The 57,671-nt window shown below is 64.9% G+C and carries 44 protein-coding genes and 3 tRNA genes (2 of these 47 cut by a window edge); 26 read left to right on the top strand and 21 right to left on the bottom strand.

Going from position 1 to position 57,671, the window contains the following annotated elements; genetic code table 11:
• The 5 genes from JI75_RS06565 to JI75_RS06545 form a co-directional block, all read left to right on the top strand.
• Positions 1–65: the final stretch of an ABC transporter ATP-binding protein gene (locus tag JI75_RS06565; RefSeq protein ID WP_039689673.1), read on the top strand. The gene continues 1,351 nt to the left of window position 1, outside the view; 65 of the gene's 1,416 nt are visible here — the last part of the coding sequence; the start codon falls outside the window, past its left edge; its stop codon occupies positions 63–65.
• Between the two features lie 72 nt (positions 66–137).
• Complete coding sequence (locus tag JI75_RS06560) at positions 138–1,991, top strand: ABC transporter ATP-binding protein (RefSeq protein ID WP_039689671.1); 1,854 nt, start codon at positions 138–140, stop codon at positions 1,989–1,991.
• A complete protein-coding gene (locus JI75_RS06555) occupies positions 1,988–3,718 on the top strand; it encodes an ABC transporter ATP-binding protein (RefSeq protein ID WP_039689669.1) in 1,731 nt (576 codons plus the stop codon). The genes JI75_RS06560 and JI75_RS06555 overlap by 4 nt, the downstream gene beginning before the upstream one ends.
• A 227-nt stretch (positions 3,719–3,945) precedes the next feature.
• Positions 3,946–5,208: a methionine adenosyltransferase gene (metK, locus tag JI75_RS06550; RefSeq protein WP_039689667.1), complete on the top strand. Its 1,263-nt coding sequence runs from the start codon at positions 3,946–3,948 to the stop codon at positions 5,206–5,208.
• A 111-nt stretch (positions 5,209–5,319) separates the two neighbouring features.
• Entirely contained in the window at positions 5,320–6,030 is a 711-nt protein-coding gene (locus JI75_RS06545) for a Crp/Fnr family transcriptional regulator (RefSeq protein ID WP_052241659.1), read from the top strand.
• On the opposite strand, the gene JI75_RS06540 is transcribed toward JI75_RS06545, so the two are convergent.
• The 5 genes from JI75_RS06540 to pdxR all read right to left on the bottom strand — a co-directional run bounded on the left by JI75_RS06540 (position 6,027) and on the right by pdxR (position 12,127).
• Positions 6,027–6,344 (bottom strand): rhodanese-like domain-containing protein, encoded by a 318-nt coding sequence (locus tag JI75_RS06540; protein ID WP_039689665.1) that lies wholly within the window; start codon positions 6,342–6,344, stop codon positions 6,027–6,029. The genes JI75_RS06545 and JI75_RS06540 overlap by 4 nt on opposite strands.
• A 187-nt stretch (positions 6,345–6,531) precedes the next feature.
• Complete coding sequence (locus JI75_RS06535; protein ID WP_052241658.1) at positions 6,532–9,012, bottom strand: homocysteine S-methyltransferase family protein; 2,481 nt, start codon at positions 9,010–9,012, stop codon at positions 6,532–6,534.
• Positions 9,000–9,680, bottom strand: a complete 681-nt coding sequence (locus tag JI75_RS06530) for a vitamin B12 dependent methionine synthase (protein ID WP_039689663.1) — start codon at positions 9,678–9,680, stop codon at positions 9,000–9,002. Before JI75_RS06530 ends, JI75_RS06535 begins: the two co-directional genes overlap by 13 nt.
• Positions 9,677–10,534: a methylenetetrahydrofolate reductase gene (locus tag JI75_RS06525; protein WP_039689661.1), complete on the bottom strand. Its 858-nt coding sequence runs from the start codon at positions 10,532–10,534 to the stop codon at positions 9,677–9,679. The genes JI75_RS06530 and JI75_RS06525 overlap by 4 nt, the downstream gene beginning before the upstream one ends.
• 180 nt (positions 10,535–10,714) lie before the next feature.
• A complete protein-coding gene (gene pdxR, locus JI75_RS06520) occupies positions 10,715–12,127 on the bottom strand; it encodes a MocR-like pyridoxine biosynthesis transcription factor PdxR (protein WP_039689659.1) in 1,413 nt (470 codons plus the stop codon).
• A 127-nt stretch (positions 12,128–12,254) separates the two neighbouring features.
• On the opposite strand from pdxR, the gene JI75_RS06515 reads away from it, so the two are divergent.
• The 5 genes from JI75_RS06515 to JI75_RS06495 all read left to right on the top strand — a co-directional run bounded on the left by JI75_RS06515 (position 12,255) and on the right by JI75_RS06495 (position 20,178).
• Positions 12,255–13,739, top strand: a complete 1,485-nt coding sequence (locus JI75_RS06515; RefSeq protein WP_039689656.1) for an aldehyde dehydrogenase family protein — start codon at positions 12,255–12,257, stop codon at positions 13,737–13,739.
• Positions 13,740–13,793: 54 nt separating this feature from the next.
• The gene (gene priA, locus JI75_RS06510; RefSeq protein WP_039689654.1) at positions 13,794–16,109 is read left to right on the top strand and encodes a replication restart helicase PriA; all 2,316 of its coding nucleotides are present in this window, start codon (positions 13,794–13,796) and stop codon (positions 16,107–16,109) included.
• A 306-nt stretch (positions 16,110–16,415) separates the two neighbouring features.
• Positions 16,416–17,666 carry an RNA polymerase sigma factor RpoD gene (gene rpoD / locus JI75_RS06505; RefSeq protein WP_039690715.1) on the top strand — a complete coding sequence of 417 codons (1,251 nt, stop codon included), beginning with the start codon at positions 16,416–16,418 and terminating at the stop codon, positions 17,664–17,666.
• An 18-nt stretch (positions 17,667–17,684) separates the two neighbouring features.
• Positions 17,685–19,982: a bifunctional 23S rRNA (guanine(2069)-N(7))-methyltransferase RlmK/23S rRNA (guanine(2445)-N(2))-methyltransferase RlmL gene (rlmKL, locus tag JI75_RS06500; protein ID WP_039689652.1), complete on the top strand. Its 2,298-nt coding sequence runs from the start codon at positions 17,685–17,687 to the stop codon at positions 19,980–19,982.
• 121 nt (positions 19,983–20,103) lie between these two features.
• Positions 20,104–20,178: transfer RNA gene (locus tag JI75_RS06495), tRNA-Ile, on the top strand.
• A gap of 94 nt (positions 20,179–20,272) precedes the next feature.
• On the opposite strand, the gene JI75_RS06490 is transcribed toward JI75_RS06495, so the two are convergent.
• A complete protein-coding gene (locus tag JI75_RS06490; protein ID WP_240993146.1) occupies positions 20,273–21,754 on the bottom strand; it encodes a helix-turn-helix transcriptional regulator in 1,482 nt (493 codons plus the stop codon).
• 267 nt (positions 21,755–22,021) lie between these two features.
• Here JI75_RS06490 and JI75_RS06485 point away from each other — a divergent pair, with 267 nt between their 5' ends.
• Positions 22,022–23,683 (top strand): FAD-binding protein, encoded by a 1,662-nt coding sequence (locus tag JI75_RS06485; RefSeq protein WP_039689649.1) that lies wholly within the window; start codon positions 22,022–22,024, stop codon positions 23,681–23,683.
• A 283-nt stretch (positions 23,684–23,966) separates the two neighbouring features.
• On the opposite strand, the gene JI75_RS06480 is transcribed toward JI75_RS06485, so the two are convergent.
• Positions 23,967–24,872, bottom strand: coding sequence for a Fic family protein (locus JI75_RS06480; RefSeq protein ID WP_240993145.1), 906 nt, complete (start codon positions 24,870–24,872; stop codon positions 23,967–23,969).
• Positions 24,873–25,140: 268 nt separating this feature from the next.
• Between JI75_RS06480 and ettA the strand changes: the two genes are divergently transcribed.
• Entirely contained in the window at positions 25,141–26,820 is a 1,680-nt protein-coding gene (ettA, locus tag JI75_RS06475) for an energy-dependent translational throttle protein EttA (RefSeq protein WP_039690713.1), read from the top strand.
• Here ettA and JI75_RS06470 read toward each other — a convergent pair.
• From JI75_RS06470 to JI75_RS06460, 3 genes are all read right to left on the bottom strand, one after another.
• Complete coding sequence (locus tag JI75_RS06470) at positions 26,817–28,007, bottom strand: MalY/PatB family protein (protein ID WP_039689647.1); 1,191 nt, start codon at positions 28,005–28,007, stop codon at positions 26,817–26,819. The genes ettA and JI75_RS06470 overlap by 4 nt on opposite strands.
• 43 nt (positions 28,008–28,050) lie before the next feature.
• Positions 28,051–29,262 carry a trans-sulfuration enzyme family protein gene (locus tag JI75_RS06465; RefSeq protein ID WP_205911723.1) on the bottom strand — a complete coding sequence of 404 codons (1,212 nt, stop codon included), beginning with the start codon at positions 29,260–29,262 and terminating at the stop codon, positions 28,051–28,053.
• A gap of 798 nt (positions 29,263–30,060) precedes the next feature.
• Positions 30,061–30,135 (bottom strand) — tRNA-Val (locus tag JI75_RS06460).
• Positions 30,136–30,270: 135 nt separating this feature from the next.
• On the opposite strand from JI75_RS06460, the gene JI75_RS06455 reads away from it, so the two are divergent.
• Positions 30,271–31,500: an FAD-dependent oxidoreductase gene (locus tag JI75_RS06455; protein WP_039689646.1), complete on the top strand. Its 1,230-nt coding sequence runs from the start codon at positions 30,271–30,273 to the stop codon at positions 31,498–31,500.
• Here JI75_RS06455 and JI75_RS06450 read toward each other — a convergent pair.
• A complete protein-coding gene (locus JI75_RS06450; protein ID WP_039689645.1) occupies positions 31,473–31,682 on the bottom strand; it encodes a hypothetical protein in 210 nt (69 codons plus the stop codon). The genes JI75_RS06455 and JI75_RS06450 overlap by 28 nt on opposite strands.
• Between JI75_RS06450 and trpS the strand changes: the two genes are divergently transcribed.
• The 7 genes from trpS to JI75_RS06415 all read left to right on the top strand — a co-directional run bounded on the left by trpS (position 31,681) and on the right by JI75_RS06415 (position 37,350).
• Entirely contained in the window at positions 31,681–32,724 is a 1,044-nt protein-coding gene (trpS, locus tag JI75_RS06445) for a tryptophan--tRNA ligase (protein ID WP_039689642.1), read from the top strand. The two genes, JI75_RS06450 and trpS, sit on opposite strands and share 2 nt — an antisense overlap.
• Positions 32,725–32,984: 260 nt before the next feature.
• Positions 32,985–34,049, top strand: coding sequence for a YedE family putative selenium transporter (gene yedE, locus JI75_RS06440; RefSeq protein ID WP_039689641.1), 1,065 nt, complete (start codon positions 32,985–32,987; stop codon positions 34,047–34,049).
• A gap of 92 nt (positions 34,050–34,141) precedes the next feature.
• Positions 34,142–34,348 carry a sulfurtransferase TusA family protein gene (locus JI75_RS06435; RefSeq protein ID WP_039689639.1) on the top strand — a complete coding sequence of 69 codons (207 nt, stop codon included), beginning with the start codon at positions 34,142–34,144 and terminating at the stop codon, positions 34,346–34,348.
• Entirely contained in the window at positions 34,323–34,604 is a 282-nt protein-coding gene (locus JI75_RS09400) for a putative Se/S carrier protein (protein WP_082019796.1), read from the top strand. The genes JI75_RS06435 and JI75_RS09400 overlap by 26 nt, the downstream gene beginning before the upstream one ends.
• Positions 34,605–34,677: 73 nt before the next feature.
• Positions 34,678–34,752 (top strand) — tRNA-Asn (locus JI75_RS06425).
• Positions 34,753–34,843: 91 nt separating this feature from the next.
• On the top strand, positions 34,844–36,844 hold the full coding sequence (locus tag JI75_RS06420) for an ABC-F family ATP-binding cassette domain-containing protein (protein ID WP_039690706.1): 2,001 nt from the start codon (positions 34,844–34,846) through the stop codon (positions 36,842–36,844).
• Entirely contained in the window at positions 36,844–37,350 is a 507-nt protein-coding gene (locus JI75_RS06415) for a tRNA (cytidine(34)-2'-O)-methyltransferase (protein ID WP_240993144.1), read from the top strand. Before JI75_RS06420 ends, JI75_RS06415 begins: the two co-directional genes overlap by 1 nt.
• A gap of 94 nt (positions 37,351–37,444) precedes the next feature.
• Here the strand turns inward: JI75_RS06415 and JI75_RS06410 are convergent, their stop codons facing one another.
• Positions 37,445–38,335: a DMT family transporter gene (locus JI75_RS06410; protein WP_039689637.1), complete on the bottom strand. Its 891-nt coding sequence runs from the start codon at positions 38,333–38,335 to the stop codon at positions 37,445–37,447.
• Positions 38,336–38,513: 178 nt separating this feature from the next.
• On the opposite strand from JI75_RS06410, the gene JI75_RS06405 reads away from it, so the two are divergent.
• From JI75_RS06405 to JI75_RS06390, 4 genes are all read left to right on the top strand, one after another.
• Positions 38,514–39,140: an adenylate kinase gene (locus JI75_RS06405; protein WP_039689635.1), complete on the top strand. Its 627-nt coding sequence runs from the start codon at positions 38,514–38,516 to the stop codon at positions 39,138–39,140.
• A 211-nt stretch (positions 39,141–39,351) separates the two neighbouring features.
• Entirely contained in the window at positions 39,352–40,080 is a 729-nt protein-coding gene (gene nagB, locus JI75_RS06400) for a glucosamine-6-phosphate deaminase (RefSeq protein ID WP_039689633.1), read from the top strand.
• Complete coding sequence (gene nagA / locus JI75_RS06395; protein ID WP_039689631.1) at positions 40,071–41,204, top strand: N-acetylglucosamine-6-phosphate deacetylase; 1,134 nt, start codon at positions 40,071–40,073, stop codon at positions 41,202–41,204. Before nagB ends, nagA begins: the two co-directional genes overlap by 10 nt.
• A 56-nt stretch (positions 41,205–41,260) precedes the next feature.
• Entirely contained in the window at positions 41,261–41,971 is a 711-nt protein-coding gene (locus tag JI75_RS06390; protein ID WP_039689629.1) for a DUF5808 domain-containing protein, read from the top strand.
• A gap of 85 nt (positions 41,972–42,056) precedes the next feature.
• Here JI75_RS06390 and JI75_RS06385 read toward each other — a convergent pair whose 3' ends face one another.
• The 7 genes from JI75_RS06385 to JI75_RS06355 all read right to left on the bottom strand — a co-directional run bounded on the left by JI75_RS06385 (position 42,057) and on the right by JI75_RS06355 (position 50,539).
• Entirely contained in the window at positions 42,057–42,740 is a 684-nt protein-coding gene (locus tag JI75_RS06385; protein ID WP_039689627.1) for an N-acetylmannosamine-6-phosphate 2-epimerase, read from the bottom strand.
• Between the two features lie 4 nt (positions 42,741–42,744).
• Entirely contained in the window at positions 42,745–43,731 is a 987-nt protein-coding gene (locus JI75_RS06380; RefSeq protein WP_052241656.1) for an ROK family protein, read from the bottom strand.
• 63 nt (positions 43,732–43,794) lie between these two features.
• Positions 43,795–44,739, bottom strand: coding sequence for a dihydrodipicolinate synthase family protein (locus JI75_RS06375; RefSeq protein WP_039689625.1), 945 nt, complete (start codon positions 44,737–44,739; stop codon positions 43,795–43,797).
• Between the two features lie 98 nt (positions 44,740–44,837).
• Positions 44,838–45,713, bottom strand: coding sequence for an ABC transporter ATP-binding protein (locus JI75_RS06370; RefSeq protein ID WP_039689623.1), 876 nt, complete (start codon positions 45,711–45,713; stop codon positions 44,838–44,840).
• Entirely contained in the window at positions 45,710–47,734 is a 2,025-nt protein-coding gene (locus JI75_RS06365) for a dipeptide/oligopeptide/nickel ABC transporter permease/ATP-binding protein (protein WP_039689621.1), read from the bottom strand. The genes JI75_RS06370 and JI75_RS06365 overlap by 4 nt, the downstream gene beginning before the upstream one ends.
• Positions 47,735–47,736: 2 nt before the next feature.
• On the bottom strand, positions 47,737–48,693 hold the full coding sequence (locus JI75_RS06360; RefSeq protein ID WP_039689619.1) for an ABC transporter permease: 957 nt from the start codon (positions 48,691–48,693) through the stop codon (positions 47,737–47,739).
• Between the two features lie 244 nt (positions 48,694–48,937).
• Positions 48,938–50,539, bottom strand: coding sequence for an ABC transporter substrate-binding protein (locus JI75_RS06355; protein WP_240993143.1), 1,602 nt, complete (start codon positions 50,537–50,539; stop codon positions 48,938–48,940).
• A gap of 265 nt (positions 50,540–50,804) precedes the next feature.
• On the opposite strand from JI75_RS06355, the gene JI75_RS06350 reads away from it, so the two are divergent.
• Positions 50,805–51,251: a very short patch repair endonuclease gene (locus JI75_RS06350; RefSeq protein WP_039689617.1), complete on the top strand. Its 447-nt coding sequence runs from the start codon at positions 50,805–50,807 to the stop codon at positions 51,249–51,251.
• Between the two features lie 217 nt (positions 51,252–51,468).
• Positions 51,469–55,023, top strand: coding sequence for a pyruvate:ferredoxin (flavodoxin) oxidoreductase (nifJ, locus tag JI75_RS06345; protein ID WP_039689615.1), 3,555 nt, complete (start codon positions 51,469–51,471; stop codon positions 55,021–55,023).
• Positions 55,024–55,181: 158 nt separating this feature from the next.
• Here nifJ and JI75_RS06340 read toward each other — a convergent pair whose 3' ends face one another.
• Together JI75_RS06340 and JI75_RS06335 are read right to left on the bottom strand one after the other, a co-directional pair.
• Complete coding sequence (locus tag JI75_RS06340; RefSeq protein WP_039689613.1) at positions 55,182–56,471, bottom strand: aspartate aminotransferase type Ic; 1,290 nt, start codon at positions 56,469–56,471, stop codon at positions 55,182–55,184.
• 170 nt (positions 56,472–56,641) lie between these two features.
• A protein-coding gene (locus JI75_RS06335; RefSeq protein WP_158407631.1) for a sensor histidine kinase crosses the window boundary here: on the bottom strand, positions 56,642–57,671 show its 3' portion. It continues 101 nt past the right edge of the window; the window shows 1,030 of its 1,131 coding nt (coding positions 102–1,131); its start codon lies beyond the right edge, outside the window; it ends in the stop codon at positions 56,642–56,644.

The following is a 57,671-nucleotide window of genomic DNA, read 5'->3' as shown; positions in this document are numbered from 1 at the left end:
TGATCACGCACGACAACGAGTTTCTGGGAAGCTGCTGCACGCATTGTTTCGAGCTCGGGGAGTAGGCGCGTCGCGCGGGCGGTTCGGGCTCGGCGGGAACGTTCTCATTCCGACCGCATAGAAAGGAAGGTGGTCGTATGAAGTTGGTTTCGGAGGGCGCGGAAGGCAGGATAGAGGCGACGGGCGAAGCGAAGGCCCGTTCGGGCGCCGCGCCCGCAAAGGGGCTGAAGGATCTGTACCTGAGGCTCACCAGGCCCGCCCATGGGCTGATCGTGCAGGGGATGGCGCTTTCGGCGCTGTCGGTTGCATTCGGGTTCGTCCCGTACCTGGTGGCGATCGCCATCGCTCAGAAGGCGCTGGCAGGATCGATGTTCGACGCGCAGGCGCTGGCGCTTATGGTGGGCGCATCGGTCGTGTGCGCCGTTGCGAGCCGCCTGTTGTTCGGGATCGGCACGGGCGTGTGCCACCGGGCCGATGCGGACTTCCGCGTGAACGCGCGCCATATCCTGCTCGATCATTTCTCCCGCCTGCCCCTGGGGTGGTTCAGCGATCGGACGTCGAGCGAGGCCAAGCAGGCCGTGTCAGACGACGTGCTGGGCATGCACCAATCGGTGGGCCATGCTCCAACCGATCTGGTAAACGCCGTGCTCACACCGCTCGTCCCCTTGGCATACCTGTTTGCGGTCGATTGGCGCCTGTCGCTTCTTCTGGTGGGGTACCTGGTCGTGGTGGTGGCCGTCTCCATGCCGTTCATGATGCGCGACTACTCTTCGCTCAGCAAGCAGTACAACGCCGCCAACGTCGAGCTGTCGGCGTCGGTGGTCGAGATGGTCGAGGGCATCGAGGTAGTGAAGGCGTTCGGCAGCTCCAAGCGCGCAGGTGGCCGCTTCCGCGCCGCCGCGCAGAACCTGGCCGACGTCACGTATACCTGGACGAAGCTCTCGGCCGGCCCGTTCAGCCTTCTTGCGGCCAGCATATCCCCCGGGATGATGCTTGCTCTGATCGGCTTGGCGAGCTGCCTGTTCGTCATGAACGGCTGGTGCGATTTCGCAACCTGCGTGCCGTTTCTGGTGCTGGGAGCCAATATCCCGTCGGGGATCATGGCCGTGAGCGCGTCGATGGGCTTTCTGCGCCTGGCCAAGCAGAACCTCGAGCATATCGCCGAGGTCCTGGCGGTCGATCACCTGCCCGAGAAAGGCGACGCCGAAGACCTTCCGTCCGGGGGTCTGGACGTGGTTTTTGACCGGGTTTCGTTCGCCTACTCCTCCGATTCGTCGCCCGCCCTGTGCGACATCGACGTGCGCCTCGCGCCGGGGACCGTCACGGCGCTTGTCGGGGGGTCGGGAAGCGGCAAGACCACGTTCGCGCGGCTCATCCCCCGGTTCTGGGATCCGGTTTCGGGAGCGGTTCGGATCGGTGGGAAGGATCTGCGCGAGGCATCTTCGGAATCGGTTCTGTCGAAGGCGGCCGTCGTGTTCCAGGAAAGCATGATGCTGGGCGTGAGCATCCGCGACAACATCAAGCTGGCGCGCCCTGCGGCATCGGATGCCGAGATGGTGGAGGCCGCCAAGGCCGCCCAGATCCACGAGCGCATCATGGAGCTCCCGCTTGGCTACGACACGGTCATCGGGTCGTCGGACGGATCGCTTTCGGGCGGCGAGGCCCAGCGCGTGGCGATCGCACGGGCGCTCATCCAAGACGCCCCCATCCTCGTTCTGGACGAGGCGACGGCCCATGCCGACCCCGAGAACGAGACGGCCATCCAGGAGGCGCTGGGCAACCTGGTGCGCGGTCGGACCACGGTGGTGATCGCCCATCGGCTGAACACCGTGATCCATGCCGATCGGATCCTCGTGATGGAGTCGGGCCGCATCGTCGAAGAGGGAACGCACGAACAACTGCTCGAAGCGCGCGGACGCTATGCGGGGCTGTGGGAAGCGCAGCAAGCGGGTGCGTGCTTTGCCGGGCATGACGGAAAGGACCTTGTATGATCGTCGATCAGATCGATGCGCTCGTTGGCGAGAAGACCGGGGTGAAGACCCAGGCGACCCTCTACGCGATCGGCGGGATCGTGGAGGCGGGCGTCTACGTCGCGCTGCTCCCTCTCCTGCGCGCGTTGTCCCAATCCGATGTCGAGTCGGCTCTGAGGTGGGCGCTCGTCGCCATCGCCTTCGGCGTCGTCTCGGCGGCGGTGAACTTCGCCTCCGAGAACCGCGGGTACCTCATCGGAACGAAACAGGTGGTCAGGCGCTTGCAGGAGCGGTTGGGAGATCACGTTGTATCCCTTCCCCTCGGGTGGTTCAACGCCCAGCGCGCCGGCCAGCTCTCGTCGCTGCTCGAACGCGACCTGCAGATGGTCATGAACTTCCCGGGCGTGTTCCTGCGCCAGCTCGTCTTGTCCGTCACGGTTCCCGTCTGCATCGCCCTGATATTCCTCTACATCGACTGGCGCATCTTCCTGTCGTTCATCGTGCTGCTCCCGCTTCTGTTCTCGGGGGCGAAGAAGATGGGCCAGGCGGCCGGCGACGGGCATTTGAGGGAGGAGGAGTCGAACGCCCGGCTGACCTCCCGCGTGCTCGAGTTCGTGCACGCGCAGCCCATTCTGCGCGCGACGGGGCAGGCGCGCGAGGGATGGTCGGCTCTGGAGGCCGACATTCAGCGCGATCGGGAGGCCACGGTGGATACGCTCGATGCCACCGCCCGTCCCATGCTGAACTACACGATCACGGTGTATTCGGTATTCGGGCTGGTGTTCGTCTGCTCCACCGCGCTTCTGGCCCAAGGCGCCATCGACGCGGTCGAGTACCTGCTCGTGGCCGTGCTGGGGCTGCGGTTCATCGACGCTTTGGTGAAGATCGGCTCCCAGGGCATGGCGTTTCGCGTGTGCCGCAACGCCCTCGATGCGGTGCAGCGCGTCCTGTCGGCGCAACCCCTGCCCCAGGCGGCCGATCCGAAGAGGCCCTCCGGCGCGGACGTGGCGTTCGACCGCGTGGGATTCTCCTACGATCAGAAGCGCTCCGTGCTTGACGACGTGTCGCTCAGCTGCCCTGAAAAAAGCCTTACCGCCCTGGTGGGGCCGTCGGGTTCGGGCAAGACCACGCTCACGCGGCTGGCGGCGCGCTTCTGGGACGTCGATGCGGGCAGCGTGCGCATCGGCGGCGTCGATGTGCGCGATATGCGCCCCGACGAGCTTCTGGACATGATCTCCTTCGTTTTCCAGGACGTCTACCTGTTCGATGGGACCATCGAGGACAACGTGCGGTTCGGTTCCCCCGAAGCGACCGACGAGCAGGTGCGCCGTGCCGCCCGCGTCGCGCGCTTGGACGAAGTGGCCGAGCGCCTCGACGACGGTTGGTCTGCCCATGTGGGCGAGGGAGGGTGCCGTCTTTCGGGGGGCGAGCGCCAGCGCGTGTCGATCGCCCGCGCCCTGCTGAAAGATGCGCCCATCGTGCTGTTCGACGAGGCGACGAGCGCGCTCGATGCGGAAAACGAGGCCGCGGTGGTCGATGCGATGCACGAGCTTTCCCGGGACCGGACGGTGCTCGTGATCGCGCACCGGCTCTCCACCATCGCGGCTGCCGACCAGATCGCCATGCTCGAGGACGGGCGCATCACCCAGCTGGGGACGCATGAGGAGCTGCTGGCCCAAGAGGGCCGCTACCGCAGCTTCTGGGCGGATCGCGAGAAGGCGCAGGGATGGAGGATCAGCCGCTCGTAGGCTCGGTCGCGGGTCGGCCTCCCGCGCCTTCTTGACCGGGGCCGCCTTCGCGCGCCCCGGTTCGCGCCGCTTCGGCCCTGCGTTTGAGGGCGTCCTGTAAACAGTGCCTAAACAGATAAACGCGCTTCGCCCAGACGGATATAATGGGTGAAGTTTGCGGCGCTGTGGCGCCGCGGCGCATGGTTGATGGGCGCGATCCCGCGTCACGGTACACAAGGAGCCTCTACATGGCACAAGCATCGCCTTCCTATTTGTTCACGTCCGAGTCGGTGACCGAGGGTCATCCCGACAAGGTGTGCGACCAGATCTCCGACGCCATCCTCGACGCCATCCTCGCCAAGGAGATCGAGCTGGCCGAAGCGGGCTACGTCGCCCCGAACGGCCAGCCCGCCGACCCCAGCCAGTTCCGCTGCGCGTGCGAGACGCTCACCTCCACCGGGTTGGTGGTGGTCACCGGCGAGATCCGCACCCAGGCCTACGTCGATGTGCAGGAGATCGTCCGCGGCGTTCTGGACGACATCGGCTACAACCGGGCGAAGTACGGCTTCGACGCGTCCACCTGCGGAATCATGAACGCCATCCACGAGCAGAGCCCCGATATCGCCCTGGGCGTGGACACGTCGTTCGAGGCGCAGCACGGCCTGGACGGCTCCGATCCCTACGACCTGACCGGTGCGGGCGATCAGGGCATGATGTTCGGCTACGCCTGCAACGAGACGTCCACGCTCATGCCGATGCCCATCTACCTGGCGCATCGTTTGTCCGAGCGCCTTACCGAGGTGCGCAAGGACGGCACGCTGCCCTATCTGCGCCCCGATGGTAAAACCCAGGTGTCGGTGCGCTACGTCGAGGGCAAGCCGGTCGCCGTCGAGCAGGTGGTCGTTTCCACCCAGCATGCAGACGACGTCGAGACCGAGGCCCTGCGCGCCGATATCGTCAAGCACGTGATCCGGCCCGTCTTCGCGGCCGAGGGCGTAGAGCTCGCCTCCGACGCGGGCATCCACATCAACCCCACCGGCCGTTTCGTGGTGGGCGGCCCCATGGGCGACGCCGGCCTTACCGGCCGCAAGATCATCGTCGACACCTACGGCGGCATGGGCCGCCACGGCGGCGGCGCGTTTTCCGGCAAGGACTGCACGAAGGTGGACCGCTCGGCGGCCTACGCCGCTCGCTGGGTGGCGAAAAACGTGGTGGCGGCCGGTCTGGCCGACCGCTGCGAGGTGCAGGTGGCCTATGCGATCGGCATGGCCCACCCCGTCTCGGTGATGGTCGAGACGTTCGGGACGAACGCGGTTCCCGTGGCCGATATCGAGTCTGCGGTCACCAGCGTCTTCGATCTGCGCCCCGGCGCCATCATCGACGAGCTCGACCTGCGCCGCCCGATCTACCGCAAGACGGCCGCATACGGCCACTTCGGCCGCGAGCTTCCCGAGTTCACCTGGGAGCGCACGGACAAGGTGGATCAGCTGAGGGCCGCCTGCGGCCTCTAGTTTCATGCCGGCGGCCGCATCCGGCCGGCCGCCGGGTTCCTATCTGCAAGCGAAGCGGCCGCATCCTGATTGCGGCCGCTTCTCTTATCCGGGTGCGACGAGGGAGGTTCGATGCAGAGATCCGACGGGCGCTCGGCCCACGTCGAACGGGCGCTGTCCGTGCTGTTCCCCGCATGGGGGCACCTTTCCGCCGGCGAGCGCGACGGGTTGGTGCGCGGCGCACGCCTTCTGCGCTTCGGCGCCGGGGACCACGTTCATGGGGCGCAAAGGGACGAGGGCAGCGTGCTTTTGGTGCTTTCGGGGTCGCTGCGGGCCTACCTGCTGTCGCCCGAAACGGGCAGGGAGGTGACCCTGTTCTTCGTGGGCGGGGGCGAGAACTGCGTTTTGTCGGCCTCGCGCATCCTGTCGATGATCGATTTCGACGTCTTCGTAGACGCGGTGGGCGACACCTCGGTGCTGTCGATCGATGCGGATCGGTTCGATGCGCTGATGAAGGGCAACGTGCATGTGGAAGCGGCGGTCTACCGCCAGACGGCCGAGCGCTTCAGCGAGGTTATGTGGCTTATGTACCAGGTGGTGTTCTGCAGCCTCGACGCGCGCCTCGCGGCGTTTCTGCTGGACGAGGCGCAGCGTACGGGCGCTTCGGTCGTAACCCTCACCCATGCCGAGATCGCGGGGCATATCGGGTCGGCTCGCGAAGTGGTGTCGCGGATGCTGAAGCTGTTCTCACAGGAGGGTCTGGTGGAGCTTTCGCGGGGCAGCGTCGCGCTGGTTGATCGGGAGGCGCTGAGGAAGCGGGCCGCCGCCCGACCGGCTTCCTAGCGGACGAGCGGGCCGCGGTATCCCATGATGCCGCCCATGTTCGTCACGTCCGCATACCCCATCGACCTCAGCTGGCTCGCCGCTCGGGCGCTGCGGGCCCCGCTGGCGCAGTAAAGGTACAGGGGCGCCTGGTCGTCGGGGGCGATGCGGCGGATGGAGGCCAGGTCGGACAGGGGAACGCTGCGCGCCCCTTCGATATGGCCGCGACGGTACTCGTCGGTCTCGCGCACGTCTACGATGAGGGCTCCGCGATCGCGCGCGTCAGCGGTGCTTTCGGTGATGTTGCCGCCTGTGAAGAAAGAGAACAGTCCCATGTAGGCCTTCTTTCGGTCGGTTTTCCAGGGACAGGATACGCGCTCGGTCGCCCGGCCTTCGGTGATCAAGTCACCCAAGGGAGGCGCGCCGCGTCCCATCGCGCCGGGGCGGATCCGCGGGTTCCCGTTGCGCTTGCGCCTCGGCGGCCCGTTTTCGTTTCGCCGGGGCAGCCGGGCTCGTCGCGCCCTATGCCGTCTTCGCGAAGAACTCGCCTGCGATCCGCACGGTCTCCGCAGCATCTTTGGCATACCAGTCCGCCCCTACCATCTGGGCGTATTCGGGGTTCAGCACGGCCCCTCCCACCAGTACGCGCACGTCGGGGGCTTCGGCGCGCAGCAGGGCGATGGTGTCTTCCATGCCGCGGATCGAGGTGGTCATGAGGGCCGAAAGGCCAACGAACTTCACCCCGTGCGTCTTCACGCAGTCCAAAACGACCTGGGGATCGACGTCGCGGCCCAGGTCGATCACGCGGTAGCCGTAGTTTTCCAGCAGCATCCTGACGATGTTCTTCCCGATATCGTGGATATCGCCTTTGACCGTGGCCAAAGCGACGGTGCCCTTGTCCACATCGACCGCTGAGCTGGCCGCCTTGATCACGTCGAAGCCCGCCTTCGCAGCTTCTGCCGAAGCCATGAGCTGGGGAAGGAAGAACGTGCCCCGCTCGAACGCGTCTCCCACCTCGTCGAGTGCCGGGATGAGGTGGGCGTTGATGATCTCGAGCGGATCGGTGTCGGTTAGCATGGCCGTGCAGATCTCGCTCGCGGCCTTTCTCCGGCCCTGCACGATGGCGCTGCGCAGCGAGCCGTCCTCAGACGGGGCCGCGGGATCGCCCGACAGGCCCGTCTCGCCGCCCTTCCCCTGATCGGCCGCTCCTTGAGTTGGCGTTGCGCGATAGTTCGCGTAACCCTCGATGAACCGCCGTGCGCCAGCGTCTTGACCGCACAGGACGCGCCAGGTGTCGACCACTTCGCGGTAGCGCTCCGACAGCGGGTTCAGGATGGGCAGGTCGAGCCCGGCGCTGAAGGCCGCCGCCAAAAAGGTCGCGTTGACCACGGGGCGGGCCGGGAGGCCGAAGCTGATGTTGGACACGCCCAAAACGGTGCGCACCCCCAGCCGCTCTTTGACCAGGGTCACGGCGCGCAGGATGTCGGCCACCTCACTTTGGTTGGTGGAAGCCGACATGACCAGGCAGTCGATGAACACGTCTTCGCGCGGGATCCCCGCCTTCTCGGCGGCCTCCACGATGCGGCTCGCGATGGAGACGCGCTCTTCGGCCGATGGGGGAATGCCGTTCTCGTCCAGCGTGAGCCCGACGACGGCGCAACCGTAGTGCCGCGCGATGGGCAGCACGGACTTCAGGCTCTCCTCTTTGCCGTTCACGGAGTTGATGAGGGCCTTTCCCGCATAGGAACGCACGGCGGCTTCTACGGCGGCCGGGTCGGACGAGTCGATCTGCAACGGAAGGCCGGTGACGCTTTGGATGCGCTTGACCAGCTCGCATAGGCATGCGGCCTCGTCGATCTCGGGAAGGCCGGCGTTCACGTCCAGCGCGTCGGCCCCGGCCCGATCCTGCGAGATGGCCTCGTTGACGACGTAGTCGAAATCGCCTTCGCGCAGCGCGGCCTTCAGCTTCTTCTTACCCGTGGGGTTGATGCGCTCCCCGATCACGCCCACGGATCTGCCGCGGAACTCGAGTGCTTGCTGGGCGCTGGTGATGACGCAGGCGGGGGAGGCGGGCGTGCGCGTCGGCACCCGGTTTTCCACAAGCGCGGCCAAAAGCTCGATGTAGGACGGGTCGGTGCCGCAGCACCCGCCGATGATCGAGGCACCCGCGTCGATCATCCTCCCTACGGAATCGGCGTAGCTTCGCGCCGATACGGAGAACACCGTCTCGCCGTTTTCCATCTGGGGCAGCCCGGCGTTGGCCTGCACCATGACGGGGCAGGTGGCAACCGACAGCATCTCCTCGACGATCGGGGCCAGCGCGTCGGGGCCCAGCGAGCAGTTCACGCCCAGCGCATTCACGCCCAGCGCGTCCAAGGTGTAGGCCGCGACCTTCGGGCTGGTTCCCAGAAACGTGCGGCCCGTCTCGTCGAAGGTCATCGTGGCGAACACGGGAAGGTCGCTGTTCTCCTTGGCGGCCAGCACCGCGGCCTTCGCTTCCAGAAGGTCGGCCATCGTCTCGATGATGAACAGGTCGGCCCCGGCCTCGCATGCCGCGCGCACCTGCTGGGCGAACAGCTCGTAGGCCTCGTCGAACGACAGCGTCCCCATCGGTTCGAGCAGGGCTCCGGTCGGTCCGATGTCGGCGGCCACGTAGCGCGGCTTCGCGGCCCGCGCGCAGGCGACGGCGGCGCCGAACACCTCCTCGACCGTTGCCCGGCCCTCCAGCTTGCGCTCGTTGGCTCCGAAGGTGTTCGTGGTGATCACCTGGGCTCCCGCTTCTACGTAGGAGCGGTGTATGGCGCTCACGTCGTCTGCGTGGGTGAGGCATAGAAGCTCGGGAAGCTCGCCGGCATCCAGGCCGCCTTTCTGCAGCATGGTTCCCATGGCGCCGTCGAACACCAGGTAGGCGCGGCCTTCCAACACCTCGGCGAGGTGGTCGTCTTTCACGCGCACGTCGTCCCGCGCACGTGCGCAAACGGTTCCGTTCGTTATCGGTAGCACGTCGTGCCGTCCTTTCGTATCGAGCAGTACGGGCGAAACGAGCAGTTCGCGCAGCTGCGCTTGTCGTCTTGCGGGGTGTCGAACAGCCCGATGACGGCCGTCGAGCTTTTGGCCGGGACCAGCAGGTTGCTTGCCGTCACCGTGAGCCCCAGCGACTTTTCGGCCCCCAGGATGCGCACGATGGAGGGCTGGACGTCCAGGGGAAGATCTCCGTAGCCGGGTCCGTAGCGCCAGTTGCAGTACAGCCCGCGCTCGTGGGCCTCGCGCACGATGGCGGCGTTGCAGGCGTCGGCCACCGATTCGACCAGCGCCGAGCCGGCGGCGTCGAACATGAACGCGTCGAGCGAGTTCACAAGGCGCATGCGGCGCCCCTCCCGCTCGTTTGACAGCCCCAGGGTGCAGGCCATGAGCGCCGCTTCCCGCGCGCCGGACAGGTGCCTTCCTATATCGTCGCCGGGCAGCACGAGCGTCGTTCCCACCAGGTGCATGCCCCCTTCGACCTCTTCGAGGGGAAAGATCCGGTAGCGGTACCCGGGCGAGGCGGTGCGCTGCACCGCCTCAGCGACCTCGTCGAGGCGCCCGGTAAGCGATTCGTCGATGGCCTGCCCCGCATACCCGAGGTAGCGCAGCGTCTCCGCCCGATCGACGAGGTATCCGCAGCCGCTCATCGCGCGAAGAAGGGCGTCGCGGCGGCTACGGCGGCCCGCGCGATGTCGGGCTGGTTCATGGTGTAGACGTGGATGCCGTCCACGCCGAAGCGCGCAAGCTCGTCGATCTGGCGGCAGGCGTACTCGACGCCCGCCTGGCGCAGGCTGGCCGGGTCGTTCTCGTACCGGGCGAGCAGCTTCACCAAAGGAGCCGGCATGCTGGCACCGCACATGAATACCATGCGGGTCACCTGGCTTTTCGACAAAAAAGGCATGATGCCGAACGTAATGGGCGCCGTCACGTTTGCCGAGCGGGCGCGGTCGAGGAACCGATAGGCGAAGTCGTTGTCGAAGAACAGCTGGGTCACGAAGAACTGGGCGCCGGCGTCCTGCTTTTCTTTCAGGTGGCGGATGTTCTCGTAATCGTCCAAACAGTCGATGTGCCCCTCGGGGTAGGCTGCCGCCCCCACGCAGAACCCCGCTTCGCGCAGGACGGGGATGAGGTCGCGCGCGAGGGCGAAGTCGCCGGGCCGCGCGCCCTCTACCGCGTCGCCGCGAAGCGCGAGGACGTTTTCCACCCCGCGGGCGCGGAGCGAGTCGATGTGGCGCAAGATGTCCTCGGTGCTGGCTCCGGTGCAGGTGAGGTGGGCCATCATATTCAGGCCGAACTCGGTCTGGCCTATGTGCGCCACCTGCTCGGTGAGCGCGGTGTTTCCCGAGCCGCCCGCCGAATACGTGACCGAAACGAAACCGGGGCGAAGCGGGGCGAGCTCGGCTATGACCGAGCGCGCCGCATCGACGGTGAGCTGGCCTTTGGGCGGGAACACTTCGAACGATACGGGCTTCGCGTTTTCGAAGACCTGGGTGATGCGCATGGTTTCCTCCGATGCGTGCGCGTGCTGATCTCGGGGCTGCGATCGCTTCGGTGCGCGGCGCCAGAGGCCAACCTGCGCACCGTCATCGCAACGGGTTCCATCTTATAGAAGAAACCGAACATCGAATCATATGAATAATAGAATTCCAGTCATGCGCTATCGAGAACGGAAGCGCGGGCCTCACAGAAAGGCGGCCCTCAGCGCTCCGACCACGTCGTTCAGGTTGCCCTCGGTGATGCCGGCGTAGTTCAGCACCAGTCGGCAAGTGCCGGGGTCGCTCGGTTCCTGCAGGTCGGTGTAGTCCTCGAGAAACGCCAGGCGCATCCCCGCGCGGGCCCCTCGTGCGCGCGCCTCGTCGTTTGACAGGCGGGTGCGCACGTTCATCAGCAGGTGCGTTCCCGCGTCGCACCGCTCGATGTCGAGGATGCCGGCGAGATCGGACGAGGCGAGCGCCGTCGCAACGAGGTTCCGCGTTTTGCGGTAGTGGTTGCGCAGGCGGTATACCTGGCGCTCGAAATGGCCTTTCTCGATGAAGCGCGCGAGCGCGTACTGCTCGAAGCTCGATACGGCGCTCGAGAACAAGGCTATGGAGCTCTCGTAGCGCTCCAGAAGGCCGGGAGGTAGGATCATGTACCCGATGCGCAACGACGGGGCGAGCGTTTTCGAGAACGTGTTCATGTAGACGACCCTGTCGTTCACGTCTTCGGCGAACAGGGGCGAGAAGGGCTTCGATCCGTAGCGGAACTCGCTGTCGTAGTCGTCTTCCACGATATAGCGCCCCGGCTCGGCGTTGGCCCACTCGAACAGTTCGATGCGCCGCTTCACGGGCATGACGCGCCCTTGGGGAAACAGGTTCGCGGGCGCGACGCGCACGAACGACGCGCCGGTTCGCCCCAGCTCGTCGACGCGCAGGCACCCCTCGTCTGACCGTACGCGCTCCCAGGAGACTCCGCGCAGGTCGGCGATGGTTTCCAGTTTGCGGTACCCGGGATCTTCGAACGCGAACTTCGACTGCCTGCCAAGCAGAACCAGCAGCTGGTCGAACAGGACCTCGGTGCCCGGTCCCACGACCACCTGGTTCGGGGAGGCCTCGATCCCGCGGTTGCGGTAGAGGTAGTCGCACAGGGCGCTTCGCAGGTCGGAAAGGCCCTGGTGCGGAATGGCCTGCATGAGCTCGTCGGTGGGAAGGGACAGCGCCTCGCGCATGCAGCGCCCCCATATGCTGGCCGGAAACAGGTCGAGGCTCGCACGCGTCCCGCCGGTGTCGATGCGCGCCTCGGCCGCTTTCGGGCGCACGGGAGCCTCGTCGGGCAGCAGGCGGGCCTTCGCTCGGGGCTTCGGCGCGTAGTTGACCTCTTCGACGAAGTAGCCGCGGCGTTCCCGCGCGTAGAGGAACCCCTCTGCTAGCAGCATGTCGTAGGCGCGCATGACCGTGTTGGCCGAAGCGCCGAGGTGGTTCGCAAGCGACCGTTTACCGGGCAGGCGGTCCCCGGGGGCGAGCCTGCCGTCCACGATATCGTCGCGGATGCGCTCGTACAGGAACTCGTACAGGGGCTGCTTTTCGGGGCATTCGTTCAGGTCATAGGTGAGCATGGGCCCTCCGTGAGATCGAAGCGATCAACTGGTACCTAAAAAAATAAATTTTCTGGGACTTAAAACAGTATCAGATAACGCCTAGCATCGGGGGTGCAACGAACGGTTTCGACACAAGGAGATCGAAATGAACGTGAATCTGAAAGATATGTACGGCCTGTTCATCGATGGTAAGTTCGTCCCCGCATCCGATGGCGGGACCTTCGCGACCACCAACCCCGCGACCGGGCAGCACCTGGCCGATGTCGCCGAGGCGACCAAGGAGGACGTCGATGCGGCCGTCGCCGCCGCCTGGCGCGCTTTCGACACCTGGAAGCACGTGGGGGACGCCGAGCGGGCGTCCATCCTGAACAAGATCGCCGACGTCATCGACGAGAACAAAGAGCTGCTGGCCACGGTGGAGTCGATGGACAACGGCAAGCCCATCCGCGAGACCATGAACATCGACGTTCCCTTCGCGGCCGACCACTTCCGCCTGTTCGCCAGCGCCGTGCGCACCGAGCAGGGCACCTCCCGGGTGCTCGACGGGGGCATGCTCAGCCTGGTGATGCGCGAGCCCATCGGCGTCGTCGGCCAGATCGTGCCGTGGAACTTCCCCTTCCTCATGGCGGCGTGGAAGCTGGCCCCGGTTCTGGCGGCAGGCGACTGCACCGTGTTCAAGACGTCTTCGACCACGCCGTTGAGCGTGATCGTGCTCATGGAGCTCATCCAGGACATCGTCCCGGCGGGCGTCATCAACGTGGTCTCGGGCAAGGGCTCGGCGTGCGGGCAGTTCCTGCTGGACCATCCCGATCTGCGCAAGCTGGCCTTCACGGGCTCGACCAGCGTGGGCTACGGGGTGGCGAAGGCCGCGGCCGAGAAGCTTATCCCCGCGACGCTCGAGCTGGGCGGCAAGAGCGCCAACATCTACTTCGACGACTGCGATCTCGACCGGGCCATCGACGGGCTCATGCTGGGCATCCTGTTCAACCAGGGCCAGGTGTGCTGCGCCGGGTCGCGCGTGTTCGTGCAGGCGGGGATCTACGACCGCTTCGTCGAACGCGCAATCGAGCAGTTCGGCCGGGTCGTGCAGGGCGATCCGCTCGATCCGCAAACCCAGATCGGCACCCAGATCAACGAAGGCCAGCTCAAGAAGATCGCCTCCTACATCGACATCGCGCGGGAAGAGGGCGCGACCATCGCCATGGGCGGCGAGCGCAACGCCGAAGGAGAGCTTGCCAAGGGCAGCTTCTTCAAGCCGACGCTGATCACGAACGCGACCAACGACATGCGCGTCGCCCGCGAGGAGATCTTCGGGCCCGTCGCGGTGGTCATCAGGTTCGAGACCGAAGACGAAGTGGTCCGCATGGCCAACGATTCCGAGTACGGACTGGGCGGCGCGGTGTGGACGAGCGACATCACGCGGGCCCTGCGCGTGGCGCGCAACGTCGAGACCGGCCGCATGTGGGTCAACACCTACAACCAGATCCCCGCCGGCGCTCCTTTCGGCGGCGTGAAGAAGTCCGGTATCGGGCGCGAGACCGACATCGCCATCCTGGACGCCTATACCCAGAAGAAGAACATCATGATCAACCTGAACGACGCGCCCAGCGGTTTCTATCCGCTGAAATAATCGAGGTTGCGCGGGCGTCTGGGAGTTCGGGTGCGCCGCTGCTACACTGGCCGTATGAAAATCGCTCAGGTAGTTCTCGACATACCCACCCAGGCGCTCGACGCCCCCTACACCTATCTCGTCGCCGAGGAGAAAAACGACGATCTCGAGTTCGACGTGGCCGTTGGCTGCGTCGTTCTCGTGCCGTTCGGCGGACGGCGGGCCTGCGGGTTCGTCGTGGCCATCGAGGAGGTATCCGAGCTCGATCTCGCCCAGAGGATGGATCCGTCCAAGCTGAAGCACGTGATCCGCGCGCTGGGGCCGGCGTATTTCGACGAAGAGGGCGCGGCGTGCGCCCAGTACCTCTCCGAGCGCTACATCGCGCCGCTGTCGGCGTGCGTGCGCCTGTTCACCCCTCCGGGGGGCATTCCGCGCATGGTGCGCTCGCGCGACGGGCATTGGCGCCTCGAAGAGCCGACGGTGGGCGAGGTGGACGACCGCTGGATCACGGCCGGCCCTGCATTCGGGGAGTTTCGGCCCCGCAAGAACGCGGCGAAGCAGATCGCCATCCTCAAGGCGCTCGAGGCGGGCGATCTGCGCGCGGTCGAGCTGTCGGCCGAGTTCGGAGCGGTGGCGTCCACGCTGAAGGCCCTCGAGGCGAAAGGCGCGATCGCCATCGAGCGCCGCCGCCGCTTCCGCGGGGACGCCCCGCGCGGAAACTCGTTCGTTCCTTCGGTGAAGCCGCAGCTCACCGAAGGGCAGAAGGCTGCGGTGGATGCGATCGCCCAGGCGCGTGCGGCGGCGCGGGGCGAGACGGTCCTTATCGACGGCGTCACCGGGTCGGGCAAGACCGAGGTGTACCTGCAGGCCATCGAGTCGGTGGTGGAGGCGGGGCGCACCGCCATCGTGCTGGTCCCCGAGATATCGCTCACGCCCCAGACGGTCGCGCGCTTCCGCGGGCGCTTCGGCGACCGGGTGGCCGTCATGCACTCGCGCATGAGCCAGGGAGAGCGCTACGATCAGTGGGACTTCATCCGCTCGGGGGAGGCGCGCGTGGTGGTGGGTGCGCGAAGCGCCCTGTTCACGCCGCTGTCGAACCTGGGCCTCATCATCATCGACGAAGAGCACGAGGGCTCCTACAAGCAGGACAGCGCCCCGCGCTACCATGCGCGCGACGTGGCACTGTGGATGGTGCGCCGCGCGGGGGCGACCCTGGTGCTGGGTTCGGCCACCCCTTCGATCGAAAGCCTCCATGCCGCGGTGAAGGACCCGCTTTGGCGCGCGGTGCTTCTGCCCGAGCGCGCGAACGGGAGGCCCCTGCCGCAGATCACCGTCATCGACATGGCCAAGGAGTTCGGCCAGGGGTCGCGCTCGATGTTCTCGCGCACGCTGGCCCGCGCCCTGGAAGAGGAGCTGGCGGCGGGCCGCAAGGCCGTCCTCATGCTGAACCAGCGCGGGTTCGCGAAGTTCGTGCTGTGCCGCGCCTGCGGGTTCGTGCCCTCCTGCCCGCACTGCTCGACGTCGCTCACCTACCACGAACAGGGCGCCTACCTCACCTGCCACCATTGCGGGTACCGCATTCCCGTGCCCGGTGCGTGCCCGGAGTGCGCAAGCCCCTATCTCAAGAAGTTCGGCGCCGGTACCCAGCGCGTCGAGGCGGACCTGCGCGTGCTGATCGACGGGTTTTCCAGCGTGACGTCTGAAGTGCCCATCATCCGGATGGACGCCGATACCACCAAGGGGAAAAACGCCCACCAGGACCTGCTGGATCGGTTCGCATCGGCCGACGCCGCGGTGCTTCTGGGAACCCAGATGATCGCCAAGGGCCTCGATTTCGACGACGTGACCCTGGTGGGGGTCATCAACGCGGACACCATGCTGAACCTTCCCGACTACCGGGCTGCCGAGCGCACGTTCGACCTGGTCGAACAGGTCGCGGGCCGCGCGGGCCGCGCCGAGCTGCCCGGGCGGGTGATGGTGCAGACCTACGAGGCCGACCACGCCGCCATCCGCGCGGCGGCCCGCTACGACCGCGCGCTGTTCCTGCGCGACGAGCTCCCCAAGCGCAAAGCCCTGGGATACCCTCCCTATGTGCGCATGGCCAACGTGCTGATCTGGGGAAAGGACGAGAAATCGGTGGAGGGCCAGGCGAAGGCGCTCCAGCGCGACCTCGTGCGGCGCGTAAGCGAGTACGGCGGTTCGGCCTGGCGGGTGCACGACGCCGTGCCCTGCGTGCTGGCCAAGCTGCGCAACACCTACCGCTGGCATATCGTGGTGAAATGCCCGGTCGACGCGGATATCGCGCGCGTGCTTCTGCCTCTGTTCCGGGCGCGCAAGGCCGATCCGCGCGTAAGTGTGGCGGTGGACGTCGATCCCAACGACTTGCTGTAGGGACCCGATCGGCGCCGATGGGGGAGGGCGGCGGCCTGCGGTGCGACGTTTCGGGGCGGAAAGCGTTCGAGCGCGGCGGGAACGAGGATTCGCCTCCATAATTCCGACGGGGCTTACGGTTTGGTCGAAAACGTAGTAAACTTCACCCTTGTATCTTTGTGCCCAAATTCAGGTGGATACGGGCAAAAGCTCCAGGGTCGAAAGGAAGTTCACGTGGCTGAAGCCTCGGAAAAGACAACGACGAAAACCAAGCGCATCGCAGACGAAAAAGCAGGTGATCTTATCGAGAACGTCGAAGAGGGAGCAATCGGGACCGAAGAGGGCGCTGCGCCCGCCGACGCGGCTAAGAAGGCGGCCAAACCGAAGAAGCCCGCTGCCAAGAAAGCCGCCGAGACCGATGCCGACGAATTCGAGGACTCCGACGACGTCGAGCCCGAGGGGATCGGCGCGGTCGACGCGGCCGATGCCGACAAGGACCATTCCGACCCCGACTCCGACGACGAGGACCTGCTCGAGGGAATCCCCGAGGAGGAGCTGAAAGCCGTTTCCGACGTCCAGCTTCCCAAGGTCACCAACAGCCGCGTCAGCAAGGTGAAGTCGCGCCGCCGCGCCGCGGATGCGGGCGTCACCATGCTCACCGGCGACCCGGTCCGCATGTACCTGAAGGAGATCGGCAAGGTTCCGCTGCTCACCGCGGCAGAAGAGATCGATCTGGCCATGAAGATCGAAGCGGGCGTCGCGGCCACCGAGGAGCTCGAGCGCGCAGAGGAGGAAGGCGTCGAGCTCGAACGGCGCGAGAAGCGCCGCCTCGGCCGCATCGAACAGGTCGGTATCGATGCGAAGCAGCAGCTCATCGAAGCGAACCTGCGCCTGGTCGTATCCATCGCCAAGCGCTACGTGGGCCGCGGCATGCTGTTTTTGGACCTTATCCAAGAGGGCAACCTGGGCCTTATCCGCGCGGTCGAGAAGTTCGATTACAAGAAGGGCTTCAAGTTCTCGACGTACGCGACCTGGTGGATCCGCCAGGCCATCACGCGCGCCATCGCCGATCAGGCCCGCACCATCCGCATTCCCGTGCACATGGTGGAGACCATCAACAAGCTCGTGCGCATCCAGCGCCAGCTGCTCCAGTCGCTGGGCCGCGAGCCAACCCCCGAGGAGATCGGCGAGGAGATGGGCCTGACCGCCGAGCGCGTGCGCGAGATCCAGAAGATCAGCCAGGAGCCGGTGAGCCTCGAGACGCCCATCGGCGAGGAAGAGGACAGCCAGCTGGGCGATTTCATCGAGGACACCGACGCGGTGGTTCCGCCCGACGCCGCCAGCTTCTCCATGCTGCAAGAGCAGCTGGCCAAGGTGCTTGACGGCCTGGCCGAGCGCGAGCGCAAGGTCATCAGCCTGCGCTTCGGGTTGGAAGACGGGCATCCCCGCACGCTCGAAGAGGTGGGCAAGGAATTCGGCGTCACGCGCGAACGCATCCGCCAGATCGAGAGCAAGACGCTTGCCAAGCTGCGCCATCCCTCCCGCTCGTCCAAGCTCAAAGACTACCTGGAAGACTAATCCCAACTCGAGGACTGCATGACTCAGCAACTTGAACTGTTCGCAAGCTGCCTCTCCGGTATGGAGGGGCAGCTTGCCGAGGAACTGAAAACGTTTCGCATCAGGAAAGTGCGCCCCTTAGCCGGGGGCGTTGCTTTTTTCTGCGATCTGGAGGCGGCATACCGCACCTGCCTGTGGTCGCGCCTGGCCGCCCGCGTGATGCTGGTGCTCGACCGCGTGAGCGCGGCCGACGCCGATGCGCTGTATGCGGGTGCTCACGGGATCGCCTGGGAGGATATCGTATCGAGCGAGGCCAGCGTGGCCGTCCACGCATCGGGTGCCAACGAACAGCTGCGCAACACGCGCTTCACCTCGCTGAAGGTGAAGGATGCGGTGGCCGACCGCCTGCGCGCGTTCGCCCCCGAGCGCGCCCAGTCGCCCGAGAGGCCCCGGCGCGTGGCCATCGACGTGCGCATCCGCAACGACAAGGCGACGATCTCGCTCGATCTGGCGGGCGGCGCGCTGGGGACGCGTTCCTACTTCTCAGATGACGATACCGACGACGCCGCCCTCGAAGCGCTGCTCGCCGCCGGTTTGCTGGCGCAGGCTTCGTGGGCCGAGTGCGCCGCGAAGGGGTTCGGCTTCGTCGATCCGGTGTGCGGAAACGGCGTGCTGTTCACCGAGGCGGTGTCCGCCGCGTGCGACCGCGCTGCGGGGTTGGGTCGCGAGCGCTGGGGCTTTGCCGGATGGAAGGGCCATGACGAGGCGCTGTGGGGAAAGCTGGTGCGTGAGGCGGAGCGGCGGTTCGAAGAGGGGCTTTCCCGAATCGCGGGAGCCGACGCCCTCGCCGCCGGTCCGACGGCCCGGCCCGACACGACGCGCGTGCGGTTCGTGGGCGTGGCCGCGTCGTCTCCTGCGATCTCGAGGGCGCGCGACCATATCCGCCGCGCCGGCTTGCGCCCTGTCGCCAGCGTCGAGCTGGGCGATGCCGAAAGCATCGTCCCGCTCGTGCGGCGCGTCTCGGCGATCGCGAACCGCTACGCCGCGGCCGATGCCGCGGGGCTGCTGGTCGCCGGCAATCCCGAGGCGCGCGCCGCGGGCAAGCGCGCGAGCCTGCAAGCGGCCGAGATCGCGTTCGTGAACGCCTGCGCGACGGCGCCCGAGGGCTCGGTGTTCGCTCTTGCAGGGGGAGCGGGCGCGGTCGCCCGATTCAAGAGCAGGGCCGTTTCCAGCCAAAGGGTCGGGCGCGATCGCATCGAGACGATCCTGCGCGTGTTCGACACCGCGCCGGATGCGGGCGTGACCATCGAGATCCCCGACTCTTCGGGAGGCGCTCCGCGCAAGGTGCAGGTGTACGACGAAGGGTCGATCCAGTTCGCTTCCCGTCTGCGCAAAGTGCTGAAGGAGCGGCGGAAATGGGCGGCGGCAGAAGATGTTTCCTGCTATCGCATCTACGACGCCGACCTTCCCGAATACGCGGTCGCCATCGATGTGTACGAGGGCTGCGGCGAGGCGCGCGGCAACACGTACCTGCATGTTTCCGAATACGCGGCCCCCTCGTCGGTCGATCCCGAGAAGGCGCGCCACCGTTTCGCCGACGCGCTGTGCATCGCTGCGGTGGTGTGCGGCGTGAGGCCCGACCACGTGTTCGCCAAAACGCGCATGCGCGACAAGGGCGGCAGCCAGTACCGCGATGCGGGGGACCGCCCCTACGTGACCACCGTCGAAGAGGGGGGCTACACGTTCGAGGTCGATCTGAACGGGCGCCTCGACACGGGCATCTTCCTCGACCACCGCATCACCCGCAGCCTGGTGGGCAAGCGCGCCCAGGACGCGCGGTTCCTCAACCTGTTCGCCTATACGGGCACGGCCACGGTGTACGCCGCCGGGGGCGGCGCGCGCAGCACGGTAACGGTCGATCTGTCGCAGACGTATCTGGAATGGGCCGACCGCAACATGCTGGCGAACGGGTTCGACGGATCCGAGCACTCGTTCGAGCGCGGCGACGTGATGCGCTGGCTGACCGACGCGCGTCGAAGCGGTCGGCGCTTCGACGTCATCTTCGTCGATCCGCCCACGTTCTCGAACTCGAAATCGATGGGGAAGCGCACCTGGGACGTCCAGCGCGACCACGTGGAGCTGCTGATCAACGTGACGCGCCTGCTTTCCGAGGAGGGCGAGGCTATCTTCTCGTGCAACCTGCGCTCGTTCAAGCCCGACCTCGAGAAGCTCGAGCGCTACGGCGTTGCGCTCGAGGACGTGTCGGCCAGCACCATCCCCGCCGATTTCGCGCGCACGCCCAAGATACACAAGTGCTATATCGTGACGCGGGCATAGCGCACGCGGCGCGGTTTTCGCGCACCGGGGCCGAGCCCTGCGTTCAGTGGGGCGTATCGATTGCGTTTTCTCGTGGGGAGATGTGCGCGGGCGGTTCGGTTGCGCTAGAATACGTCGGTACGCGCCCTTAGCTCAATGGCGGAGCAGGGGACTCATAATCCCTTGGTTGCAGGTTCGAGTCCTGCAGGGCGCACCATCGATACGCGAAGGCCAGTCGGGCGAACCGGCTGGCCTTTTCAATGACCGCGCCGGCCGGTGCGCGGCGGAGTCGGCCTTTTCGGGCAAGCGGCCTAGGACTCGGCCTCGATCAGCTGCAGGGCCTCGGACTTCGAGTGGATGCCGAGCTTCTGGTACACGTGGCGCACGTGGGTTTTCACGGTGTTTTCCGACAGGAACAGCATCTGCCTGATCTCGGTGCGCGATCTTCCCTCGCCGATCAGCTGCAGGATCTCGGCTTCGCGCGCCGTCAGGCCGAACCGTTCGGCGACGGCGGCGCACCGCGCAAGGTAGCGCTCCCGATCGCCTTCGACGCGGGCTCCCGTGGTGACGCTGATGCCCGAAGCGCCCCAGTCGTCGTTCACGGTTTTCTCGCTCACCCATATCACCAGGCATGCAACGATGGCGACGGCGCCTGCCGCCATGCATGCGAAAAGGAAGGCCTGGTCGTAATGGAGTCCGAACTCCCAGATGCTGCGTTTCGCGATCACGCCGGCCAAGATGGCCGCCTCGCTGCAGGCTCGCACGATGGCGAACATGCGCAGCGCGGGAACGTCGAAGCGTCGCGCGATGTTGGCGAGCAGCAGCAGGACGAAGAGGGTGAACCACACGTAGGCGAGCTTCGCCGCTATCGAGACCAGCTCTCCGAACTCCGATCCCGCAAACGGCATCGAAACGAGCGCAACGAGGGCCAAAGGCAACGACACCTGCGCCAACAGGCGGGCATCGAAGCGCTCGCGCAGGATGAACGCCATTCCCAGCAGCGCCATGCCCGCAAGCCCGGTTGCGAGGACGCGGTGGATGGCGCCGCCCGTTTGGCTGGACAGCAAAAGCCCGCAGAGCCCGCTCATGAAGGCGGCGATGATCATGAGGGCGATGAGCTTCCACGGAACGGGGAACCTGACGTCGCTTTTCCAGGGAGCTTCGGGCGCGACGAGCTTTTGGCTGGCAAGCGCGCATGCCGCGCAGAGCAGGGGAAGCGCTGAAGTCAGCGCGAGGGCGACGGGTTGCCTCATCGAGACGATCCCCAGCGACACGAGCATGGCGGCGATGCAGCTCGCGGCTCCGTAGACTACGGTCTGGGTGGCGCCCATGCGGCTGTAGATCTGGGCCCAGACGCAGAACAGAACCGCCCCGCCAACAGCGGTGACGACAGATCCCAAAGCAAGGGCCGCCGTGTCGCCCGCACCCGGGATCAAAACGAACCCGCAGATCGCCGTGCCCGCCGAGGCGATTCCCGAAAGGACCCAGAGCGCAGGCCGATGGTGGGCGAGCGATCCGATGCGCGGGGCCATGACGGCCAGGACCACAAACGTCGAGATGTCGCCGATGCGCATGAACAGGTCGCTCACGTTTCTGGCGTCCAGATCGTGCGCTCCGGTCACGGGGAAGATCTCGACGATGTGCGTGCAGCATAGCCATGCGATGAGCAGGCTCGCTCCCAAGAAGCGCAGGGGGAAGATCGTCGCGGTCGAGGTGCTGTCGAGGGCCGTCGCATCCATCAGGTCGCGCACGGACGCCTCGTCGCTTCGAGGCCTCTTCTCGGTACCCGTCATCCGTCCCCTCCGTTTCCGCCAGTGATGAGATTGTATCCGAAAGGCCCGCAGCGGCCTTCACAAGAGTAAGGCCAACGTATTCTCTCCTATCGAAACACCAGTTCACAGACGGGGTGATTTTACGGGTGAGGAAGCTTCGCCCGCTTTTCGCAGGTTTTCATCCGTGCGGTTCGCCGCGAGGGAAGCCATGCTGGGGGTATCGCGCGGACAGCGCACAGCTTACAGCGGGGCACGGCGGTGCGCCCCGATCGAAGGAGGGAGCGAGATATGGCATACGAGGGACGGGGTCTGACGCGTCGAGGGTTCATCGGCTTGGGATCGGCCGCGGTTTTGGCTGCGGGGGCGGCGGGGCTTGCGGGGTGCGCCCCTCAGTCGCGCAAGGAGTCGAAGGCCTCCGACAAGACCGCACAGGCGGATTCCGGGGCGGTTGCGAAAGAGTCCGCGGACGAGACCAGGCAAACCGATATCGTCATCGTCGGCGCGGGCGGAGCGGGCATGTGGGCCGCCGTCGAGGCGGTCGATGCGGGCAAGGGTGTCATCGTGGTCGAGAAGGGCCAGAACGTGGGCGTTTCGAACGGCTCGATCGCGGGCGGCCCCTTCATGGTGCAGTCCCAGCTGCAAAAAGACGCGGGCATCACGCTTACGGTGAACGAGGCCGTCGAGCATATCATGGATTACGCCCATTGGGCGACCAACGCGCCCGCCATCCGTGCGGCGGTCGAGCTGTCGGGCGACACGATCGATCGCTTCACGCGCGATTTCGGCGTCGCGACCGGGCTGCGCCCCGACAACTACGGAGCCGGCCACGCGTCGGTGCGCGCTAACTTCCAGTCCGATCCGAAGGACTCGAAGACCCAGGCCAAGGGCGAGGATCGCATGGGTCCGCTCCAGGCGCACATCGAGGGGAAGGGGGGCGAGTTCCTGTTCGGCGCGACCGGAAAGGCGCTGCTTCTCGACAACGGCGCGGTCAAGGGCGTTCAGTGCGAGGTGGACGGGAAGGTCGTGAACATCGAGGCCAAGCAGACCATCGTGTGCACGGGCGGGTTCCTGGGCAATGCGGAGAAGATGCAGGAGCATTTCGGCACGCATGTGAACCCGCTGGGCAACATCTTGTCTGTCGGCGAGGGCATCGATATGGTCAAGGCCGCAGGCGGACAGCTGTCTACCCAGTGGGGCATCGCCGGTAACGAGTTCACGGGTTCGAACCAGAACGCCAACGGTGTGTGGAACCGCAAGAGCGCGGCGTTCACGATCGGCATATACGGCACGTTGCTGGTGAACAACCAGGGCCGCCGCTTCAGCAACGAGGGGCGCTTCGCGAACCTCCCGCTTGCTTTGGGCGGAGCGATCAGCTTGCTGGGCGGCCAGTACTACGCGATCGTCGATCAGAAGTACGTCGATGGGTTGGCGTCGGGCGTGGACGCGTGGACGCTTTGCGGCTCGGACGAGGTCAATTGGCGCACGGGCAGCATGACGTTGAAGGGCAAGCCGCTCGAGAACGTTCAGGAGGAGATGGACAAGGCCGTGGCCGAAGGGTGGGCCTTCAAGGCCGACACGGTCGAGGCGCTTGCCGAGGCTATCGGCGCGCCCGATCTGACGAAGACGCTGGACGAGTACAACGGCTATTGCGCGGCGGGAGAAGACGGGCAGTTCATGAAGCCCGCATGCTTCTTGCAGCCGGTGGCGGAGGGCCCGTTCTACGCGCTTCAATACGAGCCCAGCGCTTGGGTCACCATCGGCGGGATTCGCACGAACGACCATCTGCAGGCGATCGATGCGAAAGGCCTGCCCATCGAGGGTCTGTTCGTGGCCGGGGCGGACAACGGCACGCTGATGAGCGCCCCGTACTGCGACTACGAGGGCTACAGCCTCATGTGCGCTTACAGCGGCGGGCGCTTGGCGGGCAAGTACGCCGCAGCCGCCATCTAGCCGGCGGATGCCCCTGTCGCTTCATGGTTTGGTTTCGCGATCGCCCCTGGTTGGCCAGGGGCGATCGCGCGTTCGGGTCGGGATGCTGGTGCGATCTAGAGCGCGCTTCAGCAAGCTCCCTCATCGCTATTCAGCGAGGCGCGAACTCAGCATGCGAATCGATCTGTGCGTGTGGTCTTCGCATTGCGAGACCGCTCCGAAGCGGAAACTCACCCGGAACTCAGCACTGAGTTCCGGGGTATGTACTTGAGGTATTCGCCGGCCGAAGTCAAAGGGGAGCCCGCTATTCAACCGCAATCCACTTTCCGGCGCGAGCGCTTCCTTCTCGGAGCAGCCTGCCGTCCTCCTTCAGCTCTGCGACCAACCTCTCGACGCTTCTTTTCGAGCGGCCGAGATGGCCCGCCAGCTGGTCGATGTTGGCGCAGGGGTTCTCCTTGAAGAACTCGATCGTTCTGCTTTTCATCGCGTCGCGTTCGCCCGTCGGCTTTGCGAAGGGGAGGATCGAATCCCTGATTACCTCGAGCATGAACTCGACGAAAACTTCGCTGGAACCCATCGAATCAGATTTTGCGAGAGCCTCATAGTAACCAGTCTGACGCTGTCTGATGGTGCTCTCAATGGGTAGCCAGGCAAGGACGGGCCTCCACTTGGAAAGTATGAGCGTGTGCCAGAGTCTGCCGGTCCTGCCGTTTCCGTCCGAGAAAGGATGGCAGAACTCGAACTCGAAATGGAAGATGCAGGAGGCGAGGAGCGGATGTGTCGGGGTGGTCTTTAGCCATGCGAAGATGTCGGCCATGACTTTGGGGACGTAGGCGGCCGGGGTCCCCGCGTGGATCAGTGCGTCGCCGTCGAACACGCCGACGTTGCCCGATCTGAAGCGGCCCGCCTCAGAAACGAGATTCTCCATCATGACGCCGTGTACCCGCAAAAGGTCTTCCAAGGAGCACGGGTCCAGTTCGGAAATCAGGTCGTAAGCGCGTTTTGCGTTTTCGACTTCCAGGATGTCGTTGCTGTTGCCGAGCACCCTCTTTCCGTCGAGGATCGCTGTAACGGCCTGTTCGGCGAGTTTGTTGCCCTCGATTAAAAGCGACGAGTGAATCGTCTTGATCCTGAGTTCTCGATGGAGCGTGGGGCTTTTCGCTAGCGGCGCTTCAGGAGAAATCATTCCCACGAGCTCTGCGATCTCCATGCAAAGGGAGTCGATTCGGTCATTGCGATTAAACGGCGGTCGATAAGCCATGAGCAACCTTCCTTTTACCGCCAATAGTTTACCGCCATTGGCGGTAAATCGCAATTGATACGCTTCGTTTTCGACTGCGGATACATCTTTCTGCCAGGCGTTCGCGATCGAGGTCCTTGCTCCGTCGAAAGCGGGGTTCCGCCCGCCGCGCTCGCCGTTTCGGCGCATCTATGGGACAATGGAGGGCGTTTATCGCATCGACATCCAGGAAGGTACCATGGCCGAATTCATCTACCAAATGCACCAGGCGCGCAAGGCGCATGGAGACAAGGTCATCCTCGACGACGTCACCCTCAGCTTCTATCCCGGCGCCAAGATCGGCGTGGTGGGCCCCAACGGCATGGGCAAATCGACCCTGCTGAAGATCATGGCCGGCCTCGAGGACGTGTCGAACGGAGACGCGCGGCTGACCCCGGGTTATTCGGTGGGCATCTTGCTGCAGGAGCCGCCCCTCGAAGAGGACAAGACCGTCCTGGAAAACGTCCAGCTCGCTTTCGGCGACGTGTACGCGAAGGTCGCGCGCTTCAACGCCATCGGCGCGGAAATGGCCGACCCCGATGCCGATTTCGACGCGCTTATGGACGAGATGGGCAAGCTGCAAACCGAGATCGACGCCGCTGACGGATGGGATCTCGATAGCAAGCTGTCCCAGGCCATGGATGCGCTGCAGTGTCCCGATCCCGACATGCCGGTGAACGTTTTGTCGGGCGGGGAGCGGCGCCGTGTGGCGCTCTGCCGTCTTTTGCTGGAAGCTCCTGATCTGCTTTTGCTCGACGAGCCCACCAACCATCTCGATGCCGAGTCGGTGCTGTGGCTCGAGCAGTTCCTGCGCACGTACCCCGGCGCCGTCCTGGCGGTCACGCACGACCGCTACTTCCTCGACCACGTGGCCGAGTGGATATGCGAGGTGGATCGCGGCAGCCTCTTCCCCTACAAGGGGAATTACTCCACCTACCTCGAGACGAAGGCCGCCCGCATCGCCTCCCAGGGCGTCCAGCAGGAGCGTCTGGCCAAGAAGCTGGCCGCCGAGCTGGAGTGGGTGCGTTCGAGCCCCAAGGCCCGCCAGGCGAAGAGCAAGGCCCGCCTCGAGCGCTACGAGCAGATGGCCGCCGAGGCCGCTTCCGGCAAGAAGCTCGACTTCACTGAGATCCAGATCCCGGTCGGTCCGCGCCTGGGGGCGAAGGTCATCGAGGTCGAGGGGCTGCGCAAGTCGTTCGGAGACCGCGTGCTGTTCGACGGGCTGTCGTTCTCGCTTCCCCCCAACGGCATCGTAGGCGTGATCGGCCCTAACGGAGTGGGTAAGTCCACGCTGTTCAAAATGATCATGGGCATCGAGCAGCCCGATGGCGGAACGCTCGACATCGGCGAGTCCGTGAAGATCTCGTATGTCGATCAGGGCCGCGAGGGAATAGATCCCGACACCAAGCTGTGGGAAGTGGTTTCGGGCGGAACCGATTTCATGCAGGTGGGCGACACCGAGATCCCCAGCCGCGCATATGTGGCCAGCTTCGGTTTCAAAGGTTCCGACCAGCAGAAACCCGCAGGCGTTCTCTCTGGCGGCGAGCGCAACCGACTGAACCTCGCGCTCACGCTGAAGCAGGGCGGCAATCTGCTTTTGCTCGACGAGCCCACCAACGACCTCGACACCGAGACGCTGGCCAGCTTGGAAGAGGCGCTTCTGGCCTTCCCCGGCTGCGCGGTGGTGGTCAGCCACGACCGCTGGTTCCTCGATCGCGTGGCCACGCACATCCTGGCGTGGGAGGGAACCGACGAGAACCCTGCGAACTGGCATTGGTTCGAGGGTAACTTCGAGGCTTACCAGGAAGACCGCGAGAAGCGGCTGGGCCCCGACCTGTCGAAGCCCCATCGCATCCACCGCAAGCTCACGCGCGACTAACCCCTAACCCGTCGGCGCTCGACCGCTGCGATCAGCTGGTCGAGCGCTTTTTGCAGGTAAGCTCGCTGAGTGGCGACGTTGATGCGGATGAACCCGTCGCCGTCCTTGCCGAACATGTCGCCGCAGTCCAGCCAGAGCCCCGCTTCGTCTTCGATGAAGCGCACGAGGTCTTTGCCGTAAAGACCCAGTTCGCGTGCGTCAACCCACACCAGGTAGGTGCTTTCGGGGCGCATGACCTTAAGCTCGGGCGCCGTCGTGCCGAGGTGCGATTCCACCAGTTCGATGTTTCCGGCCAAGTAGGCCTTCAGCTGGTCGAGCCATTCCCCTCCGTGCTCGTAGCATGCCTGGGTGGCGACGACGCCCATGGTGTTGGGCTGGCTGTAGCCGCTTTTCGATACCTGGGCCCGCAGGGTGCGCCGCAGCTGGGGGTTGGGCACGATGATGTTGGAAGTCTGCAGGCCGGCGAGGTTGAAGGTCTTGCCGGCGGACGTGCACACGACGCAGCGGTCGGCGAACTTTCTTCCCAGCGAAGCGTAGGCGGTGTGCGCGAACCCGGGTTGGGCAAAGTCCATGTGGATCTCGTCGCTCACCACCAGCACGTCATGCGCATTGCAGATCTCGCCCAGGCGCCGCAGCTCTTCGGCGGTCCATACGCGCCCGCCGGGGTTGTGGGGGTTGCACAGCAAGAACAGCTTGGCGCCGTATTCGGTCAGCGTGCGCTCGAACGCCTCGAAATCGATTTCGTAGCGGCCGTTTCCGTATACGAGCGCAGCGTTTGCCACCGTGCGGCCGTTGTCCGCTATCACCTCGCTGAACGGGTAGTACACCGGCTGCTGGACGAGCACGGCGTCCCCGGGTCGGGTGAAGGCCTGCACGCATAGCGCGAGCGCGCCGACGATGCCGGGGGTATGCACGAACCACTCCGGTTCCACATGCCAGTTATGGCGGGTTTCCATCCAGTTCCCAACGGCGGCATAGTAGGCGTCCCCCGGCTCGGTATAGCCGAAGATGCCGTGGCGCGAACGTTCTACCAGCGCGTCGATGGCCGGCTGCGGTGCGCGGAAATCCATGTCGGCAACCCAGAGCGACAGCAGGTCGGCAGAGCGATGGCGCGACTCTGCGCGGTCGAATTTGAGGGAGTCGGTTCCGTGGCGGTCGATGGGTTCGTCGAAGTCGTAGACGGTCATGGCTCGGTCCTTTCCGTTGTCAGCGGGATTTGCCCGCACGGGGCTATGCGAGCGCCTGCTCGAGGTCGGCGATGAGGTCGTCGGCATCTTCCATCCCGACGCTCAGGCGCAAAAACCTCTCTCCGATGCCGAGACGCTCCCTTATGTCGAGGGGCATCGATCCGTGCGTTTGGACGAAGGGGTAGGTGATGAGGCTCTCGCATCCGCCGAGGCTTTCGGCGAACGTGATCACGTCCACGCGCCGCAGCACCTCGAGCAACCGCTCGTTGCTATCGACGTTGAAGCTGATCATAGCACCGAACCCGTCGGTCTGCCGACAGCTGAGGGCGTAATCGGGGTGATCGGGGTCGCCCACGTAGAACACGTCGGTCACGTGGGGGTGGCGTTTCAGCCAAGATGCGATTCTGAGGGCGCTTTCCTGCTGGCGGCGCAGGCGCACGCCCAGCGTCTTCAGGCTGCGCAACATGAGCCATGCGTCGAAGGGCGCCAGAGCCGCCCCTTCCGACATGTAGTCCATGAAGATGCGCTCGAGGTGGGAGTCGTCTTTCAGGACAATGAATCCGCAGGTCACATCATTGTGGCCGCATAGATACTTGCTTCCGCTGTACACCACCAGATCGGCTCCGTGCTCGAAGGGGCGCTGGAAGAGGCAGGTGAGGAAGGTGTTGTCCACGATCAGAAGCGCCCCGTTTCCGTGCGCGATGTCGGAAAGCGCGCGCAGGTCGGCCACCTGCATGGTGGGATTGGTCGGCGTTTCCAGGAACAGGGCGCGGGTGTTGGGGGTCAGCTCGGCGCGAACCGCGTCGAGATCGGTGAAGTCCACGAACCGAAACTCGATGCCGTAGCGGGCGTATACGTCTTTGAACAGCCGGTACGTTCCCCCGTACAGGTCGAGGCTCACGAGGATGCGATCCTTGGGCACGAAGCTTTTCAGCAGGGTGGTGATGGCGGCCATGCCGCTTGCGAAGGCGAGCGATTTCAAGCCCCCTTCGAGCAGGGCGATGGTGTTCTCGAGTTCAAGCACGGTGGGGTTTCCGCAGCGGCTGTAGGCGTACCCGGTCGATTCGTGCAAGGCGGGATGCGCGAAGGTGGCCGACTGGTAAATGGGAAAGCTCACGGCCCCGGTGCGCGGGTCGCGTCCCAGGTATCCGTGGACGGCCTTGGTGTCGAGGCTTCGCCCCGCATGGCGGGAAGGGTCGATGCCCAACAGGCCATCGATCTCGTTGGCCATCGATTGGAAACTGGAATCGTCCATGGGTGCGCCTCGCTTCGTCTTGGGTTCGCGCGCGGATCGGCCGCGTGCGAGGGGGTTGCCGGAGGCTATTCTACGAATCGGGTACCGATCGGGGCGCTAGGTTAAAGCTGCAACTGGGTATCGATGTATCATATATCTTATCTATCTGGGAAAACGAAAGCATGAAGAGTTCGCTGTAACTTCGCGGCCGCCGAACTCCACAGCGCCCCCATGTTCGCGCGTTGCGGCCGGATCAGGACGGGAGATCCGGTGCGCTGTGCCGGTCGCCTGCGGGATCCTGGCTTCCGGCGTCTTCCGGTGCGCGTGGCGGTTCACGACTGACGCTGAAAATGAGAGGTCTGGTATCGAATACATTGCCTTCGATAATTTTTTACGATTAAAAGAGAAGCGCACTCCTGCGTTTTAAGTTTTTCATGGCTTTGGTCTGCGATAAAAAACGGAGGTTTGCATCGGCGCGCGCCGAGAAGGCTTTCTTGCGTCAAAAAAAGCGAGTTTGCATTCCTTTGAGCGAGAGCCCGGGGCTTTTTTCAGGATCTCGTGCCGATATAACTGCGTATGTTAACAACAAAATACCAGCTTACATCGATGAGGAGCCTCTTTTGCAGTCAGCGAGGCAATGCAAACTCATCGGTTTTTGACAGAAAGGCCGTCAGATTGCGCGCGCCGATGCAAACCTCTGCTTTTTTGCCGTAGCTCCTGTGATTTCGCAACCTCATGAAGTCAAAAGATTTTCTGGTGTGGATTACCGCTTCCAGATAGAAAGAGAACGAGCCGCCCAAAGGGCGGCTCGACAGTTCATGGTGGTCGCTACAGGATTTGAACCTGTGACCCCCGCCGTGTGAAGGCGATGCTCTCCCGCTGAGCCAAGCGACCGAAACGCGCGGCAAACCCAACGCGTCTGAGTATTCTAGCCGCATCCTGTCGCCGATGCAAGGGCTTTTCGCAAAAGTGCGCCGCCCGACCTACGATACACTGCTTCTCACGCATCGTATTCCAAAGGGGTGGGCTATGTCGCTGCACATCATCGAAGAGGCGCATCGCTGCTTGGGCTGCAAAAAGCCGCTGTGCCAGAAGGGGTGTCCGGTGAGCACCCCGATTCCAGAAGTGATCAGGCTGTTCAACGAGCGCCGCATGAACGAGGCGGGCGAGCTGCTATTCTCCAACAACCCGATGAGCTCGGTGTGCTCGCTGGTGTGCAACCATGCCGCCCAGTGCGAGGGCAACTGCATCCTCAACCGGAAGGGCGAGGCACCCGTTCACTTCAGCGCGATCGAAAGCTACCTGTCCGACATCTACCTCGACCGCGTGAAGTTCGCGCCCTCCCCGCCGTCCGGCAAACGCGTTGCGGTGATCGGCGCAGGTCCGGCCGGCATAACCGTGGCCTTGAAGCTTGCGGAAGCGGGTTGCGAGGTCACCGTGTTCGAGATGGAGTCCAGCATCGGCGGCGTGTTGGAGTACGGCATCCCGTCGTTCCGCCTCCCGCGCAGCTACGTCGATCGCTTCCGCAAGCTGCTGGACGCCGCGCGGGTCAGCGTGCGCCCCAACACGGCGGTGGGCGAGTCGCTGCATATCGGCGACCTCATGCGCGATGGATACGACACCGTGTTCATCGGCACCGGGGCCGGGCGCGCGAAGAAGCTGGGAACGCCTGGCGAGGCGCGGGCCAACGTGTATTTCGGCGTCGATTACCTGAAGATGCCCGAGGCGTGTCCCGTGGGCGAGCGCGTGGCCGTGATCGGCGCCGGCAACGTGGCGATGGACGTCGCGCGCACGGTGCTGCGCCACGGGGCCCGCGAGGCGCGCATCTACGCGCGCAGCCGCAACATCTCGGCCAGCATGGACGAGGTCGAGTACACCAAGCTCGACGGTGCCGAGATCGTATGCGGCAAGCTGATCCAGTCCATCGGAGAGGACGGGCCGCTGTTCAAAGACGCCCTGTTCGACGAGGAGGGCAAAGTGGCCGGCTACTCCGACGAGCTGGTCCAAGAGCTTGCCGACACCACCATCATCTGCGTGTCGCAGACGCCCAAGAACAAGCTGGTCCTCACCACACCGGGCCTTAAGTCCGACGACAGGGGGCTTCTCATCGTGGACGAGAGCTGCATGACCACGGTTCCCGGCGTGTTCGCCGCGGGGGATGTGGTGCTGGGGCCGCTCACCGTGGTGCACGCGGTCGAAAACGCCAAGCGCGCCGCATCCGCGATGCTCGACTACATGGGCTGCACCGAGGCCTCCTGATCGCCTGCTTCCCGCGTTCCCGGCGCACGGCGGATGAAGACGAGCCTGCGCCCGCCGATCCCCGTCTCCCCTGTGCGGCGGGCGAGGGAGGCTGCGGCGCCCTTGATCCAAGCGGACGCCTTTGCGGGTATACTGGTGGGGTTTGACGGAACCGACACCTCGACGATGAAAGAGGCACCCATGAGCGACACCTTTGAAGCGAGCAAGAAGCGCTCTGACGATATCCGAGCCGACCTGCCCGTTCATCCCGAGAAGTACACCATGCTCACCGGCGACCGCCCCACCGGGCGCCTGCATCTGGGCCATTACTTCGGCAGCATCATGAACCGCGTCGCGCTGCAGAACCTCTGCATCACCACCTACGTCCTCATCGCCGACTACCAGGTCATCACCGACCGGGACACCACGGCCAATATCCAAGACAACGTGTACAACATGGTGATGGACTATCTGGCCGCGGGCATCGACCCGGAAAAGACCCCCATCTTCGTGCATTCCGCGGTTCCGGCCGCCAACCAGCTGATGCTGCCGTTCCTCTCGCTGGTCAGCGAGTCCGAGTTGCAGCGCAACCCCACGGTGAAAGCCGAGATGGAGGCCTCGGGCCATGCGCTCACGGGCCTTCTGCTCACCTATCCGGTCCACCAGGCCTGCGACATCCTGTTCTGCAAGGGCAACATCGTCCCGGTGGGTAAAGACCAGCTGCCCCACATCGAGCTCACGCGCCAGATAGCCCGCCGCTTCAACGAGCGCTACGGGGCCGTGTTCCCCGAGCCCGAAGGCGTGCTGTCCGACGCCATCGAGATCCCCGGGCTCGACGGGCGCAAGATGTCGAAGAGCTACGGCAACTCCATCATGTTGGGAGCCACCGAGGCCGAGACCGCCAAGCTCATCAAGAAGTCCCAGACCGATTCGGACCGCTGCATCACCTTCGACAAGGAGAACCGTCCCGGCGTGTCGGCCCTGCTGACCACGGCGGCGCTCTGCACCGGCCGCAGCGAGGTCGAGATCGCCGAAGAGATCGGCGACGGGGGCTCGGGGGCTTTGAAGAAGCTGGTCACCGAAAGCGTGAACGGCTTTTTAGCCCCCCATCGCGAACGCCGCGCCGCCTTCGAGAACGACCTCGACTACGTGCGCGACGTCCTTCGCGAGGGCAACCGCCGCATGAACGAGATCGCCGAGGCCACCCTTGCCGAGGTGCGCGAGGCCATGGGGATGGTATATTAGTCGCCAGGCTAATCGATGCGATCGGCGTGCGGGCGCTTTCTGCGACGCGCCCCTTTTTCTGCGGCTTCGCCCCTCGGGGGCGATCCCATGCCGTGCCGTTGGCCTTTCTTCTGCATATCGCCTGCGCTCGAGGGCCCCGAAGGGAAGGGCCTTCGTCCGGCCTGTCTGCGGGGCCGAGGTTCGCTGCGGGCGAGGCCGCCGACCGGGCGACTCCCGATCGGCGCGATACCATCGGTTTTGTAAAAAAGGGGACCGTACCTATGAATTCACTTACCAAGGAGCGCTTGGTTCTCGCGGTGTGCGGCGTCATCGCGGCGGCTGTCGCCATCACGCTGGCTGCGACGGGCAACCCGGGCAACATGGCCATCTGCGTCGCGTGCTTCATCCGCGACAGCGCCGGCGCGCTGAAGCTGCACACGGCTGCGCCCGTCCAGTATCTCCGACCCGAGATCATCGGGATCGTGCTGGGCGCGTTCATCATGTCCATCGCGGGCCGGGAGTTCAAATCGACCGCCGGGTCGTCGCCGTTCACCCGGTTCCTTCTGGGCTTCATCATGTCCATCGGCGCGCTGGTGTTTCTGGGATGCCCGCTGCGCATGATCCTGCGCATGGCCGCCGGCGACCTCAACGCCTGGGTCGGCCTGGTCGGTTTCGCAGCCGGCATCATCGTCGGCGTCTTCGCGCTGAAGAAGGGCTTCTCGCTGGGCCGCGCCACGGCGACGCTCCATAAGTCCGAAGGCTACATCCTGCCCGCCGTGCTGCTGGTTCTGTTCGTGCTCAGCCTTGCCACCTCGCTGTTCGCCGCTTCGACCGAGGGTCCCGGCAGCAAGCACGCCCCCGTGGCGATCTCCATCATCGGCGGCTTGGCGTTCGGCGCGCTCGCGCAGAAGTCCCGCCTGTGCTTTGCGGGCGGCATCCGCGACGTCGCAATCGCGCGCGATTTCAGCGGGCTGATCGTCATCGGCATCCTGTTTGCGGGCGTGCTGGCCTACAACCTGGCGACCGGGCATTTCGTCGTGGGATTCGAGTCGCAGCCCATCGCGCATTCCGAGGCGCTGTGGAACATCCTGGGTCTGTTCGTCGTCGGCTTGTCCGCGACGCTTCTGGGCGGATGCCCGCTGCGCCAGCTGGTGCTGGCCGGATCCGGTTCCGCCGATTCCGCCGTCACCTTCCTGGGGCTTTTGATCGGCGCGGCGTTCTGCCATAACTTCGGCATCGCATCGAGCGCGACGGGAACCACGGTGGCCGGGCAGGTCATGACGGTGGTCAGCATCGCCGTTCTGGTTGCGCTGGCGGTGGCCAACATCAAACGGGCCGATGCCTAGCGCATGCCGCCCGGCTGCCCCCGGCCCGTCCCCGAAGGGCCGTTCGACGGGCGGGCTTGGACATGCGAGGGTTTCGAGATAGGAGGATTGCAATGATAGAGCTTGATGCACGGGGCCTGTCGTGCCCCGAACCGATGCTCATGGCGAAGAAGGCGATGAAGGACGCGCCTTCCGAAGAGGTTTCCATCGCCGTCGACAGCGCTTCGGCGCGCGACAACATCGCCCGCGTGGCGAGGATCGAGGGTCGCGACGTGACGGTGGGCTACGAGGGCGATGGCTGGGTTGTTCTCATCAAATAGCGGGGCCGAACGAGGGCGTATCGCCGATGGCCCGAAGGCGGTCATCGTCACGTTCCATACGAATACCGAGGCTATGAAGTGCGGCGATGTGTGCAAGCGACACGGTATCGCCGGGCGGTTGGTGTCGATTCCCCGCGATATCTCGGCGGGATGCGGGTACGCGTGGAGGACGGAGGCCGCCGAGCTCGACCGCTTCCTGACCTTCCTCGAACGGCAGTCGATCGAGCACGAGGCGGTGCACCTGCGGAGCCTGTAGCTTTTTGAAAAAGCACTTGCGTGCGACGGGTATTCCGCTATAATTCTCTCTTGCGTTCTAAGAGAGCGCCTATTCCTCGGTAGCTCAACGGCAGAGCATTCGGCTGTTAACCGAAGGGTTGTAGGTTCGAATCCTACCCGGGGAGCCATGAATCTTTGAGCCAGGGAATATCCCTGGCTCGTTTTGTTTACCGCCGCGTCCGTTGCGCGGGCGCGGGCAGGACGAAGGGCCGGTCCATCGTGATAATGCAGTTAGAGCAGATCGCCAAGTCGTTCGGCGGCCGCACGCTGTTCGAGAACGTCAACTTCCGTCTGGAGGAGTACGATCGCCTGGCGCTCGTGGGCGCCAACGGGGCGGGGAAGACCACGCTTCTGCGCATCGTTTCGGGCCAGGAGGACGCCGATGCGGGCCGGGTGGTTCTGGCCAAGGGGGCCCATCTGGGCTATCTGGAGCAGGAAGCCATCGAGATGGCCGATCGGGCCATTTTCGACGAGGTCATGTCGTCGCAGGTGGAGATCGTGGAGGCCGAGCGCCGCCTCCATGCGCTCGAGGCCGAGCTGGGCGAGAACCCCACCGAGCAGCAGCTGGCCGCCGCCGGTCGCGCGCGCGATGCCTACGAGAACCTGGGCGGGTACACCATCGAGTCGAAGGTGCGCGCCGTGATGTTCGGCCTCGGGTTCAAAGAGGGCGACCTTTCGCGCTCGACCAGCGAGTTCTCTGGCGGTTGGCAGATGCGCATCGCGCTTGCGAAGCTTCTGGTGAGAAACCCCGAGGTCCTGCTTTTGGACGAGCCCACCAACCACCTGGACCTGGAAAGCGTCAAGTGGCTGGAGGGCTTTCTGCGCGGATACGCCGGCAGCATCGTGGTGGTCAGTCACGACCGGGATTTCATGGACAACATGGTCGACCGCGTGGCCGAGATCGAAAACGGCGCGGTCAGCCTGTACAAGGGCAACTATTCGTCCTATCTGAAGGCGCGCGACGAGCGCATCGAGCGGTTGAAGGTCGAACGCAAACAGCAGCTCGAGGAGATAGCGCGGCTGGAGGCGTTCGTCGAGAAGTTCCGCTACAAGGCGACGAAGGCCAAGCAGGCCCAGGACCGCGCCCGCAAGGCCGAAAAGCTCAAAGAAGAGCTGGTCGCCGTCCCCGAGGAGCGCAAAACCGTCCATTTCAACTTCAAGCAGCCCGAACGCACGGGCGACGAGGTGGTGATCGCCCGAGGGCTGACGAAGCGCTACGGCGACCACACGGTGTACGACGGCGTGGATTTCAAGATGTACCGCGGAGACAAGATCGCGCTGGTCGGTCCGAACGGCGCGGGCAAGTCGACGCTGCTGAAGATGGTGGCCGGGCAGCTCGCGCCCGATGCGGGAACGATCGCGTACGGCACGAAGGTGTCGAAGACCTACTACGCCCAGCACCAGCTCGATCAGCTGCATCCGGGAAACACCGTATTCGAGGAGCTCGATCGGGTGGCGCCCGGCTGGACCATCTCGCAGGTGCGCTCGCTTCTGGGCGCGTTTCTGTTCCACGGCGACGACGTGGAGAAGAAGGTGGGCGTGCTGTCCGGAGGCGAGAAGGGACGCCTCGCTTTGGCCAAGATGCTGGTGGCGCCGCGTCCTCTGCTGTGTTTGGACGAGCCCACCAACCACCTGGACATATCCAGCGCCGATGTGCTGGAGCAGGCTCTGCAGCACTTCGAGGGCACGATCCTGCTGATCACGCACGACCGGCACCTCATCAGGGGCGTGGCCAACCGCATCGTGGAGGTGGTGGACGGCAAGATCACCGACTATGCGGGCGACTACGACTACTATCTGGAGAAGACCGGGCAGATCGAGGCGGCATCGGCAGCCCCTTCGGCTCCGTCGGGGGCGGGCAAGCCCTCGCCGGCGGCCAAGCGGGACCAGGCTTCGGCTCCGAGCTCCCCTTCGGGATACAAGAGCAAAGAGCAGAAGCGCCGCGAAGCCGAGGCCCGCAACCGGGCCTACGCCGCTTCCAAGATGCAGCGCAAGCGCATAGCCGAGCTGGACAAGCAGCTCGAGCGGGACAACGCGCGCATGGCCGAGCTGCTGGATATGCTGGCCGATCCGTCGTTCTACGTGAACGAGGACGCGACGTCCGATGTCGTGGCCGAGCATGCGAAGCTCAAGGCGCGCATCGCCGCCGCCGAGGAGGAGTGGTTCGAGCTGAACGAGGAAGTGGAGCAAGAAGTGGCCCGCCAGCAGGAAGGTCTGTGATGGGGCTGATGGGGGTCGCCGATCCGGCGGCGGTACGCCCTGCGCGCGTCAACGTCGTTCTGGTCGAGCCCGAGATACCGCAAAACGCCGGCAACGTCGTGCGCACCTGCGCCTGCACGGGCGCGCAGCTCCACCTGATCGAGCCTATGGGCTTCAACCTCTCGCAGAGAAACCTCCAGCGCGCGGGGTGCGACTACTGGGACGATGCGGACATCGTGAAATGGCCGTGCGTCGAGGCGTTCCTGGAAGCTCACGGTGCGGATCGGCTGCATCTGTTCACGGGAAAGGCCGCGCGCTCCTACGCCGACGCATGCTACGGGGCGGGCGATTTCCTCCTGTTCGGACGCGAGAGCCGGGGCTTGGATGCGGCGCTGCTCGCCCGGTTTCCCGACGGGTGCGTGCGCATACCGATGCGCGCCGAGCAGCGCAGCCTCAACCTGTCGAACGCGGTTGCGATCGCGGTGTACCGGGCGCTTTCCCAGCAGGGTTTCCCCGATCTGGTGTAAGGGGGCTTTGCGGGAGCGCCGCGCCGCGCAGTCGACTTCGCTCGGCAATGCGCCGTACCAGACGGCGCGGCGGTCCTGTTACGAGGGGGTTTGGCTACGAGGCCGTTTCCGCGGCAAGCCGGCGCCTCTTGTCCAGCCAGGCGGGCAGCACCTCGGCCACCAAGACGCTGGAGAACACGAGCGCGAACCCGACGAACAGCCGCAGCGTGAGCTCTTCTGCCCCCAGAAGGATGCTGAACGAGGCGCCGAACACCGACTCGAACGTGAGGATCAGCGAAGCGGTCGCCGGCGTCATGTGGGGCTGGGCGGTGTTCTGCATGAGCAGGGCCAGCGCGGTCGCGAACACGGTGAGGTATCCCATCACCAGCACGTCGTCGAGTCCGAAGCGCGCCAGATCGGGGACGGGCTCGGTGAGCGCCGCCACGGTCAGCCCGCATGCCCCCACCACGGCGAACTGCCAGATGGTGATGGCCAGGGCGTTCTTCTCGGAGGTGAGCATCGAGATCAGGGTGATGTGCAGGGCGAAGAAAAACGCGCAGCCCAGCGAGAGCGCGTCGCCGAACCTCATGGTGAAGTCCCCGTTCAGGCTGATGAGGCCGATGCCGGTGAGCGCGATGGCGGCCCCGGCGATGGAAAACCGCGTGGGGCGCCGGCGCATCAGCAGCCAAGCGGAAAACGGGACGATCACGCAGTACGTCGCCGTGAGGAACGCGTTTTTCCCCGGCGTGGTGTCGGTGATCCCGACGGTTTGCACGTAGTACCCGGCGAACAGCACGAACCCGCATACGCAGCCGTACAGCGCATTGCGCTTGTCGAGGTAGACATCGCGCTCTTTGAAGAAGAACAGGGCCAGGATGACGGCCGCCAGGGCGAAGCGGATCCCCACGAGCCACGCCGGCCCCAGCACCTCGGTGATGTCTTTGACGAGGACGAAGGTGCTCCCCCAGATTATTGTTGCGGTGATAATCATGGCGTAGTAACGCATGGCGACCTCCTTCGTCAAAATCGCATTTGACCGCTATGCTGACGCGCCGCTTCGCCAAAGTCAACCGTTTGCGAAGGAACGAGGGGTTTTCGCGCGATGCGGGCCCGCAGGTTGTGGGCCTGCGCCCGCCGTTTGATACAATGAGGGCACCGATTGTTCAACGAAAGGACGAGCTGCTATGAACATTGTCTTGTTGGGTGCTCCGGGTGCGGGCAAGGGAACTCAGGCTGCCAAGCTGGTCGAAGAGTTCGGGACGCCGCATATCTCGACAGGCGATATGCTGCGCGCTGCCGTGAAGGCCGGCACGCCGCTCGGCAAGAAGGCGAAATCGTACATGGACGCCGGCGACCTGGTTCCCGACGAGGTCATCATCGGGTTGGTGACCGAGCGCCTGCAGGAGCCCGATACCGCGCGCGGCTTCATCCTGGACGGTTTCCCCCGCACGTCCGCCCAGGCGGTCGCGCTCGATGCCGAACTGGGCAAACTCGAGCGTCCGCTTGACGCCGCGCTGCTGGTGGACGTCGATTTCGAGGTCATCATCGGCCGTCTGACCTCGCGCCGCATGTGCCGCGACTGCGGCTACATCGGTTCGGCCGCCGATGCGACCTGCCCCAAGTGCTCGGGCGAGATGTACCAGCGCGACGACGACAACGAGACCACGGTTCGCAACCGCCTCGACGTGTACGAGAAGTCCACGGCTCCCCTGATCGATTACTACCGCGGGTGCGACCTGCTGGTTTCCATCGATGGCGACCGTGACGTCGAAGAGGTGTACGCCGACGTCAAAAAGGCGCTGGGGCTGTAGCCTCCGCTGAACGAGCCCCTGGAGGGCCGCTTCGGGCGTCCGGTCTCGCCGGTATCCGCAAGCGGCGCTTCCGGGGGCTTTTTTGCGCGCAAAGCTTTCCGGCCTCATGCGCGCGGGCTGATAGAATACGGGATGATCGGGATCGCCCGTCCGGTTCGCACCCCGACCCGGCCTCCGTCCGTTTCGGTCCCACGATTAAGGAGCTGATGTCTTGAACATCGTCATCACCGATGATTACGCGGCCATGAGCCGCGCCGCCGCCGACGTGATCGCGTCGCGCATCAAGGAGGACCCCCGCTGCGTGCTGGGCCTCGCGACCGGCTCGACTCCGATCGGCCTGTACGCCGAGCTCGTGAGCGACTGCAACGCGGGCGAGATCAGCTTCGGGGAAGTGTCCACGTACAATCTGGACGAGTATCGCGGGCTTGCGGGCGATCACGAGCAGAGCTATCGGCATTTCATGCAGAAGCACCTGTTCGATCTGGTGGACATCGATCCTGCGGCCACTCATGTGCCCGACGGGGCCAACGACGACGCCGAAGCGGCTTGCTGGGACTACGAGCAGAGCATCTTCGAAGCGGGCGGCATCGATCTGCAGCTTTTGGGCCTGGGGCACAACGGCCATATCGGCTTCAACGAACCCAGCGACGAATTCCCCGTGAACACCCACCTCGTGAAGCTTCACGAACGCACTATCGAGGCGAACAGCCGTCTGTTCGACCATATCGACGAGGTGCCGCGCGAAGCCTACACCATGGGGGTGGGCACCATCATGCACGCTGCGGAGATCCTGGTGGTGGCAAGCGGCTCCGATAAGGCGCAGATCGTCTACGACGCCTTCTTCGGCCCGGTGACCCCCCAGGTCCCCGCTTCGATCCTCCAGCTGCACCCCAACGTCACCGTCATCGTGGACGAGGAAGCCGGTGCCCTATGCGTGTAGTCAACGGCCGCGTTTTCTCGGAAGGCCGCCTCGTCGATGCCGACGTGGATATCGAGGACGGGCGCATTCGGGCGCTCGAGGCGCGCAGCGGCGCGTCGCCGGTGGGCGAGGGCGATGTCGACGCGGCGGGGTGCACCGTCGTTCCCGGTTTGATAGACGTGCATTTCCATGGCTGCATGGGGAGGGATTTCTGCGAGGGGACCGACGAGGCCATCCACGCCATCGCCGCGTACGAGGCTTCGCGCGGCGTGACGTCGATATGCCCGACCACCATGACGTTTCCCGAAGACGTTCTGGGCCGGGTGATGGATGCGGCGCGCGCGTTTGAGCCGGCGGCTTGCGAATCGCAGCTGGTGGGCATCAACATGGAGGGCCCGTTCATCTCGCACGGCAAGATCGGCGCGCAGAACCCCGCCTACGTGGTGAAGTGCGACAGCGGGTTTTTCCGCCGTCTGCAGGAGCGTTCGGGCGGTCTGGTGAAGATCGTGGACATCGCTCCCGAAGAAGAGGGTGCGCTCGCGTTCACGCGCGAGGTGGCGGGAGATGTGCGCGTGTCGGTGGCTCATACCTGCGCGGACTACGACCAGGCGCTCGCCGCGTTTCAGGCGGGGGCGAACCATGTCACGCACCTGTGCAACGCCATGGCGCCTTTGCACCACCGCGATCCGGGTCCCATCGCCGCCGCAGCCGACTGCGATCATGTGATGGCCGAGATCATCACCGACGGGGTGCACATCCATCCCGCGATGGTGCGCGCGATGTTCAAGCTGTTCGGCGACGACCGCTTGATGATCATTTCGGACACGATGGAGGCCGCCGGTCTGGATGATGGCGAGTATTCGCTGGGCGGGCAGAAGGTGCACGTCGAGGGGAACAGGGCCCGGCTCGAAAGCGGCACGCTGGCCGGCAGCGTGACCGATCAGATGGGGTGTTTCCGCATAGCCGTGCGCGACATGGGCGTTCCGCTGGAAAGCGCCGTGCGCGCATCGTCAGAGAACCCGGCGCGCGCGCTGGGCATCGACGGCGAGCGCGGCTTCATCAAGCCCGGGTACATCGCCGATCTGGTAGTGTTGGACGATGAGGTGAACATCGAGCGCGTTATCGTGCGGGGCAGGGCGATATAGCGCTCATCCGAAGCGCTTTCCTTCGAGGGCGATCGGGTTCATGCGAAGGAGATGGGATGGGCGACAGGACGGCGGCTATCAGGATCCCCAGAAGCCACTTCGTGGTCTGGGCGCTGCTGTTCGCCTCGCTGGCGGTATTCTGCGCAGCGGTGTATCCGAGCATCCCCGACAGCGTCGCCGTGCATCTAGGTGCCAACGGGGTCGATCGGTTGCGGGTCAAGACGCCTTTTTTGATGCTCGGACCCCTTTCGATCTTCGCCTTCTGCTGCGCGCTCTTCACGTCGATGCAGGCGATGTTCGCCTACGGCCTGCGCGAGAACTTCCTATACGCGGACGAATCCCCCAGCGACGAGTTCCTGCGATCGCATCGGGCCGTGCAGCGTTGGTGGTTCGTTTCGAGCGCCGGCTTTTCCGCTGTCGTGGGGTTCGGGCTTGCCTGGGGATTCGTATCGGTACGCGCTCTCGAATTGTCCTGCGTGGCCGTGGTTGCGGGCTCCGTCGCGCTCTCGGTCGGCTTCCTGGTTCCGATGATACGCCACTACTCGCAGTTCAAGCGCGTATGGGACGCGGTTTCGCCTGCGGATCCGAAAGCATGGAGGGGCGGGGTGGTCTACTCGAACCCCGCCGACCCGCGTCTGTTCGTTCCCCGGGAATACGGCGGGATCGGGATGACGCTCAACTTCGCGCATCGCCGCGCGAAGCGGGGGTTGATCGCGTTCACGGCGGCGATGGCGGGCTTCGTCGCTTTCTGCATACTGGTGCTCTGACGCCTGAAGATCGCGTGTCGCCGTTGAACGACGAGGACCCCGAGATATCTCGGGGTCCTCGCTGCTTTTCGGTTTCCATCCGGCTTTACTTAGTGGCTTCGACGAACCACGATGTGATGGAAGTCGGGTGCGTGATGGCGGTCCCCACGACGACGGCCCAGGCGCCCGCCTCCAGGGCGTCGGCGACGTCTTGGGGCGCGTGCACGCGGCCCTCGCATACGACGGGATGTCCCGGGAACTCCTCGCATGCCCGGCGCAAAAGATCGAGGTCGGGGCCGTCGGCAGCCGTGCAGTCGATGGCCGCCACTCCGTGCGAGAGCGTGGTGGAGACCAGGTCGCATCCGATGGCGACGGCGCGGCGGATGTCTTCGATGGTGGCGCAGTCGGCCATGACGAGGGTTTCGCACTGCGCACGCAGGTCGTTCACGGTTTGCTCGAACGTGCGCCCGTCGGGCCGGGGCCGGTCGGTTGCGTCGATGGCGACGATATCGGCTCCGGCGTTCACGCAGGCGATCGCATGGCGCAGGGTGGGCGTGATGTAGACGCCCTCGTGACCTTCCTTCCACAGCCCGATCACCGGGACCTCGACGCGCCCCTTGATGGCGGCGATGTCCGAAAGCCCCTGGCAGCGGATGGCTTTGGCCCCTCCCAGTTCGGCTGCCCGCGCCATCTGGGCCATGGTCTCGGGATGGCGCAGCGGCTCTCCCACGTACGCTTGGCAGCTGACGATCAGCGCGCCTTTCAGGTTTTCGATGAGTGCGGAAGTCATAGCGTTACTCCTTAGCGGATGCATCGATCGAATCGAGCAGGTTCTCGGCGGCGCCGATGAGGGGCGCACTTGCTCCCAAAGCGCCCTCGATGATGCGCGTATCGGACAAAGGGGTGAGTGCTTGGCGCTGGAATCCCTGTTCCAGAGCGTAGCGCCAGCGCGGGCCTGCGTTCACCACCGAACCGGACAGCACTACGGCCTCGGGATCGAGGATGTTGCACCACGATCCGATCGCCTGTCCCAGCGCGTCGCCGGCGAACTCTATCGCCTCGGCGGCTCGCTCGTCCCCGGTTTCCGCCCGTCGGGCGATCTCGGCGCCCATGCAGGACGGATCCAGCTCGTCTCCGAAGCTCTTTCCCTGGTAGCGGGCGCATAAGGCGGTTCCCGACGTCACCGTTTCGGCATGCGAGGCGCCTCCGCAGGCGCAGGGGAGGTCGCAGGCGAGGTGATGGAGGGTGTGCCCGATGTGCCCGGCTGCGCCCCGGAACCCGCGCAGCACCTTGCCGTCCAGAACGAAGGCGCCTCCCAGACCGGTGCCGATGCCCACCATGAGGCAGCTGTGCAATCCGCACGCTGCGCCCCAGCGGGCCTCGCCCAGCGCATGGGCGTGCACGTCTCCCATGTTGGCGGCGGACAGGTCGAACTCGCTTGCGAGGCGGCGCGCGACGGCGCGCCCGGTCCAGCCGGGCATGATCTGGTTGGCATAGGCGATCGAGCCCGTCTCGGGATCGACGACCCCGGCCGTATCGGCTCCGATGCCGATGACGGGGCAGGTCGCCTGCGCGATGAGGGTGCGCGCCACCTCGACCATATCGTCGAGCACGGCGGCGCCCCCGCGGGCCGCGTCGGTGGGAACCGATACGGGGCGCGACACGTCGGGACGGGCGCCTTTCTCGGGGTACGTAACCAGCCCGCCGGCGATCTTCGTTCCGCCTACGTCGAGTGCGACCACGCTGAACGGGTGCGATGGCAGATGAGCGGATGAGGGCATGGGTCTCCTATCGAAGAAAAGGCCGAGCTCGGGCAGAGGACCGGAGCTCGGCCTTTCGGGAACCTAGGCGCGGACGGGGGCCTCGGCGTCCATGAGGCCGTTTTCCTTCAGGACGGACACGATGGTCTCGACGTCCTTGCCGACGAGCGGCTGGACGGGCTCGCGCATCTGGTTCGTGTTGAACACGCCCATCTGCCACAGGGCCGTCTTGAACGCTCCCACGCCGGCCCCGAAGCCCACCGTGGCATCCACGTTGCGGACGATGTACATGAGATGGGCCAGGTGATCCTGGATCTGGCGGACGCGCTCCCAGTCGCCTGCCTGGTAGGCGCGCCACTGCTCGACGTAGCTGACCGGATCGAGGTTGGCGAGCCCGGGGACGGACCCGTCGGCACCGCTGAGGTACGCGCCGTCGACGACCACCTCATGGCCGGTGAACAGCTGCAGGGGGTGTCCGGCGTCCTTGTTCTGAAGGCACAGCCAGCGGAAGGCCACGTCGTCGCCCGAGGAGTCCTTGACGCCCTGCAGGACGCCTTCGGTGCCCAGCTTCACCAACATGGTGGGATCGAGCTTGGTGTGAACGCACACGGGCAGGTCGTAGGCGAACAGAGGCAGGTTGCTGTTCTCGCGGATAACGCGGAAGTGGCGCTCGACCTCGCGCGGGCCGCCCAGTGCGTAGAACGGCGCGGTGGCGACCAGGCCGTCGACGCCGAAGCCCTCGGCGCGCTTCGCCTGGTCGATGACGCGCAGTGTCTCCATATCGATGATGCCGGCGAGAACGGGCACGCGCCCGCCCACGATGGCGACGGCCTCCTGCAGCACATGGTAGCGCTGGGCGTCGGTGAGGAAGGCGACCTCTCCGCTGGATCCGAGGAAGAACAGGCCGTCGACGCCCGCCTCGATCATGCGGTTGATGGTGCGCTCGAACGCCACCAGGTCGATCTGGCGGTTCGCATCGAGCGGGATGACTACCGGGGGAATGACGCCTTTGAATTGCGCATCGGACATAGGGATTGCTCCTCTTTCTACGAATACGGTCCCGTTGCGCGAACAGCATACAACGGGACCGAGGGAATAAGCGCGTGCGCGCGTGTTTGTTCAGCGAATCAGCTCAGAAGCGACGGATCGGGGTGAAGCAGCGACGGCGCCGCGCCCAAAAGCAGCTTGGTGTAGTCGTCCTGGGGGTTGTCGAACACCTCGGAGGCTTTGCCGCGCTCGACGGCCTGCCCTTTGTTCATAACCACGATCTGATCGGAGATGTAGCGAACCGTTTGGATGTCGTGGCTGATGAAGACCATGGAAAGCTGCAGCTCGCGCTTGAGGTCCATCAGAAGGTTGAGGATCTGGGCGCGCACCGACACGTCGAGGGCGCTGGTGGGCTCGTCGGCGATGATCGCGTCGGGCGAAAGCGACAGGGCGCGCGCGATGGCGACGCGTTGGCGCTGGCCGCCCGAAAGCTGCCCGGGCAGCGCGTCGAGGACGGAGGAGGGCAGGCCCACCATGCCGATGAGCTCGCGCACGCGCGCGGCCTGCTCCTGGGGCGTTCCGACCTTGTGGACGCGCATGGGGTCGAGCAGCTGATCGGCCACGGACATGCGCGCGTTCAGGGCGGTGGCGGGGTCTTGGAACACGACCGAGATCACGCGCCCGATATGGCGGCGCTGCTCGGCGGAGCGCTTCGTCACGTTCTCGCCCTTGAAGAACACCTGGCCGCTGGTCGGGGTCTGCAGGCCGCACATCACGTTGGCGGTGGTGGATTTCCCGCAGCCGGACTCTCCCACGATGCCCAGCGTCTCGCCGCGGTGCAGCTTGAGGGTGAGGTGGTTGACGGCCGTGACGCGGTTGGGGTTCAGAAGCGACCCGGTGCGCGTCTTGAACACGACGGAGATGTCGTCCAAGAAGATGATGGGCTCCTCGGCAGCGGGGCTTGCCGCCGCCTGCGCGGCTTCGGCGCTTGCTTTGGCGTCAGAGGTCTGGCTCATCGGTTCGCACCTCCTTTGATGTACGGTTCGATTCCCAGACGGGCGAGTTCGCTGTCGGGAAGCTCGGCATAGTAATGATCGGTTCCCGCAACCTGCTTGATCATCGGGCGGATGGGGGACACCTTGTCGGGATGGCTGGAACGCGGCGTGAAGCGGTCGCCCTCGGGGAAGTCCTTGGGAGAGGGGACCGAGCCCGGCACCTGGTGCAGGCGATCCCCGCCCGCCTCGATCGAGAGCACCGAGCCCAAAAGGCCGCGGGTGTACTCGTGGACGGGGTGGCACAGGATGTCGCTGACCGGGCCCTGCTCGACGACCTGGCCGGCGTACATGACCGTGATGGAGTTGGCCACCTCGGCGACCAGCGCGAGGTCGTGGCTGACGAAGACCATTGCGAAGCCCAGCTCTTTCTGGAGCTTGTTCAGAAGATCGATGACCTGCTTTTGCACTGTCACGTCGAGGGCGGTGGTGGGCTCGTCGGCGATGATGACCTTGGGGTCGCGCGTGAGCGCCATGGCGATCAGGACGCGCTGGCGCTGCCCGCCCGAAAGCTCGTGGGGATACGAGTCCAACGTGCGCTTCGGGTCGAGGCCCACCAGCTCGAGCAGCTCTTCGGCGCTACGCGTGCCGCCGCGACTCGTGAGCTGCTTCATCTGGGTGCGGATGAGCATCGAGGGGTTCAGCGAGGACAGGGCGTCCTGGTAGATCATGGCGATCTCGCGCCCGCGCAGCTGGTTGTAGTGCTTGTTGTCGAGGCCCACCAGGTTCTGGCCGTTGTAGATGATCTCGCCGGTGATCTCGGCGCGCGGATCGAGCAGACCCATGATGGTGAGCGAGGTGATGGACTTGCCGCAGCCGGACTCGCCCACAAGGCCCATGGTCTGGCGCGGACGGACCACGAAGCTCACGTGGTCGACGACGTTCACGTTGCCGTGGCGCGGGAAGCGGATGCAGAGGTCCTTGACCTCCAGCACGGGGGGAACGTCGGTGCGGGCCGGGAAGCGGTCGGAGCGCTTCTCCTCGATCTCGCGCAGCTGGGAGAGCCGCTGCTCGAGCGATTCGGCCTGCGCGGCGTATGCCAGGCGCGGATCGGAGACCAGCTTGTCGGCCTCGCGGTTGGCGACGAGGTTGTCGTCGGAGGCCTTGACGGGGGCCTTGGGGGCAGCCGCCATGGCGTCGGTGATGCCCTCGGACAGGATGTTCAGGCACAGGACCGTGATCATGATGGCCAGGCCGGGGAACAGCGCCTGCCACCAGCGGCCCGAAAGAACGCCGCCGCGGGCGTCTGCAAGAATGTTGCCCCAGGTGGGGGTAGGCTCGGGGATACCGGCGCTGATGAAGGACAGCGAGGCCTCGAACACGATGGCGTCGGCCACGAGCACGATGGTGAACACCACGATGGGGGCGATGCAGTTCCTCACGACGTGCTTGATGAGGATGTGGGGCGCGCGGGCGCCGGACACGACGACGGCGCGGACGTAGTCCTGGTTGTACTCGCTCATGACGTTCGCGCGCACGATGCGGGCGATCTGCGGGATGTAGAGGAAGCCGATGGCGAAGATGAGCGAGGGGACGCTGGTGCCGAACACGATGACGAAGGTGGCGGCCAGCGCGATGCCGGGGAAGGACATGACCACGTCGAGGATGCGCATGATGACTTCGGAGATCCACTTGCGGCTGACGGCGGCGACCGCGCCGATGATGGATCCGCAGACGAAGGCGAACAGCGTCGCTCCCAAGCCGATGGTCAGCGAGTAGCGCGCGCCGTACATCATGCGGGACAAGACGTCGCGGCCCTTGTCGTCGGTGCCGAAAAGGTAGGTGGAGCTGGGCGCCTGACGCGCATCGAAGATGGTCAGGGGGTCGAACGGTGCGAGCACCTGGGCCAGCAGCGCCACGGCCACGACCGCCGCCAGGACGATGAGCGAGACGCGGGATCCGACCGACATGGCCTTCCAGCGGCGCAGGCGGATCTTGCCCGGGTTCTGCTCGAACTTCTGGGTGAGGTTTTCACGCAAGGCCATGCTTACACCGTCCTAATTCGGGGGTCGATCAGGATGTAGAGCATGTCGACGATGATGTTGATGATGATGAACGTGATGGCGACCACCAAGACGACGCCCTGCACCAGCATGACGTAGTTGGACTGGATGCCGGACACGATCGCCATGCCCATGCCGGGGAGGTTGAAGATGACCTCGATGACCACGGCGCCTCCGATGAGGTAGCCAATGCGCATACCCAAGACGGTGACGGGGGTGATGAGGGCGTTGCGCAGCACGTTGCGCGCGATGACCACGTTTTTGGGGATGCCGGCGCCTAGGGCGGTGCGGACGTAGTCCTTGTCGAGCTCTTCGACCATGGACGTGCGGATGACGCGCGTCAGCTGTCCGGCCAAAGGAACGCCCAGGGCGAAGGAGGGAAGCGCCATGCGCGTGATCCAGCCGAGGGGGTTTTCGGCGAAGGCGGGCAGCGGGCCCGATGCCGGGAACGTGCCGAGGTTCACCGAGAACAGCAGGATGAGCAGGACGGCCAGCCAGAACGAGGGCGTGGCGATGCAGGCGACGGAAAAGACGCGGATGATCTGGTCGGGCCATTTGTCTCGGTACAGCGCCGAGATGACGCCGAGGATGACCGCGATGATGACCGCGATGATGAGGCCCGCGAAGGTGAGCTGCATGGTAACGGGCAGGGCCTGGGAGATGCGCTCGGCGACCGAGGCGTTGTTGGCGCCGTAGGTGCCCAGGTCTCCGTGGACGAGGCCGGCCATGAAGTTGCCGTACTGAACGACGACGGGATCGTTCAGCCCGTGCTCGTCGCGGTATTGCTGAACCTGCGCTTCCGATGCGCCCTCACCCAAGACCGAATAGGCCTGGTCGATAGGGGAAAGCGACATGAGGAAGAATACGAGGATAGTGACGCCTATTATCATGATGGGCAAAGCGACCAGGCGCCTGCCTATAAGACGTAATAGGTTGTTCACCGGTTCCCCCCTTTCCAATGACAGGGACGCGTGCGCCCCTTTTGCTACATCGGCTTGAATACGCCGCTTGCCTGTTTTTTGGCATGACGAAACAAGCGGCGGATTAAGCCACAAGCCATTCTATATGAAAGCTCTTTGGATGGCGCCCTCAAGACGATTCCGACAAGCTATTCATTATTAAGGAGAAGGCCCCGCAGCGAGCGTGCTGCGGGGCCTTCCGATAGGCTGTATGTGGGAGGGGTCCCTACGCCTTGCGCACCTTGGCGCCCAGGAACACCAGACCGGTGGTGGCGATGGGCTCGAAGCCCTCGATCATCTTGGGCTGGTAGCCGGTCGCGAGCTTGCGGTGGAACAGCGGGTAGAGCGGCGCCTCGTCGGCGATGATGTCGAAGCACTGGTTCCACAGGGACTGCTGAGCGCCCTCGGTGGCCTCGCGCGCCTGCTGCATGAGCTCCTGGAGCTCGGCCCAGCGGCTGCCTTCCTGCTTCTTCCAGCACGAACGGCCGCGCGTCCACACGTTGTCGCCGTACCACCAGGTCATCAGCAGGTCGGGGTCGTTGCCGAAGCAGGTCGGGTCGCCCGGGGTCAGCATGACGTCGTAAGGCAGCTCGCTGTCGGATTCCGCCAGCTTGCTCCAGTCGATCTTCTCCTCCTGGATGGTGCAGCTGATGCCCGCGGCGTCCAGGTCGTTCTTGATCTGGGCGGCGAGGTTCTTCACCCAGTTGTTGTTGGTGAGCAGGGTGAAGCTCAGGCCCGTAGCGCCGGCCTCGGCGAGCAGCGCCTTGGCCTTCTCGGGATCGTAGGTGTAGACCGTCGAAGCCTCATGGTAGTTCGAGTGGGTCTTGGGGAGGAAGCCGGTGACGGCGGTGGCGTTGCCGTTCATCTGGTTCTTGATGAGCTTGTCGACGTCGATGGCATAGAAGAACGCCTGGCGGACGCGCTTGTCGTTGAAGGGCGCCTTCAGGGTGTTGAACATCAGGAAGGCCTGGTTGAAGCCCTGGACGTACTCGACCGAGGCGCCGGCGGCGGTGAGCTGGTCGGCGTTGGCGTCGGGCACGTTCTCCATGACCTGGACGGAGGCTTCCTGAAGCGCCGTGGTGCGGGAGGTCTCGTCCAGAAGGACGTTCCATTCCATGGAAGCGGCGCCGGCGGGGTACTCGCCGGTGTAGTGCTTGTTGGGCTCGAACACCATGGTGCCGCCGTCATCGCCGTTCACCGTGGCGTAGGCCCAGGGGCCCGAACCGATGGGCATGGTCTTCAGCTGGTCTTCGGTGAGAGCGGCGGGGAAGATCTTCACTACGGAGAGGCGGGCCTGCAGGAGGCTGCCGAAAGCGTACTTCAGCTTGAAGGTCACCGTCGCGTCGTCTTTGGCGGTAACGGACTCGATGAAGGAGAGGAACGCGCCGTAGGTCCCGTCGGCCATGTTCTTCTCGAAGGAGTTCACCACGTCGGCTGCGGTGACCTTGCTGCCGTCGGAGAACAGGGCGCCGTCGCGCAGGGCGACTTCGTACTCGGTGTCGGACACCTTGGTGGGCTCGCCCTTGGCCAGCGAGGGGTGGGTCTTGTACGTGTGCAGGTCGAGGTCGTAGAGGCCCTCGAAGACATGCCAGGTGGCAGCCAGCATCAGAGCGGAGCTGTTGCCGATGGGGTTGACGTTGGTGCTGGTGTAGGCGACCGCACCGGTAAGCTTGTCGGCGACGGTTCCGGTGGAGCCGCCCGAGCTCGAGGAACCGCTGGTGGAAGATCCGCAGCCGGTAAGGCTGAGACCGGTCGTGGCTGCGACCGCGGCCAGCGCGCTGCCCGCGATGAACGTGCGGCGCGACAGCTGTGACTTCTGCATCTGCATTAATGCCTCCTGATTGGTTTGACAGTTTCTTCCCTGCGCCGTTGTCGACGGCGCACTATCAGCCGTATTATCTCCCAATCCAACTGTGAAGGAAAGATGAAATTATGCCGACAATTCTTTTGAACTGGCGCTATTAGACGTTTGGATTTGCTTTTGGGGGGCGCGAGCATCATCCTCCCGTTTCGAACGGTTGTTTTGGCAAGGCCAAAGGCCCCTCCGGATCGGAGCGGATTCGGGAGGGAACGCGGCGAAAGGGGAACGGGCGGTGGGCGAAGGCGCTCCCAAAGCGGTGAACGATCATGTCCGCAAGTCGATGCAGGGCAACAAGCGCGCGAACACCAAGCCCGAGCTTGTGATGCGCGAGCGTTTGCGCGCAGCCGGGCTGACGGGGTACCGCCTTCAATGGAAGGTGCCGGGCCGACCCGACGTGGCCTGGCCGGGAAAGAAGGTGGCCCTGTTCGTGAACGGGTGCTTCTGGCACCGCTGCCCCCACTGCAACCCCTCGGTCCCGAAGTCCCATGTGGAGTACTGGTCGGTCAAGTTCGAGCGCAACGTCGAGCGCGATCGGGCCAACATCGCCAAGCTCGAAGAGGACGGCTGGAGCGTCCACGTCGTATGGGAATGCCAGCTTAAGAAGAAGGTCATCGACGACACGATGGCCGAGCTTTTGCCGGTTCTCGCCCGGCAGCTCGGCAAGCCGCTTGCCGACTAGCTGCGCCCCAAACAGGGACGGGAGGCCCTGCGCGGCGGGGTCTTCCCGGATCGGTCGGTATCATGTGCTCGCATCGCTTCGGCAGTGGAGTGGGAATCGTACGGTGTGCCGAAGCCGCAGGCTTTCCCCCGATGAGCACAGACGGCGCCGTTGCAGGAACCAAGGGCCTGCAAAGCGGCGATCGGGGGGCATGGGGTACTCAAAAAGGAGTTGTTTTATGGCGAGAACGTACATGTCAATGGACGGCAACAACGCTGCTGCGCACGTTTCGTACGCATTCACCGAGGTTGCCGGCATCTATCCGATCACCCCGTCCAGTCCCATGGCCGACTACGTCGACCAATGGTCCGCGAACGGCCGCAAGAACATCTTCGGCACCACGGTGCGCGTGGCCGAGCTCGAGTCCGAGTCCGGCGCGGCCGGCACGGTGCACGGCTCGCTTACCGCCGGCGCCATCACGTCGACCTACACCGCCTCCCAGGGCCTGCTCCTCATGATCCCCAACATGTACAAGATCGCCGCCGAGCGCCTTCCCAGCGTGTTCCACGTGAGCGCCCGCACGGTTGCGACCCATGCGCTCAACATCTTCGGCGACCACTCCGACGTCATGGCATGCCGCCAGACCGGCTTCGGCATGCTCGCCGAGGGAAACGTCCAGGAAGTCATGGACCTTTCCGCCGTCGCCCACCTTGCCGCCATCAAGGGGAGGACCCCCTTCATCAACTTCTTCGACGGCTTCCGCACGTCCCATGAAGTCCAGAAGATCGCCGCGTGGGACTATGCCGATCTCGCCGACATGGTCGATATGGACGCGGTGCGGGCGTTCAGGGACCATGCGCTGAACCCCGAGCATCCTGCCGCGCGCGGTTCGCACGAGAACGGCGACATCTTCTTCCAGCACCGCGAGGCGTGCAACAACCAGTACAACGAGCTGCCGGCCATCGTCGAGGAGTACATGGCCAAGGTCAACGAGAAGCTGGGCACCGACTACCGGCTGTTCAACTACTACGGCGCGCCCGACGCCGATCGCGTGATCGTGGCGATGGGGTCGTTCTGCGACGTGTGCGAAGAGGTCGTGGACTACCTCAACGCCCAGGGCGAGAAGGTGGGCCTCGTGAAGGTTCGCCTGTATCGGCCCTTCGTCACCAAGCGGTTCATGGAGGCGCTGCCCGCAACCGTCAAGAAGATCGCGGTGATGGACCGCACCAAAGAGCCCGGCTCCATCGGCGAGCCCCTGTACATGGACGTGCTGGGGGCCCTGTACGAAGAGGGCCGCACCGACATCGTCGCCGTGGGCGGCCGGTATGGCTTGGGATCGAAGGACACGCCCCCGTCTTCGGTGTTCGCCGTGTTCGACGAGCTGCGCAAAGACGCCCCCGCGCGCGAGTTCACCATCGGCATCGTGGACGATGTGACGCACCTGTCCCTTCCCGAGAACCCCGATGCGCCCAACACCGCGGCGCCCGGCACCATCGAGTGCAAGTTCTGGGGTCTGGGCGGCGACGGAACGGTGGGCGCCAACAAGAACTCCATCAAGATCATCGGCGACACCACCGACAAGTACGTCCAGGCGTATTTCCAGTACGACTCGAAGAAGACCGGCGGCATCACCATCAGCCACCTGCGCTTCGGCGATGCGCCCATCCGCAGCAGCTACTACGTGAACAAGGCCGACTTCGTCGCATGCCACAACCCGTCCTACATCACCAAGGGCTTCCGCATGGTCAACGACGTGAAGCCCGGCGGCGTGTTCATGATCAACTGCCGCTGGACGGCCGACGAGCTTGACGAGGTGCTGAACGCCGAGACCAAGCGCTACATCGCGCGCAACGGCATCAAGCTCTACACCATCAACGCCATCGACTTGGCCGAGCAGATCGGCATGGGCAAGCGCACCAACACCATCCTGCAGTCGGCGTTCTTCACGCTCGCCGGGATCATCCCGCAAGACGAGGCGCTGCAGCATATGAAGGATGCGGCCACCAAGTCGTATTCGAAGAAGGGCCAGGACGTGGTCGAGATGAACCACAAGGCCATCGACGCCGGTGCCACCGCGTTCACGCCCATCGAGGTTCCCGCCGCCTGGGCCGACGCCATCGACGACGTCGAGGGGCCCATCATGTCCGGGCGCCCCGAGACCCTCAAGATGGTGCGCGAGATCATGGAGCCCGTCGGGCGCATGGAGGGCGACCGCCTGCCCGTCTCGGTTTTCGTCGATCATGCCGACGGCCAGTTCGAGCTGGGCGCGTCGGCCTACGAGAAGCGCGGCGTGGCCGCCTTCATCCCCGAATGGCAGCCTGACAAGTGCATCCAGTGCAACAACTGCGCATACGCCTGCCCCCATGCCTGCATCCGGCCCTTCGCGCTCACCGATGCGGAGGCGGCTTCGGCTCCCGAGGGATCGGTCATGCTTCCCATCAAGGCCGGAAAGGGCAAGGGCGTGTACCAGTACTCGCTGGCCATCTCTCCCAGCGACTGCATGGGCTGCGAGGTGTGCGTGAGCGTTTGCCCCACCGACTCGCTGGTGATGCAGAACATCGAGACGCAGCTTGTGCGCCAGCCCATCTTCGACTACCTGGTGGCCGAGGTGTCCGAGAAGACCGAGCTCGTCAGCAACACGGTGAAGGACAGCCAGTACAAGCGCCCGCTGCTGGAGTTCTCCGGCGCCTGCGCGGGATGCGCCCAGACGTCGTACGCCCGCCTGGTCACGCAGATGTTCGGCGACCGCATGTTCATCGCGAACTCCACGGGCTGCTCGTCGATCTGGGGCAACCCCGCCGCCACGTCGCCGTACACGACCGATGCGAACGGCCGCGGTCCGGCGTGGTGCAACTCGCTGTTCGAGGATAACGCCGAGTTCGGCATGGGTATGAAGCTCGGCCACGACGCGGTCCGCAACAAGGCCGCAGTGGAGACCGCGGCCCTGCTCGAACAGGAGGGCGTGTCCGATCAGCTGAGGGAGGCTGCCCAGGCGTGGCTCGACTCGCGCGAGAGCGCCGAGGAGAGCAAGGTTGCCTCCGCGGCGTACGTCGAGGCCCTCTCTTCGTTCGCGCCGGCGGCGCAAGGCGAGGCCAAGCGCCTGGCCGAGTCCGTTCTCGAGAACAAGGACTTCCTGGTCAAGAAGTCATTCTGGATCTTCGGCGGCGACGGCTGGGCCTACGACATCGGTTTCGGCGGCCTCGACCACGTCCTGGCGTCCGGCGAGGATGTGAACGTGTTCGTGTTCGATACCGAGGTGTACTCGAACACCGGCGGCCAGTCGTCCAAGGCCTCCAATATCGGCCAGGTCGCTCAGTTCGCCGCGGCCGGCAAGGATATCAAGAAGAAGAGCCTCGCCGAGATCGCGATGAGCTACGGCTACGTGTACGTCGCCCAGGTGGCGATGGGAGCCAAGCCCGCGCAGACCATCAAGGCCATCGCCGAGGCCGAGGCGTATCCCGGACCGTCCCTGATCATCGGATACTCTCCCTGCGAGATGCACTCCATCAAGGGCGGCATGGCGAAGTGCCACGACGAGATGAAGGCCGCGGTTGACTGCGGTTACTGGAACCTGTTCCGCTTCAACCCCGAGGGCGCCCCGGGCAAGAAGTTCGTGCTGGACAGCAAGGCCCCTGCGGGAGGCTATCAGGAGTTCCTCATGAACGAGGCGCGCTACAGCCGTCTGGTCCGCGAGTTCCCCGACCGTGCTCCCGACCTGTTCGAGCGCAACGAGGCCGCCGCGCTGGAGCGCTGGTCCCACCTCGAGAAGCTCAAGACGGTGTATTCCGAGTAGGCGTCCGAGCAGGCGCGATGAAAAACGGCGACCGCGAGTATGCGGTCGCCGTTTTTTTTTCGTCTCGATACGCGACGGGCGCGGGCGGGGGCGAAGGCGCGACGATGCGCGGCGCTTCCGGTCGCTCGCGCGGCGTTCGCGTGGCGCGCGTCGTCGCCTTAGCGCCGGCTTTCCAGCAGCTTGCGGGCGTAAGCCAGCTTCACGCAGCAGACGAACACGTCGAGCGCTTCGTCGAGCTCGTGCAGGGGAGGAAGGGTCGGCGCGATCCGGATGTTGGAGTCGCGGGGGTCGCGTCCGTAGGGCCAGGTCGCACCCGCGCCGGTCATGGTCACGCCCGCCTCGGCCGCAAGCTCGACGATGCGCGAGGCGCATCCTTCGGGGGCGTCGAACGATACGAAGTAGCCCCCCTGCGGGGTGCTCCACGAGCATCCTCCCACATCGGATAGGGATTCTTCCAGCTTGCGCGCGACCAGTTCGAATTTCGGCCTCAGGATACGGGCGTGGCGGGCCATGTGCTCGGCGACGCCTCGCGCGTCTTCGAGGAAGCGCACGTGGCGAAGCTGGTTGAGCTTGTCGTATCCGATCGTCGCTGCACCCATATGCCGTTTGATCTCGTCGAGGTTCTCGGGGGCGGCGGCCAGCGCAGCGAGGCCGGCCCCTGGAAACGTCACCTTCGAGGTCGAGGCGAATTTGAGGTAGCGTCGGGGGTTTTTCGCCTGATCGCAGGCTTTGCCGATGTCGAGCACGCGGCTTTGGCGCCCGGGCTCGCCGTAGAGGTGGTGCACACCGTAGGCGTTGTCCCATATGATCCGGAAGTCCGAAGCGGCGCACTCCATAGTTGCCAGGCGCCGCACCGTGTCGTCGGAATAGGTGGTGCCGCTGGGGTTGGCGTATTGGGGCACGCACCATATTCCCTTGACGGACTCGTCGTCGCGCACAAGGCTCTCGACCGCGTCCATATCGGGCCCCTCGTCGGTGAGCGCAACGGGGATCATCTGGAATCCCAACGCCTCGGCGATGGCGAAATGCCGATCGTATCCGGGGACGGGACAGAGCCATTTAACCTGGTCAAGAGAACTCCAAGGGGCGCATCCGTCCGTTCCGAACAGGCAGAGGCGCACCAGGGCGTCGTACATGAGGGTGAGGCTCGACGTTCCCCCGACGACGACGCGCTCCGGGATGTCGTCGAGAAAGACCGCCATGAGGCGCTTCGCCTCGGGAAGGCCGTCGAGGACGCCGTAGTTGCGGCAGTCCAGGCCGCTTTCGGCGGCACAGGATGCGGAATCGACCACCGACGAGAGCATCGGCATGCTCAGATCGAGCTGCTCGGCGGCGGGTTTTCCGCGCGCCATGTTCAGCGAGAGCCCGCGTGCCTTCATGGCGCCGAAATCGCGTTCGAGTCGCGCCGTCAGCGCTTCCAGCGCGCTTGTTTCCAAATCCGCGTACATGGCCGGTCCTTCCGTTCGCGGTTGCTTTTCCGTGGTTGCCCCAACCCGACCATTCTAGCCTTTCAAGCGGGAAGAAGAGGAAAGATCACGCGAAGCCCGCCAAGACTTCTCCCGGCGGTGCTTGCGAGACGTTTTGGGGCATCTCTTCAGTAGGTTGTCTGAGCGCCACCTCAGTCTTCGATTCGGAACCTGACAGTGACCAGGGTTCCTTTATTCTCTTTGCTTTCGATCTCGAATTCGGCTCCGTGCTGCCGGGCTATCCATTGGGCCACCGGTAGGCCGAGGCCCGTTCCATCGGGATACATTTCGCGCGAACGCTGGGTGCGGTGAAAGCGCTCGAATACCGTGCTCAGCTCCTCTTCGGATATTCCGATTCCCTGGTCTTGTATCGTCACGATCGCATGGCGATGCTCTCGGTGTGCGGTCACCGTCACGGTTCTCTCAGGCATGCTGTAGCGAACTGCATTGTCAAGCAGGACGTCGAAAAACTCCAGTAAGCGGGCTTCGTCTCCCGGTATGGTCAGGCCCCCTTCGATCTTTCCGATTAGTCCGATCTGCCGCGCGTAGGCGATCTGGGAGAATTGATCGCAGATCGATTGAAGCAGCGCCGAAAGGTCGATGCGATCGTGCGCTATCTCGTCGCTGTCTTCGTCAGATCTAGCAAGCGTGAGCAGGGTCGAGAGCATGTCGGACATGCGGTTTGCATTGCGGAGTATGCCCGATACGCCATCGATGGACTCCAAAACGGTCTTGTCGGGGGTTTGCAGGAGGAGCTCTGCATTGGCTTTGATTCCCGCCAGGGGGTTTCGTAATTCGTGCGAGGTGTCCGCAAGGAACGTCCGCTGAGTTTGCCATGCGCGTTCGATAGGGGCGATGGATCGCCGCGCGAACGCAAGCGAGATCGTCCCGTATATAATCCCGCCGAATAGGCAGATGATCACGCTTCCCGTTTCAAGGGTTTGGAATATTTCAACTTCGTTGCTCACGTCCTTGAACGACACGGTGCGCGATACGGTGAAGTCCCCGTGGCTGTAACGAAAAACCAGTGGGTCTTGGTAATCGACTCGGTAAACGCGGTAGGATCGCCCGTTCACAGACTGGGTGCTGAAGCCCTTGGGGGGTTCCTGGGCGAGGAGGGGCTCGTAGTCTTCGGGAACGGCTTCAGAGGCGGGGAAGGGGTTCACGTACCCGGTTGAATCG

This window comes from Berryella intestinalis, assembly GCF_000814825.1.
GTDB classification, from domain to species: domain Bacteria; phylum Actinomycetota; class Coriobacteriia; order Coriobacteriales; family Eggerthellaceae; genus Berryella; species Berryella intestinalis.
This window is presented reverse-complemented; position numbering and strand designations above follow the sequence as displayed.

What these genes read in the sequence shown, in the direction of transcription:
- JI75_RS06560 (WP_039689671.1), top strand. Translation starts at nt 138, where the DNA reads ATGAAGTTGGTTTCGGAGGGCGCGGAAGGCAGGATAGAGGCGACGGGC.
- JI75_RS06555 (WP_039689669.1), top strand. Translation starts at nt 1,988, where the DNA reads ATGATCGTCGATCAGATCGATGCGCTCGTTGGCGAGAAGACCGGGGTG.
- metK (WP_039689667.1), top strand. Translation starts at nt 3,946, where the DNA reads ATGGCACAAGCATCGCCTTCCTATTTGTTCACGTCCGAGTCGGTGACC.
- JI75_RS06545 (WP_052241659.1), top strand. Translation starts at nt 5,320, where the DNA reads ATGCAGAGATCCGACGGGCGCTCGGCCCACGTCGAACGGGCGCTGTCC.
- JI75_RS06540 (WP_039689665.1), bottom strand. Translation starts at nt 6,344, where the DNA reads ATGGGACTGTTCTCTTTCTTCACAGGCGGCAACATCACCGAAAGCACC.
- JI75_RS06530 (WP_039689663.1), bottom strand. Translation starts at nt 9,680, where the DNA reads ATGAGCGGCTGCGGATACCTCGTCGATCGGGCGGAGACGCTGCGCTAC.
- JI75_RS06525 (WP_039689661.1), bottom strand. Translation starts at nt 10,534, where the DNA reads ATGCGCATCACCCAGGTCTTCGAAAACGCGAAGCCCGTATCGTTCGAA.
- pdxR (WP_039689659.1), bottom strand. Translation starts at nt 12,127, where the DNA reads ATGCTCACCTATGACCTGAACGAATGCCCCGAAAAGCAGCCCCTGTAC.
- JI75_RS06515 (WP_039689656.1), top strand. Translation starts at nt 12,255, where the DNA reads ATGAACGTGAATCTGAAAGATATGTACGGCCTGTTCATCGATGGTAAG.
- priA (WP_039689654.1), top strand. Translation starts at nt 13,794, where the DNA reads ATGAAAATCGCTCAGGTAGTTCTCGACATACCCACCCAGGCGCTCGAC.
- rlmKL (WP_039689652.1), top strand. Translation starts at nt 17,685, where the DNA reads ATGACTCAGCAACTTGAACTGTTCGCAAGCTGCCTCTCCGGTATGGAG.
- JI75_RS06490 (WP_240993146.1), bottom strand. Translation starts at nt 21,754, where the DNA reads ATGACGGGTACCGAGAAGAGGCCTCGAAGCGACGAGGCGTCCGTGCGC.
- JI75_RS06485 (WP_039689649.1), top strand. Translation starts at nt 22,022, where the DNA reads ATGGCATACGAGGGACGGGGTCTGACGCGTCGAGGGTTCATCGGCTTG.
- JI75_RS06480 (WP_240993145.1), bottom strand. Translation starts at nt 24,872, where the DNA reads ATGGAGATCGCAGAGCTCGTGGGAATGATTTCTCCTGAAGCGCCGCTA.
- ettA (WP_039690713.1), top strand. Translation starts at nt 25,141, where the DNA reads ATGGCCGAATTCATCTACCAAATGCACCAGGCGCGCAAGGCGCATGGA.
- JI75_RS06470 (WP_039689647.1), bottom strand. Translation starts at nt 28,007, where the DNA reads ATGACCGTCTACGACTTCGACGAACCCATCGACCGCCACGGAACCGAC.
- JI75_RS06465 (WP_205911723.1), bottom strand. Translation starts at nt 29,262, where the DNA reads ATGGACGATTCCAGTTTCCAATCGATGGCCAACGAGATCGATGGCCTG.
- JI75_RS06455 (WP_039689646.1), top strand. Translation starts at nt 30,271, where the DNA reads ATGTCGCTGCACATCATCGAAGAGGCGCATCGCTGCTTGGGCTGCAAA.
- trpS (WP_039689642.1), top strand. Translation starts at nt 31,681, where the DNA reads ATGAGCGACACCTTTGAAGCGAGCAAGAAGCGCTCTGACGATATCCGA.
- JI75_RS06450 (WP_039689645.1), bottom strand. Translation starts at nt 31,682, where the DNA reads ATGGGTGCCTCTTTCATCGTCGAGGTGTCGGTTCCGTCAAACCCCACC.
- yedE (WP_039689641.1), top strand. Translation starts at nt 32,985, where the DNA reads ATGAATTCACTTACCAAGGAGCGCTTGGTTCTCGCGGTGTGCGGCGTC.
- JI75_RS06435 (WP_039689639.1), top strand. Translation starts at nt 34,142, where the DNA reads ATGATAGAGCTTGATGCACGGGGCCTGTCGTGCCCCGAACCGATGCTC.
- JI75_RS09400 (WP_082019796.1), top strand. Translation starts at nt 34,323, where the DNA reads ATGGCTGGGTTGTTCTCATCAAATAGCGGGGCCGAACGAGGGCGTATC.
- JI75_RS06415 (WP_240993144.1), top strand. Translation starts at nt 36,844, where the DNA reads ATGGGGCTGATGGGGGTCGCCGATCCGGCGGCGGTACGCCCTGCGCGC.
- JI75_RS06410 (WP_039689637.1), bottom strand. Translation starts at nt 38,335, where the DNA reads ATGCGTTACTACGCCATGATTATCACCGCAACAATAATCTGGGGGAGC.
- JI75_RS06405 (WP_039689635.1), top strand. Translation starts at nt 38,514, where the DNA reads ATGAACATTGTCTTGTTGGGTGCTCCGGGTGCGGGCAAGGGAACTCAG.
- nagA (WP_039689631.1), top strand. Translation starts at nt 40,071, where the DNA reads ATGCGTGTAGTCAACGGCCGCGTTTTCTCGGAAGGCCGCCTCGTCGAT.
- JI75_RS06390 (WP_039689629.1), top strand. Translation starts at nt 41,261, where the DNA reads ATGGGCGACAGGACGGCGGCTATCAGGATCCCCAGAAGCCACTTCGTG.
- JI75_RS06385 (WP_039689627.1), bottom strand. Translation starts at nt 42,740, where the DNA reads ATGACTTCCGCACTCATCGAAAACCTGAAAGGCGCGCTGATCGTCAGC.
- JI75_RS06380 (WP_052241656.1), bottom strand. Translation starts at nt 43,731, where the DNA reads ATGCCCTCATCCGCTCATCTGCCATCGCACCCGTTCAGCGTGGTCGCA.
- JI75_RS06375 (WP_039689625.1), bottom strand. Translation starts at nt 44,739, where the DNA reads ATGTCCGATGCGCAATTCAAAGGCGTCATTCCCCCGGTAGTCATCCCG.
- JI75_RS06370 (WP_039689623.1), bottom strand. Translation starts at nt 45,713, where the DNA reads ATGAGCCAGACCTCTGACGCCAAAGCAAGCGCCGAAGCCGCGCAGGCG.
- JI75_RS06365 (WP_039689621.1), bottom strand. Translation starts at nt 47,734, where the DNA reads ATGGCCTTGCGTGAAAACCTCACCCAGAAGTTCGAGCAGAACCCGGGC.
- JI75_RS06355 (WP_240993143.1), bottom strand. Translation starts at nt 50,539, where the DNA reads ATGCAGATGCAGAAGTCACAGCTGTCGCGCCGCACGTTCATCGCGGGC.
- nifJ (WP_039689615.1), top strand. Translation starts at nt 51,469, where the DNA reads ATGGCGAGAACGTACATGTCAATGGACGGCAACAACGCTGCTGCGCAC.
- JI75_RS06340 (WP_039689613.1), bottom strand. Translation starts at nt 56,471, where the DNA reads ATGTACGCGGATTTGGAAACAAGCGCGCTGGAAGCGCTGACGGCGCGA.